The organism is Paenibacillus sp. GM2 (assembly GCF_900069005.2).
Lineage (GTDB): Bacteria > Bacillota > Bacilli > Paenibacillales > Paenibacillaceae > Fontibacillus.
This window is the reverse complement of the sequence record NZ_LN831278.1, coordinates 521,455-579,125: the sequence shown is the minus strand read 5'-3', so window position 1 is coordinate 579,125 and position 57,671 is coordinate 521,455. Positions and strand designations below refer to the sequence as shown.

The 57,671-nt window shown below is 48.9% G+C and carries 41 protein-coding genes, 2 tRNA genes, 1 pseudogene and 1 riboswitch (2 of these 45 only partly in view); of the genes and pseudogenes, 13 read left to right on the top strand and 31 right to left on the bottom strand.

The genetic code is table 11. The annotated features are described in order from the left end of the window. The 3 genes from BN1360_RS09175 to BN1360_RS09165 all read left to right on the top strand — a co-directional run. On the top strand, positions 1-890 hold the 3' portion of the coding sequence (locus BN1360_RS09175) for an FAD-dependent oxidoreductase (RefSeq protein WP_068779579.1). 988 nt of this gene lie to the left of the window's left edge; the window shows 890 of its 1,878 coding nt (coding positions 989-1,878); its start codon lies off the left edge, out of view; it ends in the stop codon at positions 888-890. A 604-nt stretch (positions 891-1,494) separates the two neighbouring features. Beyond that, on the top strand, positions 1,495-1,944 hold the full coding sequence (locus BN1360_RS09170) for a hypothetical protein (RefSeq protein WP_068779578.1): 450 nt from the start codon (positions 1,495-1,497) through the stop codon (positions 1,942-1,944). A gap of 58 nt (positions 1,945-2,002) precedes the next feature. Beyond that, positions 2,003-2,983, top strand: a complete 981-nt coding sequence (locus BN1360_RS09165; RefSeq protein ID WP_068779577.1) for a polyprenyl synthetase family protein — start codon at positions 2,003-2,005, stop codon at positions 2,981-2,983. 103 nt (positions 2,984-3,086) lie between these two features. On the opposite strand, the gene BN1360_RS09160 is transcribed toward BN1360_RS09165, so the two are convergent. From BN1360_RS09160 to BN1360_RS09125, 8 genes are all read right to left on the bottom strand, one after another. Further along, positions 3,087-3,959: a UbiA-like polyprenyltransferase gene (locus BN1360_RS09160; RefSeq protein WP_068779576.1), complete on the bottom strand. Its 873-nt coding sequence runs from the start codon at positions 3,957-3,959 to the stop codon at positions 3,087-3,089. Positions 3,960-4,035: 76 nt separating this feature from the next. Next, positions 4,036-5,325: an aspartate aminotransferase family protein gene (locus tag BN1360_RS09155; protein ID WP_068779575.1), complete on the bottom strand. Its 1,290-nt coding sequence runs from the start codon at positions 5,323-5,325 to the stop codon at positions 4,036-4,038. A 126-nt stretch (positions 5,326-5,451) separates the two neighbouring features. Further along, on the bottom strand, positions 5,452-7,449 hold the full coding sequence (locus BN1360_RS09150; protein WP_068779574.1) for a peptidase U32 family protein: 1,998 nt from the start codon (positions 7,447-7,449) through the stop codon (positions 5,452-5,454). Between the two features lie 44 nt (positions 7,450-7,493). Continuing rightward, positions 7,494-8,294: an energy-coupling factor transporter transmembrane component T family protein gene (locus BN1360_RS09145; protein WP_068779573.1), complete on the bottom strand. Its 801-nt coding sequence runs from the start codon at positions 8,292-8,294 to the stop codon at positions 7,494-7,496. Further along, positions 8,284-9,174 carry an energy-coupling factor transporter ATPase gene (locus BN1360_RS09140; protein ID WP_068779572.1) on the bottom strand — a complete coding sequence of 297 codons (891 nt, stop codon included), beginning with the start codon at positions 9,172-9,174 and terminating at the stop codon, positions 8,284-8,286. Before BN1360_RS09140 ends, BN1360_RS09145 begins: the two co-directional genes overlap by 11 nt. Next, the gene (locus BN1360_RS09135; RefSeq protein WP_068779571.1) at positions 9,150-9,989 is read right to left on the bottom strand and encodes an energy-coupling factor transporter ATPase; all 840 of its coding nucleotides are present in this window, start codon (positions 9,987-9,989) and stop codon (positions 9,150-9,152) included. Before BN1360_RS09135 ends, BN1360_RS09140 begins: the two co-directional genes overlap by 25 nt. A gap of 64 nt (positions 9,990-10,053) precedes the next feature. Then, entirely contained in the window at positions 10,054-10,599 is a 546-nt protein-coding gene (locus BN1360_RS09130; protein ID WP_068779570.1) for a Gx transporter family protein, read from the bottom strand. Beyond that, on the bottom strand, positions 10,583-10,972 hold the full coding sequence (locus BN1360_RS09125) for a NusG domain II-containing protein (RefSeq protein ID WP_068779569.1): 390 nt from the start codon (positions 10,970-10,972) through the stop codon (positions 10,583-10,585). The genes BN1360_RS09130 and BN1360_RS09125 overlap by 17 nt, the downstream gene beginning before the upstream one ends. A gap of 229 nt (positions 10,973-11,201) precedes the next feature. Between BN1360_RS09125 and BN1360_RS09120 the strand changes: the two genes are divergently transcribed. Continuing rightward, a complete protein-coding gene (locus BN1360_RS09120) occupies positions 11,202-12,284 on the top strand; it encodes an FAD:protein FMN transferase (RefSeq protein ID WP_068779568.1) in 1,083 nt (360 codons plus the stop codon). Positions 12,285-12,729: 445 nt separating this feature from the next. On the opposite strand, the gene BN1360_RS09115 is transcribed toward BN1360_RS09120, so the two are convergent. The 4 genes from BN1360_RS09115 to BN1360_RS09100 all read right to left on the bottom strand — a co-directional run bounded on the left by BN1360_RS09115 (position 12,730) and on the right by BN1360_RS09100 (position 14,637). Further along, a complete protein-coding gene (locus BN1360_RS09115) occupies positions 12,730-13,230 on the bottom strand; it encodes a hypothetical protein (RefSeq protein WP_068779567.1) in 501 nt (166 codons plus the stop codon). A gap of 199 nt (positions 13,231-13,429) precedes the next feature. Next, positions 13,430-13,990, bottom strand: a complete 561-nt coding sequence (locus BN1360_RS09110) for a hypothetical protein (protein ID WP_068779566.1) — start codon at positions 13,988-13,990, stop codon at positions 13,430-13,432. A 195-nt stretch (positions 13,991-14,185) separates the two neighbouring features. Then, positions 14,186-14,258 (bottom strand) — tRNA-Thr (locus tag BN1360_RS09105). A gap of 79 nt (positions 14,259-14,337) precedes the next feature. Further along, positions 14,338-14,637, bottom strand: coding sequence for an MTH1187 family thiamine-binding protein (locus BN1360_RS09100; protein WP_068779565.1), 300 nt, complete (start codon positions 14,635-14,637; stop codon positions 14,338-14,340). 506 nt (positions 14,638-15,143) lie between these two features. After that, a riboswitch (cobalamin riboswitch) is annotated at positions 15,144-15,368 on the top strand. A gap of 362 nt (positions 15,369-15,730) precedes the next feature. Here BN1360_RS09100 and BN1360_RS09095 point away from each other — a divergent pair. From BN1360_RS09095 to BN1360_RS09080, 4 genes are all read left to right on the top strand, one after another. Further along, positions 15,731-17,707, top strand: a complete 1,977-nt coding sequence (locus BN1360_RS09095; RefSeq protein ID WP_068779564.1) for an anaerobic ribonucleoside triphosphate reductase — start codon at positions 15,731-15,733, stop codon at positions 17,705-17,707. Next, the gene (nrdG, locus tag BN1360_RS09090) at positions 17,704-18,222 is read left to right on the top strand and encodes an anaerobic ribonucleoside-triphosphate reductase activating protein (RefSeq protein ID WP_068779563.1); all 519 of its coding nucleotides are present in this window, start codon (positions 17,704-17,706) and stop codon (positions 18,220-18,222) included. The genes BN1360_RS09095 and nrdG overlap by 4 nt, the downstream gene beginning before the upstream one ends. A 199-nt stretch (positions 18,223-18,421) precedes the next feature. Continuing rightward, complete coding sequence (locus BN1360_RS09085; RefSeq protein WP_068779562.1) at positions 18,422-20,755, top strand: ribonucleoside-diphosphate reductase subunit alpha; 2,334 nt, start codon at positions 18,422-18,424, stop codon at positions 20,753-20,755. 62 nt (positions 20,756-20,817) lie between these two features. Next, positions 20,818-21,849, top strand: coding sequence for a ribonucleotide-diphosphate reductase subunit beta (locus BN1360_RS09080; protein ID WP_068779681.1), 1,032 nt, complete (start codon positions 20,818-20,820; stop codon positions 21,847-21,849). A 90-nt stretch (positions 21,850-21,939) separates the two neighbouring features. Here the strand turns inward: BN1360_RS09080 and BN1360_RS09075 are convergent, their stop codons facing one another. Beyond that, on the bottom strand, positions 21,940-22,815 hold the full coding sequence (locus tag BN1360_RS09075; protein ID WP_068779561.1) for an SDR family oxidoreductase: 876 nt from the start codon (positions 22,813-22,815) through the stop codon (positions 21,940-21,942). Positions 22,816-22,928: 113 nt separating this feature from the next. Between BN1360_RS09075 and BN1360_RS09070 the strand changes: the two genes are divergently transcribed. After that, a tRNA-Arg gene (locus BN1360_RS09070) sits at positions 22,929-23,006 on the top strand. 17 nt (positions 23,007-23,023) lie between these two features. Here BN1360_RS09070 and BN1360_RS09065 read toward each other — a convergent pair. Together BN1360_RS09065 and BN1360_RS09060 are read right to left on the bottom strand one after the other, a co-directional pair. Further along, the gene (locus BN1360_RS09065) at positions 23,024-23,746 is read right to left on the bottom strand and encodes a Dph6-related ATP pyrophosphatase (RefSeq protein ID WP_068779560.1); all 723 of its coding nucleotides are present in this window, start codon (positions 23,744-23,746) and stop codon (positions 23,024-23,026) included. Between the two features lie 2,049 nt (positions 23,747-25,795). Then, positions 25,796-26,836, bottom strand: coding sequence for a YeiH family protein (locus BN1360_RS09060; RefSeq protein WP_068779559.1), 1,041 nt, complete (start codon positions 26,834-26,836; stop codon positions 25,796-25,798). A gap of 206 nt (positions 26,837-27,042) precedes the next feature. Between BN1360_RS09060 and BN1360_RS09055 the strand changes: the two genes are divergently transcribed. Continuing rightward, positions 27,043-27,951, top strand: a complete 909-nt coding sequence (locus BN1360_RS09055) for a LysR family transcriptional regulator (RefSeq protein WP_068779558.1) — start codon at positions 27,043-27,045, stop codon at positions 27,949-27,951. A gap of 3 nt (positions 27,952-27,954) precedes the next feature. On the opposite strand, the gene BN1360_RS09050 is transcribed toward BN1360_RS09055, so the two are convergent. The 12 genes from BN1360_RS09050 to BN1360_RS09000 all read right to left on the bottom strand — a co-directional run bounded on the left by BN1360_RS09050 (position 27,955) and on the right by BN1360_RS09000 (position 48,369). Next, entirely contained in the window at positions 27,955-28,716 is a 762-nt protein-coding gene (locus tag BN1360_RS09050; RefSeq protein ID WP_068779557.1) for an AAA family ATPase, read from the bottom strand. 7 nt (positions 28,717-28,723) lie between these two features. Further along, entirely contained in the window at positions 28,724-30,571 is a 1,848-nt protein-coding gene (locus tag BN1360_RS09045; protein WP_068779556.1) for an ABC transporter ATP-binding protein, read from the bottom strand. Further along, positions 30,552-32,288: an ABC transporter ATP-binding protein gene (locus BN1360_RS09040; protein WP_068779555.1), complete on the bottom strand. Its 1,737-nt coding sequence runs from the start codon at positions 32,286-32,288 to the stop codon at positions 30,552-30,554. Before BN1360_RS09040 ends, BN1360_RS09045 begins: the two co-directional genes overlap by 20 nt. Then, positions 32,288-32,590 (bottom strand): hypothetical protein, encoded by a 303-nt coding sequence (locus BN1360_RS25910; RefSeq protein WP_068779554.1) that lies wholly within the window; start codon positions 32,588-32,590, stop codon positions 32,288-32,290. The genes BN1360_RS09040 and BN1360_RS25910 overlap by 1 nt, the downstream gene beginning before the upstream one ends. Positions 32,591-32,598: 8 nt before the next feature. Continuing rightward, positions 32,599-33,192 (bottom strand): P-loop nucleotide/nucleoside kinase family protein, encoded by a 594-nt coding sequence (locus BN1360_RS09035; RefSeq protein ID WP_068779553.1) that lies wholly within the window; start codon positions 33,190-33,192, stop codon positions 32,599-32,601. Between the two features lie 680 nt (positions 33,193-33,872). Further along, positions 33,873-37,304 (bottom strand): GAP1-N2 domain-containing protein, encoded by a 3,432-nt coding sequence (locus BN1360_RS09030; RefSeq protein WP_068779552.1) that lies wholly within the window; start codon positions 37,302-37,304, stop codon positions 33,873-33,875. 2 nt (positions 37,305-37,306) lie between these two features. Beyond that, positions 37,307-38,563 (bottom strand): hypothetical protein, encoded by a 1,257-nt coding sequence (locus tag BN1360_RS09025; RefSeq protein ID WP_068779551.1) that lies wholly within the window; start codon positions 38,561-38,563, stop codon positions 37,307-37,309. A 29-nt stretch (positions 38,564-38,592) separates the two neighbouring features. Beyond that, positions 38,593-39,246: a beta-mannanase gene (locus BN1360_RS09020; RefSeq protein WP_068779550.1), complete on the bottom strand. Its 654-nt coding sequence runs from the start codon at positions 39,244-39,246 to the stop codon at positions 38,593-38,595. A 20-nt stretch (positions 39,247-39,266) separates the two neighbouring features. Continuing rightward, positions 39,267-40,559 carry a vWA domain-containing protein gene (locus BN1360_RS09015; protein WP_068779549.1) on the bottom strand — a complete coding sequence of 431 codons (1,293 nt, stop codon included), beginning with the start codon at positions 40,557-40,559 and terminating at the stop codon, positions 39,267-39,269. Between the two features lie 158 nt (positions 40,560-40,717). After that, positions 40,718-43,090, bottom strand: coding sequence for a transcription initiation factor TFIID (locus tag BN1360_RS09010; RefSeq protein ID WP_068779548.1), 2,373 nt, complete (start codon positions 43,088-43,090; stop codon positions 40,718-40,720). Further along, on the bottom strand, positions 43,090-46,479 hold the full coding sequence (locus BN1360_RS09005) for a tubulin-like doman-containing protein (protein WP_068779547.1): 3,390 nt from the start codon (positions 46,477-46,479) through the stop codon (positions 43,090-43,092). The genes BN1360_RS09010 and BN1360_RS09005 overlap by 1 nt, the downstream gene beginning before the upstream one ends. Positions 46,480-46,599: 120 nt before the next feature. Next, positions 46,600-48,369, bottom strand: a complete 1,770-nt coding sequence (locus tag BN1360_RS09000) for a VWA domain-containing protein (RefSeq protein ID WP_229520939.1) — start codon at positions 48,367-48,369, stop codon at positions 46,600-46,602. Positions 48,370-48,916: 547 nt separating this feature from the next. On the opposite strand from BN1360_RS09000, the gene BN1360_RS08995 reads away from it, so the two are divergent. Both BN1360_RS08995 and BN1360_RS08990 read left to right on the top strand, forming a co-directional pair. Beyond that, positions 48,917-49,864, top strand: coding sequence for a hypothetical protein (locus BN1360_RS08995; protein WP_069188317.1), 948 nt, complete (start codon positions 48,917-48,919; stop codon positions 49,862-49,864). Next, complete coding sequence (locus tag BN1360_RS08990) at positions 49,861-51,690, top strand: hypothetical protein (RefSeq protein ID WP_068779545.1); 1,830 nt, start codon at positions 49,861-49,863, stop codon at positions 51,688-51,690. Before BN1360_RS08995 ends, BN1360_RS08990 begins: the two co-directional genes overlap by 4 nt. A gap of 126 nt (positions 51,691-51,816) precedes the next feature. Here the strand turns inward: BN1360_RS08990 and ssuE are convergent, their stop codons facing one another. Together ssuE and BN1360_RS08980 are read right to left on the bottom strand one after the other, a co-directional pair. Continuing rightward, positions 51,817-52,365, bottom strand: coding sequence for an NADPH-dependent FMN reductase (ssuE, locus tag BN1360_RS08985; RefSeq protein WP_068779544.1), 549 nt, complete (start codon positions 52,363-52,365; stop codon positions 51,817-51,819). Between the two features lie 528 nt (positions 52,366-52,893). After that, positions 52,894-53,715, bottom strand: a pseudogene (locus BN1360_RS08980) (NAD(P)H-hydrate epimerase); the annotation flags it as partial. A 2,271-nt stretch (positions 53,716-55,986) separates the two neighbouring features. On the opposite strand from BN1360_RS08980, the gene BN1360_RS08975 reads away from it, so the two are divergent. Continuing rightward, the gene (locus BN1360_RS08975) at positions 55,987-56,931 is read left to right on the top strand and encodes a hypothetical protein (protein WP_068779542.1); all 945 of its coding nucleotides are present in this window, start codon (positions 55,987-55,989) and stop codon (positions 56,929-56,931) included. A 57-nt stretch (positions 56,932-56,988) separates the two neighbouring features. Here the strand turns inward: BN1360_RS08975 and BN1360_RS08970 are convergent, their stop codons facing one another. Together BN1360_RS08970 and cysW are read right to left on the bottom strand one after the other, a co-directional pair. Then, positions 56,989-57,213, bottom strand: coding sequence for a YezD family protein (locus tag BN1360_RS08970; RefSeq protein WP_068779541.1), 225 nt, complete (start codon positions 57,211-57,213; stop codon positions 56,989-56,991). A 102-nt stretch (positions 57,214-57,315) separates the two neighbouring features. Next, positions 57,316-57,671: the 3' portion of a sulfate ABC transporter permease subunit CysW gene (gene cysW, locus BN1360_RS08965; RefSeq protein ID WP_068779540.1), read on the bottom strand. Its footprint extends 508 nt past the window's final position; 356 of the gene's 864 nt are visible here — the last part of the coding sequence; its start codon lies beyond the right edge, outside the window; its stop codon occupies positions 57,316-57,318.

Sequence of the window (57,671 nt, the reverse complement as noted above, 5' to 3'; positions counted from 1 at the left end):
ATGCTGATGTGCATAACAAACCGAAGAAATCCTACAAACCTGGCTTCCACGGTACGATGGTATGTATCGGCAGCCGTTACGGCGTAGCGAATGTCGGCATGCCGAACAAGATGTTCATGGTTAGCGGATTCCTGGCTATGTTTTTCAAGCACATGATCAATATGTACTATTTGTTCACCGTATGCGGTTTTAACAAAGTATGGACTTATATGATGCACGAGTTCTTCCATGTGAACAATCGCAGAAGCTTTGTGGGCGGACACTTCTCCAAGCGGTCGCCGAACTTCTGGCTCTTGCCGCTGCGCATCTTCGTAGGCTACAAATGGCTGGAAGAAGGTATTGATAAGCTGCCTAAGATCCTCAAGGATCCGAACAACATCTTCCTGATCCCTGCTTCCACCAAGGCTGGCGACGCAGTATCTGCCGCAAGTGAAGCCGCAGGCGCAGTAACCCAAACCGTAGATGCCCAATCCGCAGCATCCGCTGTAGAAAGTGCTTCGACTGCAGTCACGGCTCTGCCGGTACCGGATTTCATCAAATCTATTGTGAACTGGTTCATGGATATTTTCTTCTACACTTCGGATGGCGGTTATACTGCATTAGCTACCGTATTCCAATTCTTCATGGTGTTTGCAGAAATTGGGATCGGCATTTGCCTCATCCTCGGCCTGTTCACCGCTGTATCGTCGGCAGTCACGGTTGGCCTGGGCGTTATGATCTGGTCCTCCAGCATGGCTTCGACAGAAATGCTGTGGTACATGACTGCAGGCGTTGCTCTGATTGGTGGTTCCGGCAGCATGTTCGGTCTCGACTACTATGTTCTCCCATGGCTTAAGAAACAATGGAAGAAGATCCCGCTCGTTCGTAGATGGTATCTATATACGGACTGATCTTCCTTAATCAGCAATAGCAAGCAATAGTTCGTATTAGAGTAATGTGCGCCTGCCGTACATTACTCTAATTTTTAACATCGCTTTATCCAATGGATTCACCTAACTGATCATGGCATTTCCCTGCATAATTTCCTATCTAAGTGTCTAGCTTACTTACATGATAACGATGTTGCTGTTATATATACTCCAAGCTGGAGTATGCCAAGTCGGTGTCAAGCTCCCTGCAATCTTACCTGCTATTTAAGCGAGTGTTCAAAGAGGCCCATTATCAGCACCGAGAAGGTTGGATGATGCTAGGGACTGAGGAGCAGAGCCTGCGTAGTTTGTACGTAAGCACTTGAAATGTTTCCAGAGGAAACATAACAACTTCGTAAGCATATGCTTAGGCCCAGCGAAATTCAAGATTCGATGCCGGTAACGCTTCCCGCTTTGCTTCGTATTAGATATAGACTTTATAAGTCATCCAGCTGTGCTGATGGAATTCTATATCGCAAGAAAGCCTATCTTATATATCGCGGTCGCTTTTTTCTTGAACTGACTTCGATCTGGTTTTCTTATTAAAAGTGGACTTTTTGAACAACCTCTTTAAGGAGTGTGCCCTATGGAAACGAAGCTCGTTCAAGATGCTTGTCTTTTGTTGCAGGGTGAAATTTCGCCCGAATCTGGCATTCGCCTCGAATTACGACAAGAAGACATTCTGCCTATGGTCAGAGTTCTGGATCAGTACGAACTCACTCCTGTCCGCAAGCAGCGTCACTTGTCTATTTACATCGCAATCAAGTTCGCTCTTCAGAGCCATGCAGCCTCTGACGGCTGTACCGGCGAGATGCTAACGCGCAAAGTACTGAACGGCGACTATCTATATAGTCTGTATGTCCAATTATGCCTGAAGTGGGAGGAGTTCGACCTTCTCACCCATTTGGCCCCCATTGTTAAGCGGATTCAAATCAAACATGTAGAAGGGATTCCCAAAGATATGCTGCTGATCGAAGGCTGGGAATGGTTCCTGCAGCTCGAAGGGAATTGTGCCAGAGCGATCCAAGCGATCTAATCTTGGTTGCCCTCCTTGCTGCGGCAAGATGTATTTTCACTCAGAGGAGAGGATCATCATGAAGCTTGATGAGGCATTAGGTATCTCGCTGCGGGCGGTAGACCGTGAGATCCAGAACATCGTCAAATACGACAGTGACGTTCCACGCTCCTCGATGCTGGCGCAGAGCATTATCGGCCAACTGCGCTCCGGTGGCAAGCGAGTTCGCCCTTTAATGGTCATTGTCGGTAGCCGATTCGGCAAACCTCAGGATAAGCGTAAGATCTGGCAGCTGGCAGCAGCAGCCGAATTTATTCATGCCGCTTCATTAATCCACGATGATATCATCGATAATTCACCGCTAAGGCGCGGCCAACCAGCACTTCACGTTACACTTGGCGTCAATGAGGCGCTGCATGTTGGCAATTATATGTCGGCGCGAGTCGTAGAGTTGATCTCTACATATTCCGCAGAACGTGAGCGATATGCTTACGATCTGTCCTCCTTAGTTACGACTCAGCTATGCATAGGTGAATATCAGCAATTGACTCATTTATACGATTATGGGGTTACCATCGAAGAATACATCGAGAAATCAAAGAATAAGACAGCGCAGCTTATGGCTGCCTGCCTTCGGATCGGTGCTCTCGCCGCCGGTGCGGATGATGTTACGGCTGATTTGCTTTACAGCTTCGGAGAGAAGCTCGGCATCTCATTCCAGATTCGCGATGATATTCTTGACTTTACTCAATCTTCCGAAAAGCTTGGCAAGCCTGCCGGAAGCGATCTGCGGCATGGTCAGGTTACACTGCCAGTGTTGTTCGCTCTTCAGAATGAAGCTCTCGCCCCGATGATAAGAGCCGTGTCTGCCGATACTTCGCCTCACTTGATCGATCCCGTCATCACTGCCATTCAGCAGTCCGATGCGCTGGCTAAGACGGAGCAGCTGAGCAATCGCTACCTCGACGAGGCCGCTGACATAATCGATCAATTAAGCGAATATCCGGCTCACAAGGATCTGCAAGTCCTTCTTCGCTACTTCGGCGGTCGAGATCACTAATACTAGGTAAGTGTCCCATTCATCAAGTTTCTAAAATTAAAAAGCGGATTTCCTTCATGTAATACATAAGGAAATCCGCTTTTTGGTTTTCACTGCATCGTATCTACAGCAAGAAAAAGTCCCCCATCGTACAGAACAAAATAACCATGCTGATGACCTGATTCAGGTTATAAGACGCGATGTTCATCCGCTTCCGGTTCGACGGCTTAATGATCTTATGCTCTACCATGAGCAGCGCGATCGCGATGACGATCCCGAGTATATATAGCCAGCTTAAATGGCGGATCGGGATCAAGGCAATGAGCAGCAGCACCATAATGGCATGGAGACCGGCGGCAATTCGCAACCCATTTTTCAGACCGAAGAAGCTCGGAATCGACCATAGCCCATGGCTGCGGTCAAAGTCGATATCCTGCGAGCCGTAAATAATATCGAACCCGGCGATCCATAACATCACGACTGTCCCGAGAATGAACGGGGTAAAGGCGAACTTCCCGGTCACGGCAAACCAGGCTCCGATTGGCGCTGAAGCGATAGAGAAGCCAAGGTACAGATGGCTGAGAAATGTAAATCGCTTCGTATATGAATACGATGAGATCAGAAAGATAGCTACCGGCGATAAAATAAAGCAGAGCGTATTCAGCATTGCGGCAGCAAATATAAAAATAGCGTAATTGACAACGACAAACACCAGAACTTCCTTGGCATCAAGCAGCCTTCTTGGCAAATGGCGATGCGCTGTTCTCGGATTCTGCTCATCAAAGACACGGTCTACGACGCGATTGAAGGCATTTGCCCCGTTTCTGGCAGCTATTAATGCAATCAGTCCCCAAAGTATGATACGGCTGGAAGGAAGCCCCTCAGCGGCCCATATCATGGAGATGATGGCAAACGGCAGCGAGAACAGGGTATGCGAGAACATCACCAGTTCCCCATACAGTTTAATCTTTGAGCCGATTTTTCTGGCGTACTCCATAATGTTCACTCCCCCTCATATTCCATAACGTGCGCCAACAAGAGCGCCATGATACGAAATGGAATATTTCCTGACTCTAGCTCAATGCAACCCGCAGTGAAGAACGCAATGCGTTAAGCATTTCTTCAACATCCTGCGCTGTAATCACAAGCGGTGGCTGGAAGGCCAAAACGTTGCGGTGCACCCCATTCTTGCCGATAATGAAGCCGCGGTCCTTCATTTCCTCAAGCACCTCATCAACGAGAACAGCACCTCGTGCCGGCTCGTCAGCACATAACTCAGCCCCGATCATGAGGCCGGCTCCGCGCACATCCGATAGGTCTGCATACTGCTCAGCAAGCTGCTTCAGTCCTGTCAGAAGCTGTTCTCCAAGCTTCAGCGAATGCTCTGCCATATGATTGGCTTCAATATAGTCGAGCACAGCCAGACCGGTTACAGACGATACCGGGTTGCCGCCAAATGTAGAAGCCGACGGACGTGTAAAGCTTGCAGCAATCTCATCTGTAGAAGCAAACGCTGCGATCGGGATGCCGCTGCCCAGCGCTTTGGCCATGGTGATAATGTCCGGAACAACGCCCCAGCGGCTCATCGCGAACATTTCACCCGTTCGGCCAAACCCGGTCTGAATTTCATCATCAATCATCAACACACCATATTGCTCCAGCAGGGTCTTCACTTCAGGGAAATACCAGTCTGGGGGCACGATGATCCCGCCATTGCCTTGAATCGGTTCTACGAGCATGGCCGCGATCGTATCGCCCTTCTCGGCCAGAACAGTCTTCAAAGCGTCGATTGAACGACGGGCCGCCTCATCAAGACTAATTCCATATTCATAAGGACGAGGAATGAAGGTTACCTCCTCTGCGCCCGGCTGCGCTAATTGCGGGTCAGCCCGCCACATGCTCAGTCCGGTTACGCTCATCGTCAAATACGTACGACCGTGCAGGCTCTGCTCCAGTGCGATGAAGCCCTTCCGTCCGGTATGGAGACGGGCCAGCAGCATCGCGCCTTCATTCGCTTCCGAGCCGCTGTTCACCAAGAAGGTTCTGCGCAGCTGGCCAGGAAGCACTTCGGACAGACGCTCCGCAAGATCGACGTTCGGCTGGGTCAAATACAGCGTACATGTATGCTGCAGTGTCTTCATTTGTTCAGCAGTACGTGCAGCAATCTCAGGGTTGCAGTGTCCACTGGCACAGACCGATACACCGGCAAAAAAATCGGTATATCGTTTGCCATCATGCCCGTATAAATATTGCATCTCGCCTTTGACAATCTGCGGCGGATTGCGGTAGAAATAGCCCGTGCAAGGATAGAAATATTGTCTGCGTTTGTCCAGAACACCCTCTGGTCCGATATATTGATGCATACTTTCATACCCCTTCCGATTTGATCTCTCACTTCTATATGAGGCGTTCAGAAAGTCACATTGGGTCACGCCTCTCAAAACTTTGAATAAATTGTGAAAATTTTCTCATAAATTCCGTCGGATTTCCTAGACCGAGGCTGGCTCCTGCTGCGCTGTCGCGTTCGTATCTTCCATTCCGCGACTCTTGCCAATATCCCCGCCATCAAATTGCAGAGCTCCCAATGTGTAACCGGCATATACCGGACTCATTTCGGCGAAGCGCGTTTCTGATGTATCCGGATTGGCAATGGCAGCTTTATATGCGCTGACAATCCGCTGCAATTGCTCTGGCCTGTAGGTGGCTCCTTCAATCCGGAATACAGAAAGCCCTGCTTCAATCAGCTCACGAACAACCGGCATCAGGTTCAGCTCTTTAGCCATCATCAGATGGCAACGGCCGTACACATCACGATATACCGGATTCTCGCCCTTATCCGTCTTCATCACGAGAATATTGTTGCTCACAAAATGGTTCTCTTCCTCGCCGATTGGCTGGAATATCTCAGTGTTCTCGTACAGATCATGTTCCATATACATCATCGCTGGAGAACCATGCACGATCGCCTCGATTGGAAGTTCCGTATGATCCAGCAATGCGGCCAGATCGTTCAACGGCAGCTCCATCGATGCCGTCAGCCGCTCTACTCCAAGCCGATGGTAGAACTCGGCCGAAATACGGTTATAGACATTCAGATTGAAGTCCCCAATCAATGGGTATCCCGCGTTCGCAAATTTATGGATAGCACCGAGATTTGTGACCATAATGCCATCGATAGGCAACCGGTCGCCAGCAATTAATCCTGCATACATTTCGAATTGCAGTTCATCCATCATACGCGGCAAGCAGAGATAGATCTTCGCCTTGCCTTTGCTCTCGGCCAATTCATGGATTTCCGCTTTAGTAAAGGCATGATCCGGTTCAAATACATCTCCCGACAAGTAAATATGATCCGCACCTGCTGTAAGCGCCGCCTTAGCTTGAGCCATATTGTTCACATGAACCGATACTTCGGCTGCCGCCTTCGAGGGTTTGCGCACCTCTGCCAATTTACCGCGGATATCGGCCACTCGCTTCTCGCTGAGTTCTCTCTCGGCAGTTGGAGTACTGAATACTTTGCCCGTACTGTAGAACTTGCCTGTTCCTTCATAACGCTTGTTAATATTCGATAATCCGGGTCTGCCAAAGGCATAAGCCGTTGAGAAATCCCGCTTGCGATTCTCGAAGAGCAGCTTCGAGTCCCGTGTCCGTTCGAACCCAATCGGATCGGCTATATAGCGATCAATCGCGTCTCCGTAAGCATTGACCAGCATCAGTACAAATTCGGTATCACGCATGCGGCCTTCGATTTTGAAAGAGGTGATTCCGCCATGAATCAGCTCAGGTATGTGCTCATACATATACATATCTTTAACCGCCAGAGGGTATTCGGCAGGATAGACGTATCCATCCTTTTTGATGCGATAATCCCAGCGGCATGGCTTCATGCATTTCCCCCGGTTACTGCTCATCCCGAACACCATGGAGCTGAAATAACAGTTAGCCCCATGCACCGAACACATATCGCCATGAACGAAATATTCGATCTCAACCCCCGTTGCAGCTTGCAAATAACGAGTGTTCTGCAGGTCCATTTCCCTTGAAGCAACCACTCTTGTTACTCCCATGTCTTGCAGCGCCTTAACCATCTCGATATTGTGCACATTCATCATCACTGAGGAATGGACTGTCAGCGACAGATTCATCTCCTTGATTAATTCCAGAATAGCAAAATCCTGAACAATCAAGGCGTCCGGACCTGCACTATCGAGGAATTTTAAGTAATCGCGAGCCTCGTCGAGCTCATTTTCATTCAGCAGGTTGTTCACCGTAACATATACTTTTTTACCTAGTGAATGTGCGATTTGGGCAGCCTCTACAATCTCTTCCCGCGTGAAATTATAACCTTTGCGCATCAGGCGCATGTTCAAGCTGGGTCCCCCGAAATATACCGCATCGCAGTTGGCTTGAATCACTTCCTTGAAAATCTCGAATGTCCCCACCGGCGCGAGTAGTTCAACTTCTTTTCCATTAAAATAACGTGCCATGATGTTTCCCCTCCAGCCTAAATATGTTTATAGAGAGCAACCTCTTATATGAATCGGTATGTCAGCACAACCACAACCAGAAGTACATAGCTCAGGACAAACCAGGTATCCTGGGCCCGCCAAGTAAGCAAATGATATTCCGATCGCGGTGCCCCGACGATATAACCTCGTGATTCCATCGACAGTACTAGTTCCTCCGCCCGGCGGAAGGCGCTCACCGTTACCGGCACGAGCAGGGATAACAGCAGCTTCCCCTTTTCCTTCCACGGCAGTTCTTTAATATCTGCGCCGCGCGCAGCTTGTGCTTTAAGTATTTTGTGCGTCTCATCAAGAATGGTCGGGATGAAACGCAGCGAGATGCTCATCATCAGCGTTAGGCGTTGCGTCTTGATGCCAAGCTTCTGCAGCGGCTTCAATACACCGTCCAATCCTTGATTAAGCAAGCCCGGCGTCGTCGTAAACGTAAGAATCGCCGTAAAGGACACCAGCAGCGCCATTCTGGCGGCAGCGATGAATCCGCTCTTCAGACCTTCGGTATAGAGCACCCATCCGCCAATTCGCAGAACGGCCTCTCCCCCCTCGATCGTTAAGCTCTGGACGATAAAGATAAAAACCATAAGTACCCATAGCGGCTTGGCAGCTTTCACAAAATACTTCAATGGAATCTGCGTCGCCAGCATATACACCAGCGAGAACACCGCTGTCAGCAGCAGCATCCACCATGAATGAACAGCGATAACTGCGATCAGATAGAGAATCATCCCTGTAATCTTGGCCCGTGGATCAAGCTGGTGAATTGAAGATCCGGTATCGATACAGCGCCCGAATAATAGCTTATCCCGCATCGTCAGCCCCTCCTCCTTCCGGCGGATGAGCCTTATATAATCCAGCTAGCCGTTCGGCGAGCGCTTTAGCGCTAAAGCACGGCTTTTCATGCTCCAGACCAAACCTTGCCGCAAGCTGGCTCCAGATGCGGATACACTCCGGAAGAGCGAGTCCCGCCTCAGATAGGCGATGCTCCTCGCAAGCCAGCTCTGACGGCGATCCCTGGAATATGGTTCGTCCGTCCTTCATCACGATCCAGGTATCCGCGTAGGGCAGCATTTCTTCAATGCGATGGGTAACGACGATGACCGTCTTCCCCTCTTCACGCTGCAGCTTAGCGAGAAGCTGCGCAAGCTCTGCCCGGCTCTGCGGGTCAAGCGTGGCCGTCGGCTCATCCAGAGCGATGATATCGGGCTCCATCGTGAGAATCGAGGCGATCGCCACCTTGCGCATCTGTCCGCCGCTTAGGTGGAATGGATTACGAGGCAGGAACGAATCATCCAGTCCTAATAGAGCTAACGCCCGGCTGGCCCGTACCTTCGCTTCCTCCAGCGGAACCCCGAAGTTCAACGGTCCAAAGCAGAGGTCCTTCTCGACGGTGTCCTCAAACAGCTGCTGCTCGGGGAATTGAAATACAAGTCCTACGCGCCTCCGCAGCTTACTTAATGGTCCTTTATCTCCAGGCCCAATTGTGAAATCTAGCACTTGCACTCTTCCAGCGGTAGGCTTCAAGATTCCATTGAGGTGCTGGAGCAGCGTAGATTTGCCAGATCCCGTCATGCCGGCAATGCCTACAAAGCTGCCAGAAGCAATCGAGATGCTGACATCCTCTAATGCGCCATGTCTCCATAGACTGCGATCATCATAAGCAAAGCTTACTTGCTCGAAATGAATTGCCATAGCTGCTCGCTCACCTCCTCGATGTCATTGCCAGGCCCCAGTGCAATGCCCCGTCTGCTCAATTCCTGGAACAGTCGAACTCGAAACGGGGCAATCAGCCGACAGGAAGCTAATAGTTCCTCGGCTTCAAACAGTTCCATCGGACTTAGATCCGCTGCGACTCCCCCATCCTTCAGCACGATCGCTCTATCAGAGGCCAGTATCTCTTCTGCGTCATGTGTTATTGAGATAATTGTATATTCGCCGCTTGTGCTCATTTCTCTCATGATAGACTGCAGCTCTCCACGCGCCTTTTCATCCAACATCGAAGAGGCCTCGTCAAAGATAACGATATTCGGCTCCATGGCCAATATCGCAGCAACGGCCACCCGTTGCTTCTGGCCTCCGGACAATTCCGCCGGGTGCTTGGACAACAGATGACCGATTTCTAACTTCTCGGCGTAATGTTTTACTCGTTCCACCATTTCTTCTCGAGGCAAGCAACGGCCCTCCAAGCCGAAGGCAATATCCTCCTCCACCGTCGCACCGATAAACTGATTATCCGGGTTCTGAAATACCATCCCGATTTTCGGCCTGATTTGGGCAATCGTGTCCTGGTTCAGCTCAGTTCCTTCTACATAAATCTTGCCTGTGTTTGCGGCCAGCAGCCCTCCAAGCAATTTCGCCAGAGTCGATTTCCCGCTGCCATTAGCTCCAACCAGAGTCACCCAGCTCCCAGCTGCAATTCGCAGATCGATATCACTCAGAATTTGCTGCTGCGGATGATAGGCAAAGGACACTTGCTGTAATTCATAAGCCAGTATTGTGTCTCTCATTTCTCTCTCTCCTTTTCAGCCTTCTCATAGCAATCAGCGCCAAGCACCTGACCGACCACAGCTGCTATGCTAGAAATCCTTCGAACAAGGACAATTTCGATAAGGAAGGAACCAGATATCTAACGGCAATACCTACTGCAATCCCTGTAAGTACCCCCATAATCAGCAGCATCGGCAAATAGTAGAATATTTTCGTCGTATTGAAGTAAATACAAGCAGCGGTCAGCTGCCCGATGTTATGAGCGATCCCGCCGACGATGCTAATTCCGATGAAGCTCAGCTTATCGCGCCCGATTAGCAATAGGAACCACATCGCCACAAAGCTGAACAAAGCCCCCATGATGCTAAATAAGAAGCTTGAGAAGGTGCCGAGAATAAAGGCGGTCAGCAAAGTCTTAAGCAGCACCATCATCATGGCATCCCGAGCCCGCAAGAAATAGAGACAGGTTAACACCATAATATTTGCAAGTCCCAGCTTAGCGCCGGGTACACCCATATTGAGGGGAATCAAGGATTCAACCAGGCTTAGAACAACAGCCACCGCAGCAAAGATTGCTACGATCACTGTTCTTTTAAGCGCGATATTAGATTGTTCATTTAACCGTTGCATCGATACCATCCTCCTCTGACGGGCCTTCGATCTCGACCATCAGTTTATGCGGAAGACAGATAATCGTACCTCCCGTCCGATCCACAAATCCGAAGGAAAGACATACTTTATCGGGGCAATCCGCATCGATCATTTCAATACCGTAATCATGAACTTTCAAAATATTAAGCCCATGTTCATTTTTCACTTCAATGGTTTGCTCTTCTTGAGTAAGAGTTACCTCTTTAAATAATTTCCCATCCACCGTAATTTTAGCAGTCCGAAGTTCGTTGTGATTTTTTTCACTTGCATCTCGATCGAACCATCGTGGAATAATAAAGGCCAAAGCAATAACTACAACTAATCCGATCAGCAGAAGATCTCCGCGTTTCATGTGCAACTCCTTATTTCCTTATTTTTTGATAATATAAATCTTAGATGAACTCATTATACATGTAACTTTCATCACAGAAGTGTGACAATTGTCTCATCCCTTGCCTTTTCACAAAAAAATCATTTAAAATTGAAGAGATTTTTAATTGTGAAAATTTGTACTTTTAGTACCGTGCCATTTCTGCTACAATCAAGGACGATAAAAGACAGGCAGAAAAGAGGTTAATCCGATGAGTATGAAGAAAGCCGCTATTTTACTGGTAACGATGTCTCTCGCCGGTTCCCTGTTAGCAGGCTGCGGCAATTCGGGAAATAGCTCAGCTCCCGGTTCCAGCAGCGAGACGCAGGATCAAACCGTTGAACCTATGAAAGAAACCTACTTTATCTTTGATACGGTAGTTAATATCAAGATTTATGATCATCGGGCTACCAAGAAAAATCTCGATGAAATCGGAGAATTGCTCAAAGAGATCGACGGCCAGATCAGCAGAAATAACGAGAACAGCGAAATATACAAGGTGAATGCGAATGCTGGTATTGCTCCAGTACAAGTGTCCAAGGAGACTTTCGATCTTGTCGCCTACGCTGTCGATTATGCCAAGCGTTCGGAAGGATTGCTGGACCCAACGATCGGCAGGCTTGTCGCCCTGTGGAATATCGGCCATGAAGGCGCCCATGTCCCCGCTCCCGAAGATATCGCCGCCATGCAAAAGCTGTGCGACTATCATAAGCTGGAGCTGAATGAAGCCAAACACGAGCTGTACCTGACGGAAAAGGGCATGGATATCGACCTGGGTTCCTACGGCAAAGGCTACGCCGCTGACCGCGTATATGACTATTTAGCGGATCAAGGCTTCCATAGCGCGATTATCGACCTTGGCGGCAACGTTTTTGCCATGGGACAGAAGCCCGGAGGCAAGGATTGGAACATCGGCATCCAGGATCCTGATCAAGAGCGCGGCAAACCGATCGGCTTCGTTCCCGTGAATGATAAGACGGTTGTTACCGCGGGGATATACGAGCGTTACTTCATGGAAGACGGCAAAATGTACCCGCATATCCTTGACCCCAAGACAGGCTATCCCGTCGATAACAACATCAGTAGCGTAACGATCATTACCGACCGTTCGACCGATGCTGATACGATGGATACCGCCCTCGTTCTTATGGGTGTAGAAAAAGGACTGAAGTTTGCCGAGAGCATTCCCAACACCGAGGTTCTGTTCATTACCAAAGACAAGAAGCTGTATGCTTCAACCGGATTTAAAAAGCTGTTGAACAAGACAAATGATAGCTACACCTATGCCAACTAAAACAAATGGGCTTACTTTAAGCCACTATCTGATTATACACTATCCCGGCGGTTCTTCTACACTGCCGGGAATTTTATATTTAATCGCCCCTCTCTAGACCGATTGCCTTGAGGTCATCTGTACGTTTCCATGCAAATCACTCCATCATACAATGCATTACCACTGAAGGGAGGAATTCAAGCATGTATTCACAACATTGCTGCCATCGTGAACCAAGACCCAAAGTTCGCTTCAAGAGAATTGTTAAAACTCAGGTAACTACGATCAAGTTTGTACCAAAAGTAAGCAAACACTGCCACGTTACTGTGGATCACGGAGTCGTTAGTCCTCGCCGTCGCCGTCATCACCACAACCATCATCACCATCATAAGAACTGCTGTAGAAGCTGTTGGTAAATTAGCAATTCATTAGCCCCTTCAAAAATTTGAAGGGGCTGCGCATCGGATTACCGACCTTGATCCTTATTGTTATCTGCCCTAGGGTTAGCAGATTTTATTTTATCGCATGCATTTATTATCCGCCTCTTGGCATTCGTTTCACGGCGTATGTAGGTCATAAAATTAAGAAATAGGATATATAGAGGATAGAGCAGCGCGGCCGCTATTACTAACAATCCCAATACAGGCGGTGGAGAATCAGCCCGATCCGTGATAGGGAATAGACGGCTAATCCCATACATAAACATCACTGCATACGGCAGCCAGAGTACGGCAGTCCAGAACCTTGCTCCCCCACTTTCTAATAAGCGGTTCGTCAGATAGTACATCAGAAATGAAGCAGCAAGCAGGATCACGATCATCGCCCAACCGATGATCCTATTCATCTGCGCCAAATCAACGCCAGCCACTCTTGCAAGCCGATACGGCTCCGCCATCAGTTCAATTTGTATGGCAAAATGAAGTCCATATAAAGCGCTTATACCGTTCAGTTTAAGAAATCTAATCATAAGACCTCCCAGGCAAAGCGATATACTTATACCTCTAACGTCAGCCAGCCCGTTAAAGTTACTCCTGTCTGGAGGTATCAAAGCGTCTTTAACCCCACGGGCATCACCTCCCTTCCGGGAGATTAACCGACCACTCTTTTAAGCCGTACTCATACACAAGCTATATTATAGAAAATATTTTCTCATCATTATTGATAATCTATTTCTTGGCATCTATCTTCTTTTGCAGCTCCGATATTTCCCGCTCTGCGGCGGTGATTCCTCCCCGGAGCTCCTTTAAGGTATCCTTGTTCTCCTTGAGCTCCTCTTCGAGCTGCTTCAGTCGACCCGTTGAGTTTTGTTTTGATTTCTCCTTCTCAATTTCTGCAACTAAGGTTGTTATCTTATCCTTTCTCAACGCTATATTTACTTCACAGCTGCTAATTACACCACGTAAATGATTAATCCGATTAGTCCATTCTAAAGTCTCATCGACTAATACATTGTCTTCCATTGGACTTTGTGAATCGGTCGGTTCGCCTACTAAGACCGTCTTCCCCTCCACGGTTAAAGGAACTCCGAATGTTGCAGCCATCGCTCTAACAGGTGCGTAAACAATCCCACCTAACACGGCGCCCTCCGATATCAAGGTACCGTCTGTTTTTTTAATGGTATAAATCCCCTTTTGCACATTCATTCGAGACCTGATGGAGCTGGAGAGAACGGATGCAATCCCGAAGAGCAGTACTCCCACAACGACCCCGGCTATAAACTTCTTCATTTCAAACCTCCTGGAAAATTACTTCTTACTTTTAATTATCGCTCGTTTTGGTGCAAGTTATAATAGAGCCCGCAATGGTAAAACACCACTTCACTTGAGTAAAGGGTGGAAAAACGGTAGATCATAAGCTTTTTACGCAAAAAGGCACGGCCCCAGAGAACTTCGGATACCGTGCCACGCTTGAAAAAGTAAGGATGCTGATGAGAGGATTCGAACCACCGACCTACGCATTACGAGTGCGTTGCTCTACCTGCTGAGCTACATCAGCATAATCTCTTCGAATTTCAGAAACAAAAAATATTATACCGCTTTTTTGGAAAAATGCAACCACAAAGACTGGAAAATGATTAAAGCTTCTCGCGTACGGAGCGCAGCTTCTGCTCAGAGGAGCTCACTTTATCGCGGCGGTCATCGATCTTGATCGAGGTGGATACGCGCATCGCCCCAGATTGGAATGGTGCTTCATGAAGGGCCCGGATCGCGGTAAAGATATCCTCAAGCTGCCCCTCAATAATCGTGCTCATGGAGGTCAGTGTATATTGAATGCCGGTTTGCTTCTCCAACACGCGCTGCAGCTCGGCTACATATGAACTGAGACTGGTGCTTCCTGTACCAACGGGAATAACTGTTACTTCTGCTATCGCCATCTTCAAGACTTCCTTTCTATTCCATATTAATTCTATTCTAACCACAACCCCGGGTGAAATTCAAACTCCGATTCGCTGGATTTCTGCTCAGATCTTCTAACGAAACTACTGAACGCTATTGCCGCGAAAAAAAGCACAAATTCAATTTAACGAAACTACATATCGTTATTTGGGCTTGTACCTGCTGAAACCGACTATTTTGGGCCAAATAGCGATACCCAGTTTCGTTACATTTTTCAGTCCCGCTTTTTCGTCCAAATAACGTTATCCAGTTTCGTTAGAGACGGTTTCGTAGATGCCAGTCGAATCCCCTCCCTTCTCTCCAATAATCACTCATTCAAGCATCTGTGCAGTCCATAAAAGTTCACAATTTTTTTCGACCCCGACTCGCCGCATCACATCTGCTTTCTCCTGTTTTTCAGTTAATTTTCACTCGTCAATCCTTCTTATGACCTGTTTACAAACACAACATATTGGGCTATGATCAATTCCAGACAACCAAATATAGTATGAACAGGTGGTTCGGTGCATTTTATACTACCGGATCTTAAAAGGGAAGCGCGGTGCAAATCCGCTGCGGTCCCGCCACTGTGACCGGAAGCTTGGGAGGCTTCACAGCCTCTATAAGTGAGTGTTCAAAAAGGTCAGTTTTCAACACCGAGAAGGTTAGATGAAGCCAAAGGCAATAGGAGCGCGGCGCGGGCAATACCTGCGCAAGCACCAGAAAGCCCGGCTGAATTCAAGATTTGATACCGATGGCTGATCAAAAAGTGAACTTTTTGAACACACTCTACAAGCGATACAAGCGATTCGGCGGCAATATGCCACTGCGGGTAAGCAAGCCTGTGGGAAGGCGCCACTGAATAACCCGGAAGCCAGGAGACCTGCCTGTTTCAATGACACCGCTAATGACCTGCGAGGAATCAGGCAGGTGTCCGCTTGCAGCTGCTACATACTATTTCAGCTATACACTATCCGAGCACAGGAGTACTGTGTTTGATGGAGCGCAATCGGGCATTTTCGACCTTCAAGCAGGTTGGAAATGCTTTTTATATGTCTAGAATGTCTAGTAATTAGAGGGGAGCACTTAGTTATGGCTTTATTAAATCGAATTTATACGGATCAGGAGCAAATGCTGGATGAGGTGATTCATTTAGGGGAAGAAATTGTTGCCAGCTCCAACCTGGATGCACTGCGCGAGAATGCAAACCTGAACGGCGAGAGCTTCTCCGGCAAAATGAGCAAATTTGGCAGTGAGTACGCCAAATGGTATGCGAATCACTTTGTGATGCCTAACCATCTGGTACAAGCTATTCAAGACAATATCGTCTATGTGCATGACCTGGATCAATATGCCATCGGCACGACGAACTGCATCTTCATTCCATTTGATAAACTGCTCGCTCAAGGCTTTAACACCGGAAATGGCAGCGTTCGTCCGCCTAATTCGATCATGACAGCCATGGCGCTGGTGGCGATCATTTTCCAATCCCAGCAAAATGCCCAGTATGGCGGCGTCTCCTCCAATAAACTGGATCACGATCTGGCCCCTTATGTAAGGAAGTCGTTCGCGAAGTATTTCCGCAAAGGGCTTGGCTACTTTGAAGAAGGAGACGAGGCGGCGGACCTGGGTGAAATCTCCATGAGTCGCAGCGACCTTCAGGAGCAATATCCGAGAACTTTCAAATATGCCTCCAAGGAGACCGAATCAGAAACTTTACAGGCTGCGGAGAGCCTGATTCATAACTTGAATACGATGTCGAGCCGGGCGGGCGGACAAATCCCGTTCACCAGCATCAACTATGGGACCTGCACCTCTCCGGAGGGACAATTGGTCATCCAATCCCTGCTGAAGGCGACGATGCGCGGTCTGGGCAGCGGTGAGACACCGGTCTTCCCGATCCAAATTTTCAAATGCAAACAAGGGATCAATCAGGATAAAGAAGATCCGAACTATCATCTATTCCTGATGGCCGCAGAATGCTCGGCCAAACGACTGTATCCCAACTTCGCTAACCTGGATGCGCCGCTCAACCTGCAATACTATGACCCCACCAATCCGGATACGGAATTTGCAACCATGGGATGCCGCACTCGCGTATTAAGCGACCGCTTGGGACGCAACCATCTGTCTGGCAAAGGCAATCTGTCCTTTAATACAATTAATCTCGTCAAGCTTGGACTGGAGCACGGTATCGCGCTGGGACGGCGCAAAAAGGCCGATGAGCGCGGCTTCTACCGCGAGCTGAAGCATTATATGGATATCGCAACGGATGGCTTGCTGCACCGCTTCGAGATTCAGTCTCGCCAAAAGGCCAAAGCTTCCGATTTCATGATGCGCGAAGGCGTCTGGGAAGGTGGCGAGCAGCTCGCCCCTGACGATCAGGTTGGAGACCTGCTCAAGCACGGCAGCCTGTCGATCGGATTCATCGGGCTCGCGGAATGCATGAAGGCATTGTACGGCAAGCACCATGGCGAAGATGAGGAAGTATATCGCAAAGCTTATGACCTGATCTCTTATATGCGCAAATATTGCGACGAGCAGAGTGAGCGCCACAATCTGAATATTACGCTGTTCGCAACGCCTGCCGAAGGGCTGTCCGGCAAATTCACCAAGCGTGACCGGGCTGTGTACGGCAAGGTGGCCGAAATTGTAGACCGTGAATACTATACCAATTCGTTCCACATCCCGGTGTACTATACCATAAGTGCAGCGAAGAAAATTGAGTTGGAAGCCCCGTTCCATGATCTTTGCAACGCCGGCGCTATCTCTTATATCGAGCTGGATGGGAATGCTCGCAATAATCCGGCTGCATTCATCAACATTGTAAAATTTGCGTTATCCAAGCAAGTTAGCTATTTCAGCATTAACCATCCGATTGACCGCTGCACATCCTGCGGCTATGAGGGGATTATCGGAGCTACCTGCCCTTCCTGCGGTCAGCATGAGAATGATGTGCATATCCGTCGCCTGCGCCGGGTAACAGGCTACTTGACCGGAGACTATCAGACCCGCTTCAACGCCGCTAAACAGGCAGAGGTTCGGGATCGGGTGAAACACGGGATATGAACATCTGCGGTTATTACCCGGAATCAATAAATGAAGGCGAAGGCCTGCGCGCCTCCATCTTCATCAGCGGATGCCGCCACCGTTGTCCGGGCTGCTTCAGCCCGGCTACGTGGAACTTCAATTATGGAGAACCATTTACAGAAGAACGGCAGGTAGAGATTATCTCGGATATTAAAAATAACCCTCTATTAAGCGGAGTCTCTATTCTTGGCGGCGATCCCTTTTTCTCTGCTGAAGAGGTCAATGATTTCATCGATCGATTGCGCCAGGAAGCTGGCCCGGTTCCGATCTGGATATATACAGGATATACATTTGAAGAACTGCTGGCGATGCCGGGTACCCCGGAATTTGGCCTGCTGGAACGCTGTGATGTTCTTGTCGATGGAAGATTTATAAAAAATTTAAGGGACCCCTCTCTGCTCTATCGAGGCAGCTCTAACCAGCGTATTATAAGGATTCCAGAGAGCTTGGCAGCCCAAAAAGTTATAGATTGGGAACCCTTGTACTCTTTCTAGCCTACCTCGTTTCTTGTATAATTGATAATCTGTGATGTTTCTCACAGTGAATATGGTGAAATATATACCAACCGGCGCGACATACTCTCTCAGCGCCCCTTTTTTTCGCTGTTTATTTGCAATTTTAAATAACAAGTTTTGTAGTTTCGCACAGCTTTGGCTGCTGCCTGATCTTATATCACGAAAGCGAGGATATTCCATGCCATCATTTGTAACCAAACCTAATAACCGCCAACTGGCGTTCGACAGCGAGCGTCTGGGCATCTACGCCGACCGTATTCTGGAGGGCTTGAACAAAATCGATAAGGAGCGCCTGCTGCGCGGTGTGCAATCCAAATTGAGACGCGATGTCGTTACCGGAGAGGAGATCAGCAGTGCATTTACGATGTCTGCGCTTGAGCTCGTGACCAAGGAAGAGCCGGAGTGGAAATTCGCCGCTGCCCGCGCCCTGCTGACATCCCTGTATAAGAAGGCCGCCGTGAACCGCCGCTATAAATCTTATCCGGATCAGCCTTACGGTTCGTTCTACCATCTGATCTCCGACCTATGCAAGAGCGGTATCTATCGTGAAGAATTGCTAGAGTACTATACTAAAGAACAAATCGACGAGCTTGGAGAGGTAATTGACCCATCCTGTGATTTACTGTTCGACTATATCGGGCTGCTTACGCTATCCGAGCGTTATCTGGCTGCTGACTTTGAAGGTCGCACCATGGAGCTGCCGCAAGAACGCTACATGGTCATTGCCATGTACTTGATGCATAAAGAACCGGCAGAGAGACGGATGGAGCTTGTCAAAGAAGCCTACTGGGCGATGAGCCATATTTACATGACCGCGGCAACGCCAACGATGTCCAATGCCGGCAAGAAGGTAGCCGGGCAGCTCTCCAGCTGCTTCATCGATACGGTTGACGATTCCCTCGAAGGGATCTTCGACTCCAATACCGATGTGGCTCGCCTCAGCAAGATGGGCGGCGGAATCGGTGTCTATCTCGGCAAAGTCCGGGCCCGTGGATCAGATATCCGCGGCCACAAGAACACAAGCTCTGGCGTCATCCCCTGGATTCGCCAGCTTAACAACACCGCGGTCAGCGTAGACCAGCTTGGCACGCGCAAAGGCGCAATCGCCGTCTACCTTGACGTATTTCATAAAGATATTCTCTCCTTCCTCGACCTGAAGCTTAACAACGGGGATGAGCGGATGCGCGCGCATGATATTTTCCATGGCGTATGTCTGCCTGACTTGTTCATGGAGGCTGTAGAGAACCGGGGTGAGTGGAATCTGTTCTGCCCGCATGAAGTGAAGAAGACGATGGGCTGGAAGGACGCAAACGGACGTCCGCTGGGCTTGGAGGATTTCTATGATGAGGAAGTCGGCAAGGGCGAATTCCGCGAGAAATATCAAGAAGCAGTGGATCACCCCACCCTGTCCCGGATCACAATGCCGGCCATTGACATTATGAAGCGAATTATGAAGTCGCAGCTGGAGACGGGAACACCTTACATGTTCTATCGCGATACCGTCAACCGTGCGAATCCGAACCGGAACCACGGTATGGTCTACTCCTCCAATCTATGTACGGAGATTATGCAGAACCAATCGCCAACAGTCGTTGAGCAAGAGGAACTCGTAACCAAAGATGGCCAGACCCGGATCGTCATCTCTAAAATTCCTGGCGATTTCGTTGTCTGCAACCTGAACTCGATCCACCTGGCACGTGCTGTACCTGCCGGAGTCCTGGATCGTCTCGTACCGATTCAGACACGTATGCTGGATAACGTCATTGACATTAATAATATTGAGGTGCTTCAAGCACAATATACCAACAGCCAATACCGTGCTATCGGGCTGGGTACCTTCGGTTTGCACCATCTGCTCGCACTTGAGGGCATCCGCTGGGAATCCGAGGAGGCTGTACAATATAACGATGCTCTATATGAGAAGATCAACTACCTGCTGATCAGATCAAGTATGGAACTGGCGATTGAAAAAGGCCGCTATCCGAAGTTTACAGGCTCGGACTGGGATAACGGACATTACTTTACTTCCCGTGGTTATGTTGACGGTTCGCGTGAAGGCAAATTCGTAACAACAGAGCAATGGAAAGAGCTGATGGGACAAGTCCATGAGAACGGCGTACGCAACGCCTGGATGTTTGCTATCGCGCCTAACGGATCGACCTCAATCATCGCCGGCTCTACCGCCAGCATCGATCCGCTTTATGAACTTCTTTCCTATGAAGAGAAAACAACCTATAAAGTCGCGAACCCGGCTCCGGACCTGTCCGAGAAGACGATCTGGTATTACAAGACCGCGTTCATGATCGATCAGCACTGGTCCATCAATATGGCCAGCGCCCGTCAACGCCATATCGACCAGGCGCAAAGTTTCAACCTTTATGTGCGCCCGGACATCAAAGCAACCGAATTCCTGGAGCTGCATCTGCATGCCTGGAAGGCTGGCATCAAGACAACTTATTATGTCCGCAGCCGTGCATTGACTATTGAAGAGTGCGAATCCTGCGCATCATAATCCTATTTTTGATACTGATAGATTTGCAAGATTATTAATATTAGGAGATGGACTAAATGACACTGCAATTACAGGAGATCTTTAACACTAAGGCTCCCAACAAATCAACCCGTATCATTAATGGCGAATGCTCCGGTATTGTGAACTGGGACGACATCCGTATGCCGCATATGTATAAGCTGTACAAGGTGCTGCTGCTCAATTACTGGATTGCCGATGAAATCCCGATGAGTAAAGATGCCCAGCAGTTCCCGCTGCTTGAGCCTGAGGAACAGCGCACCTTCAAGATCAACATCGGCCTCTTAGCCGTGCTTGATTCGATGCAGACGATGTTCGTCGGCGATGTGAAGCGCTATTTAACCGATTCTTCCCTGGAAGCGATCGCGGCAGTCATCGCCCAGCAAGAGGTTGTGCATAACCAATCCTATTCCTATGTATTGTCCTCTCTCGTATCCGATCAGGAGCAGAAGGAGATTTTTGAATATTGGAAGCATGATCCGGTACTGCTGGACCGCAATACGTTCATCTCCGAGATCTATCAGAACTTCCGCAACGAACAGACACCTCAAACCTTCTTTGAGGCGCTGGTAGCCGACTTGATTTTGGAAGGCATTTTCTTCTACAGTACCTTTGCCTTCTTCTATAACCTGGCTCGCGATCAGAAGATGATGGGAACCAGTCAGATGATCTCCTATATCCAACGCGATGAGAACCAGCACTGCTACTTCTTCGCCGAAGTATTCAAGCAGCTGCTCACCGATTATCCGGAACTGCATACTCCGGAAAATATGGATTATGTCTATGGCACAATTAACCGTGCGGTTGAGCTCGAGACCAACTGGGCGCATTATACGCTCAAGCAGGTACGAGGCATCGACCTGAACGAATTGTCCGATTACATCAAATACATCGCCAATAAACGCCTTAAATTGATGGGGCTGGACAAAGCATACGAAGGCGTTGATGTCAACTGCATGCCTTGGATCAAGCCATTCTCCGATGAAGCGCTCAATGCAACAAAGACGGACTTCTTCGAAGCTAAATCCCGCAACTACGGCAAAGTCGGCGACGACAACGGATTTGATGATCTGTAAGAATTGATTAAAAAGGCACCGAGGTACCGGGCAATCCCGATCACTTCTGTGCCTTTTCACTATATACAAGTTATATTTGCTGTATCCTCCCTATTTCCCCATAAACTGCTCCAGTGCTGCCTTCACCGTGGTGAACCGATTCCCGATCAGCTTGACCAAATCCTCGGATGCGAAACTGAATTGCCCCGCAGCAATAGCGGGATAAATAGCCTGGGTCATAAACGCCGCTGCTGCTCCCGGCGTCCCGGTTGCCACGAGGCGTTCATAGGCCTGTTCAGAGCTTAAATCCGCATGCTTGACCAGTGTACCAGATACCTCGGACAAAATTTGCACAAACTCATCATACGTAAAAGGATGCGGATGCGCCAGTTCATAGGTTTGGTATTCATGTCCTGAGCCGGTTAATACGTTGGCCGCAGCCAGTGCCAGGTCATTACGGGTCACATAGTTCACTTTGGCTCCTGCTGAGGCAGATACGAGCTCACCCGATTCGATCACTCCATGCAGGCCAGGATTTACGAGAATATCCATATAAAATCCGTTGCGCAGAAAAGTATAAGGAATCCCCGTCGTTCGAATCGCATATTCTGTCGCGAGATGAAGATTTTCCAGCCCCAACGCGGACTTTTCTGGAAATGCAAGGCTGGTATAAGCGATAAAACCTACCTTTGCATCTCTCGCCGCTTCAACGACCCGGGCATGCTGGGCAATACGATGGGTGTTATCCAAGGATGGGCTGGAGATGAAGAGCAGCTTATCCACATTTTCAAAGGCCGCAAGCATGGAGGCTTCATCTTCATAATTTCCATAGCGAATCTGAAGGCCCAGATCAGCCAGCGGTTTGGCTTTCTCGGGATTGCGAACCACAGCAATCATATCTCCAGCAGACACGTTAAGCTCCAACAAATGGAAGATCGTCATTTCTCCGAGCTGTCCTGTAGCACCGGTAATTGCGATTTTACCCATAAGACCGTCTCCTTTGCCGCTTAATTGTATTTTCGGATTCCCTTTTTACGATTATTATTTTATAATATCTTTATGTCGATTTTTCATGACATCTTGAAAGTACAATTTCATAGGCGCCCGTAGCTCAGCAGGATAGAGCGACAGTTTCCTAAACTGTGCGTCGCGGGTTCGAATCCCGCCGTGGCGCGCCACTATCATTGAAACCTTGTTATCGCAAGGTTTTTTTGTTGTTATCTTGAGGCCCTTGTTCAAGCTCCAATGGCAAAAAGGCATACTTGCCGTCCCTCAAAATCCCACATTTCCGAATGGGAATCGGATGCTTGAAGAGCGGGCCGTCTATGACTGTGGTGTGAAACTCGCCGCCTTCGCCGCAGGGGTCAATGCCTCTGGCCACCAATTCGTCCACATACTCCTGTGTCAGAATACGCCCCAGGTCATCTTCACTCATGCCTAGCTCCAGGTTTACAGTAACCAGCATTGTCACAAAGCCCAGATTGATGAACTCCTCGACGGCGTCGCGGTGATCCATCTCCCATAACGGCATGCCAAGTCCTAATCCCGCATTTCTCGTAACGCGATCATGCCAGCAGTCTTCGACAGGCACATCCAGATCTCCGGTTACCAACACCTCGGCTCCTTGATGCTTGGCTTCCGCCAATAGCCGCATGAAATTACGCTCGTAGTCTTCCCAGCTTGTAGCCGCTGTAAAGATCGGCAGAGCGATGGATTCGGCTTGCGCCTGAATTATTTCAGGAGGCATGCCGTGAGATCTGGATCGTTTACCTTCCTCCTCCAGCATCATAATCAATCCCACCGCTTCCCCCGCTTGCATCGCTTTATATAAAGCCAAGGTGCTGTCCTTGCCGCCACTATAGGAGGCTACAAATTTATGTCCCACGGCTCCATGCTTCCAGTTGATTGCCTCACTCATCCCTGCATCTCCCCTACGTTAAATCCACTCGCAAGTCTCGTGTATCTCCAAACGTACCCCGACCTAGCTGCTACTACATATTATACAAGTTTTCATATAATAAAGGATCAAGTTTTATAGCCGCGCGAATGGTGAGTTCGCTGTATCCGGCTGTTGAGCGGAATCGTCCCCCCCTTTAGGGAGTTTCGCTGGAATGCAGTGGTGCTTGAATAACGATTTTGATTCTATAAATAAAAAAAGCCTGCAAATTTGCAGGTTATCAGAAAACTTGGATTCTCACACGCGAGTCTCTAACGAAACTGGATATCGTTATTTTGCTCATAAAGAGCCGCCGGAAATTGTAACGAAACTGGGTAACGCTATTCGGCCAAAATTGTCGCTTTCAGCCTATTTTTCTCTGCAATAACGATCCACAGTTTCGTTAGATTTTTTTGGCTGCTGTTTTCGTGCAAATAACGTTCTGTAGTTTCGTTAGAGTTCCAAAGGGGGCGTCAAGGGGGGCTGGGGGGCTGCTTATTTTTATCAGGAGCCTCTAACGAAACTGGATATCGTTATTTCGCTCAAAAAGAGCCGCCGGAAATCGTAACGAAACTGGGTAACGCTATTCGATCAAAATTGTCGCTTACAGCCTATTTTTCCCTTCAATAACGATTCACAGTTTCGTTAGATTTTATTTGCTGCTGTTTATGTGGAAATAACGTTCTGTAGTTTCGTTAGAGTTCCAAAGGGGGCGTCCAGGGGGGTGCTAGGGGGGTGCTTATTTTTGCTAGGACCCTCTAACGAAACTGGATATCGTTATTTCGCTCAAAAAGAGCCGCCGGAAATTGTAACGAAACTGGGTAACGCTATTCGATCAAAACTGTCGCTTTCAGCCTATTTTTTCCTTCAATAACGATCCACAGTTTCGTTAGATTATATTTGCTGCTGTTTTCGTGCAAATAACGTTCTGTAGTTTCGTTAGAGTTCCAAAGGAGGCGTCCAGGGGGCTGGGGGGCTGCTTATTTTTATCAGGAGCCTCTAACGAAACTGGATATCGTTATTTCGCTCATAAAGAGCCGCCGGAAATTGTAACGAAACTGGGTAACGCTATTCGATCAAAATTGTCGCTTACAGCCTATTTTTCCCTTCAATAACGATTCACAGTTTCGTTAGATTTTTTTGGCTGCTGTTTACGTGCAAATAGCGTTCTGTAGTTTCGTTAGAGTTCCAAAGGGGGCGTCCAGGGGGGGGCTATTTGAGTTTTACTGGGTTTCTACAGAGTGCCTATTGGATTCTACTGAGTTATTGCTGGGTTCTACTGAGCTTTGCTGAGCTCTATTGAGCTCTGCTCGATTACTACTGAGAGGCCTTCTGTTGAGTTTTTCTGGGTTCCACTGCCTTCCACTATCTTCTACTGTGTTCTACAAAGTTACCATTGAATTCTGCTGGCCTTCTACTGAGTACTATTCAGTTCCACTGAGTTACTACTGACTTCTACAAAATCCTGTTGAGTTCTACTGGGTTCTGCTGGGTCACTACTGACTTCTACTGAGTCCTGTTCAGCACTATTCAGTTCCACTGAGTTACTACTGACTTCTACAGGGTACTGTTGACACTATTTAGTTCTGCTGGGTCACTACTGACTTCTACAGGGTACTGTTGAGCACTATTCAGTTCTGCTGGGTCACTACTGACTTCTACAGGGTACTGTTGAGCACTATTCAGTTCTATTGAGTTACTACTAGTCTTCTATTGACTTCTACTGAGCTACCATTGAGTTCTACTAACCTTCTACAGAGTACTATTCAGTTCTACTGAGTTCTTATGCTGAGTTTTACCAGGTTCTCGGTCTTTGCCGACTCCTGCTAGGCTTCCACTGAGTTACTGCTGACTTCCACTGGGTGCCACGGGATTTTACTGGGCTTCCATTGTTTCTGCCATACTCTACTGAACTTCTACTGAGCTTTTACTGGTTCTAATGCCATCTACCAGGCTTATACCAGCTCCCCATTAGAACCAACCGGGGGTTACTGGTTTTCTTTCTGCTAACCCCGAGTAACTCCCAACCTCTTAGGCCAGGCCGAACCAATGTATCAGGCCGAAGCCGAGGCCCGACAGTAATACCGAGCCGATAAATCCGGCGGCAAAAGATTTTAGCCCCATTCTGCGGAAGGTGGCAATATCGACGTTCAAGCCTAGCGCTGCCATAGCCATGGCAATCAGCAAATAAGCTGCGACGATCAGCTGGTCCGTCACTACCGCAGGAATGATGCCCAGCGTATTGACACCACTCATCAGCAGGAAGCCAAGAATAAACCATGGAATCGGAATGTCGCGCCAGCTTGTTTTTGCCGTATTCGTGTTATTTCTGCGTTCAGCTCGACCTACCCAGACACCAATAACAATCGCGACAGGTACAAGCAAGGCCACACGTGTCAGCTTAATGATAACGGCCAGATCAACCGCTTCTTTGCCGCCTGGCGCTGCCGCAGCGATAACGTGGGCGATTTCATGGAGCGTAGCTCCCGAGAAAATACCGTATCCGGCCGCTGTCAAGCCTAGCACAGGATACAATAGCGTATACGCTAAGGTGAACACAGTACCTAGAATAGCAATCGTGGCAGCACCCACCGCCGTCTCATCATCGCTCGCTTTGATTTGCGGGGCGATCGCCACTACAGCAGCCGCTCCGCAAATAGCGGTGCCACAAGCCGTCAGAATGCCAAGCCGTTGATCCACCTTGAATAATTTGGTCAGTCCATATACCACGAATATGGCAAATACAATATTAATCACTGCAATAGCCAGCACCTTCGGTCCGGCGTGAATAATATCAAGCAGATTAAGCCTCATCCCGAGCAGAATAATGCCAAAGCGCAGCAGCTTCTTGCTTGAGAAGTTAATCCCGGGTGCCGCTTCTGACGGCACACCCAATATCGCCCGCCAGGCTATGCCTAGTAATATGGCGATGACTAGCTGACCCATAATGCTTAAAAACGGAAAACCCGCTATAAACTTAGCGAGAACGGCCAGCATTAGCGTAATGATGATCCCTTCGGCGAAGCCGAATTTTTTATTTTGTCTCCATAAATGAATATAATTTTGCCCCATCTTCTCACTTCCCCACCGTTGTAAAAAAATCTGTCTGCAGTTACGGTTACAACTATACGGCGGTCTGCGGCAAAGCGGAAATAAATATCTGCTATCTTGATCATGAGAAATACTTATGATTGGTCCGTCCTGTGATGGAAAACAGGTTGTTGAGCGATTCAGGAGCAGGGTACAATGAGAGTAGCTAGCAAAGGAGAGACTAACGAATGATAGTTGAGAATTTGAAGGTTTTCGTAACTGTGTCTGAACAGAAAAATTTCTCGCGTGCCGCCGAGCTTTTGAATTTGTCTCAACCTGGCGTTAGTCTGCATATCCGCAATCTGGAGAACGAGCTTGACGCCAAGCTGATGCACCGTTCCCCAAAGCAGGTGAAGCTGACTGAGGCGGGATATATTTTATACGAGAAGGCTAAAAAAATTTTGGACCTGTACGATGAAGCAAGGCGGGATATTCAACTGCTGCAGGATACGGTAACCGGGGCGATTCATGTCGGTGCCAGCTTCACGATCGGCGAGTATCTTCTGCCACGTCTCCTTGCCGAATTCGTCGCCCAATACCCGCAGGTTGAACTGCAGGTGACGATCGGAAACACCTGGGAGATTGTTCAAAAGGTTCGTAAGAAAGAGATTAATCTGGGATTGGTCGAGGGTAATGTAACTGGAGAGGATCTGGTGATTACCCCCTATATGAAGGATGAGATGCTGCTGGTAGCTGCACCTGACCATCCGCTTTGCGCCACGCGGCAGGCCGATGTCGGCAAGCTCCAGCATATGAACTGGATTTTACGTGAAAGCGGGTCGGGCACAAGGGCGTTCAGCGACCTTTTTCTGCAAGAGCATAAGCTCGAGGTTCAGCGTACATATGTATTTAACAGCAGTCAGGGCGTTAAGGAGGCCGTCGCTGCTGGACTTGGCATCGCGATTCTGTCGCGCTGGGTTGTCCGCAAGGAGCTTGAATCGGGAGCCCTGCGAAGCATCCCTTTGAAAGGGATCAAGTTCGCACGGGATTTCTCCGTCATCCAGACGAAGGATCACGCCCCCTCAATGGCCATCGAGCGATTTGTACAGCAGCTTATGGAGGATGCCAAGCGATTAAAAGCAAATGGTCTCGGCTAGTCCCTACTCCGGACTGAACAATTCACCCAGCATCCGTTCACGGTTGTTCAGGAACTCCTTCATGATGACATAATGGTCGGTTGCTTCAAGCGCGACCTCCCGCATGCCTTCAGCTGTTAATTGATAAATTTTGCTGTCCGGATAAGCCATCAGAATCGGAGAATGCGTGGAAATAATGAACTGGGAATGCTGCTTCACCAGCTCATGGATTCGCGACAGCATCGCCATCTGTCGGTAAGGGGACAACGCCGCCTCCGGCTCGTCCAAAATATAAAGTCCCCTGCCGCCAAACCGGTTCATAAATGTGGCAAAAAAGGACTCGCCATGCGACATCATATGCAGCGATTTACCTCCATAGGAATTGATAATTGGAGGGGCGAAGCTTTTCTCACGATCAAGCGTATCGATCTGCGTCGCCAGATTATAATAGCTCTCTGCCCGAAAGAAAAATCCGTCCCTTGCCCGCTGTGGTCCGCGCACGGGGCGCAAGTATCGGTACAGCTCCGAGTGCGTCTCTGCTGTCGAGAAGTTGAAATTAAGCGTACCTCCCTCGGCATTGAAGCCAAGCGCTACCGCCACCGCCTCCAGCAGCGTCGATTTTCCCATCCCGTTCTCACCAGTGATGTAGGTTACCTTCGGATGGAAATCGAGCCGATCCATAGCTGCCACCGCAGGCAAGTGAAAAGGGTACCGCCCAAAGGACGGCACCTCTTCCCGGAGCAGTGTCATACTGCGTAAATAGGCCCCTCTATCATAGATACTCATTTGCCATTTAACCTCCGCTCTCTTCATCCTGCTCTTGAAGGCGACCATAATACAGTTCGCTGTAAAAACCGCCCTGTTCCAGCAAAGTCGTATGATTCCCCTGCTCAATCAAGCGACCTTCTTTCAGGACGAGAATTTTATCGGCCTGACGAATCGTATTCAGGCGATGGGCGATCACAAAGCTTGTTCTCCCCTTCATTAACCGCTGCAGACCTTCTTGGATCTTCAACTCAGTTACGGTGTCAATGCTGCTGGTTGCTTCATCCAATACGAGTATCGCCGGATTTGCCAGCATCGCCCGCGCGATAGCAAGCAGCTGCTTCTGGCCCTGGCTGATCCCATCCCCGCCGAGACCAAGTATCTGATCATAACCATGCGGCAGACGCATAATAAATGAATGGGCATTAGCCAATCTCGCAGCCTCTTCAATCTCCGCATCGCCGGCATCAAGACGTCCGAATGCAATATTATCGCGGATCGTGCCCTGGAACAGGAACGAATCCTGCAGGACAAACGCCATATAGGAACGCAGGCTGTCACGCCGAATCGCTGTAATATCCCGATCATCAATTGTAATCGTTCCCCGATCATGCTCATAAAAGCGGGACAGAAGCTGGATCAGCGTCGTCTTCCCGGCCCCGGTTGGCCCGACTAGAGCGATCATCTCCCCGGGTTCTGCTGTGAAGCTGATATCCTCCAAGGTATCTCCATTACTTTCATATGAGAAATAGACATGCGAGAAGGAAACCTTGCCGGTGATCTGATCAATCGGCTGGACTCCACTCTCATCCGAGGCTTCCTCATCTTCGTCCATCACTTCAAACACCCGCTCCGCCCCGGCGATCGCCGACAGCAGCGTGTTCCACTGGTTGGCCAGATCGTTAAGCGGACGTGTAAATTGTCTGGCATACTCCACAAAGACGATAATGACCCCCACCGTTACCTGTCCGTAAATGGCCAATACACCGCCAATTCCAGCGACTAGAGCGAAGCTGAAGTTATTAAGAAAGTTCATCAGCTTCGGGATGAAGCCGGAGATCGTCTGAGCCCAGAAGCCGGATCTGCGGATCGCAGCATTGCGCTCCCGGAAATCCCGCAGCACCCTCTCCTCTTGGGAGAAGGCCTTGATCATTCGCTGCCCGGACAATGTCTCCTCAATATATCCGTTCAGATTACCCAGATCCTTCTGGCGCTGCTTGTAGAGCGGTCCCGTCCGTCTGGTGATCCACCTCATACCAAACAGCATCAAAGGAACAACAATAAAAGTCAGCAAAGTCAGGATTGGACTTAGATACAGCATCACTACGATTGTTCCGGTCAGCGTCAATACGCTGGAGAAGATTTGAATCGCTGAACTGTTCAAAGTGGAGCTCACATTTTCGATATCATTCGTCACGCGGCTCATAATTTCGCCCTGCTGTCTTTTGCTGTAGAAAGAAATCGGCAGTGCATGCAGCTTGGTGAACAAATCCGACCTCATTCGATATACGGTCTCCTGCGCCACCTCGATCATCCAGATGTTCTGCAGCCACGAGGTTAAGGAAGAACCGGCATAGACGAGTCCGAGCCCCAGCAGGAACCAGGCCCATGGCTTGCCCCCACTTCCCTGCAGGTAATTATCGATTGCGGTCCCAAGGAGATACGGCCCCAATAAGGCAAGTGCCGAGCTGAATACGACCATCACCAGCACCAGGGTCAGCTTCGCTTTTCTCTGTGCCAGGTAGCTCCAGAGTCGGCCAAGCGTACCGGACCAATCCTTAGCTTTGGCTTTCTTTTTGCGGCCAGAGCCGCCCTGCTGCTGAATGACCGATTTGGGGTACGGATGCCGAAAAGGCTCAACGAGTTCTTTGAACATGCATTTCTTCCCCCTCTCTATGCTGGGACTCCACAATCCTTCGATAAAGTGACGACTCGGTCATCAGTTGATCATGCGTTCCACTGGCGATCAGTCTGCCTTCATCCAGCAGCAGAATCAAGTCTGCAGATACGGTCGAACTGATCTTTTGCGTAATCAAAAATATCGTGCAGGAGAAGCTGTTCAGCGCCTGCATCAAAGCGGCTTCCGTCCGCATATCCAAAGCGCTGGTGCTATCATCAAGAATAAGGATCGACGGTCTGCGTACGAGAGCCCGGGCAATCGATAATCGCTGCTTCTGTCCACCGGACAGATTAACCCCGCGCTGACCGATCATGGTTTCATACCCCTGAGCCAGGGACACGACCGTATCGTGAATTTGCGCTTGCTTCGCCGCTTCCTCAATCTCCTCCAATAAGGCGTCCTCCCGCCCCCAAGCGATATTTTCCCTTACCGATCCAGAGAACAGCATGATCTCCTGAGGGACATAACCAATAGATCCACGCAAGCGTGAACTGTCGATATCGGCAATATCGATCCCATCGATCTTGATGCTCCCCTCGGAAGGTTCATATAGACGCGGAATTAATTGAACGAGCGAGGATTTCCCTGAACCTGTTGCCCCCATAATAGCGACGCGCTGACCCGGTTCGATCTGGAACGATATATTCTCCAGTGCGTTCATCTCGCTATCCGGATAGCGGAAGCTGACTGAGCTAAAATCAACTTTTCCCGTCAAATTAGGCTTGCTCGCCTGACCCGCATGCGGCTCCTCTGAATCATCCTCTGTCAATAGCACTTCATTTACCCGCTGTGCCGACGCTGCCGCTCGCGAGTATGAAGTCATGATCCATGATAATGCAGAAAGCGCACCAATCGTCCGCAATGAATAATTGACGACAGCCACAACCTGCCCTACAGAGGCGCTGCCCGCGGCTATATCGATTCTGCCGAACCACAGTACAGCAAGAATCCCCAGATTCATCACGAACAGAATAAAAGGCATTGTCGTCTCGGCCAATCGAAGTGCGCGAACCGTTCCATCCATCAGTTCTTTGCTGCGCTGGTCAAACCGGTTGATCTCATGATTACGGCGTACAAATACGCGAATCAAGCGCATCCCCAGCAGATTCTCCTGAATAACTCCGTTTAATCCATCGAGCCGCTGTTGTACCGCTCGGAATTGAACCGAGATTCGCTTAATCATCCAGTATACAAATACGATAAGAACGGGGATCAGAACCGTCAGGAGGAGACCTAATCGGGCATGAACGATAAGCGCCATGACCATGCTGCCAAATACGACGAGCGGCACCCGGCTGGCAAACCGCAGGCTCATGAACAGCATATCCTGCAGTTGTGTAATATCGCCGGTCAACCGCGTGATCAGTGAGGATGTCGCGAAGCGGTTGAATACAGAGTATGAGAAGCCCTCTACCTTCTCATACAGTTTATCCCGCAGGTCATAGCCGAAGCCCTGACTGGCATGCGATGCAAAAAAGGAGCTTGCAATCCCACCCGCAAATGCCATAAACGCGCTACCCACAAGAACGGCGCCCCATGTCCAGGCAACCGATAGCTGCCGCTGTGCAATGCCATCATCGATAATCTTGGAGATGATAAGCGGCTGCACCAGCTCTACAGAGAGCTCAAGCAGCATCATACAGAAGGCCGCTGTCGCAGCTATCCAATACTTTTTCATAAAAGAAAAGACCATTACGCTGAGCCTCCCGTTACAGGGCCCGGGACAACCCGTCTTTCATTGATATTTGCATCATTGTCCTGGGGAAAAGTTCTTTCGCTTCTGATTTCGGGCCCTTGTCTAAGAATCGGACAACTCCCCAATTGTCCTGTAAAACGGATGAACCATGCTTTTTTATTATAGAACAGATAAAAGTGAACGGTAAGCCCTTTAACGTGGCAAAGCAGAGGAACAGCCGCGATAATCTTACCTTTCTGCTTATCAACTATCCGTATACACAAAAAAGAAGGGCCCTCACGCCCTTCTTTCTTCTCCATCTATATGCCTATTCGTTCATCACAAATTGATATACACGCTCAACCTTTTCATTAGTTAGGTCTCCGCTATTATCAAAGACGAGGATCGATGAAGCAGGGATGTCCCAATCTACTTCAGGAACAAATTGCACACGTTGTTTGAAATCGTCCCAATGCTCCAGCTTCCAGTTGTCGCGTTCGGTTTGCCGTTGCTCGATGCGTTTTCTCTGCGTCTCCATGTCGCCCAAGGTAACGGCGATTACTTTGACGTCTACCTCTTGCTTGCTTAATCCGGCTGCGGCCAGAACCTCTTCAATCCAGGCTTTATTTTTCAGTTCCGCGGTGAAAGGAGAGATCATAAACACGTTCTGCCCGGCGGCGAGATTCTCAATGCAAATATCCTTCGTTGTGTCATATTCCAAGTCGCGAAGATGCTTCTTATAGAATTCAGAGTCGCGGTCGTTCACGTCCAGACCGTTCATCTCTAGCATTTTTTCTACAAAACGTCCGCCGACCGTATCGCGATCCAGAAAAGCAGCCTGAATACGCTTCGCCAATTTTCTAGCGACTGTCGTCTTGCCGGTCCCGGCGACCCCTACAAAAAACACTAATTTCTGCTTCACCCTAAATCCCCCTATTTGTAAGTTAGGATCAGTGTATCATTGCTCTAGGATGGAACACAATCAAATACTGGGCGAGATGGGCGGCAGACGCCTATTTTCCGGGTTAATTGTTGCGCGGAAGCGATCCTAGCAAACCAAGAGCAAACTCTAACGAAACGTGGTATCGCTATTCGGCTCAAAAAGGGGCGCTTAAAATTGTAACGAAACTGGGTAGCGTTATTTGTGCCTTTTTGCGGTTTTAAGACGGAATTTACCCCGAATAACGATATGGGGTTTCGTTAGATTTTTTTGACTGCTATTTTCGGGCAAATAGCGATCTGTAGTTTCGTTAGAGCTGAGGTTGAGCGCTGGGCACTCTTGAAGACCACTCTTCGAATGGCTTCATCATCCTAAGTTAGCATCTCCAAAACCAATAATAACTGAGCTAGATACTAGGCAGATCGATTTTGAAACTCTAACGAAACGTGGTATCGCTATTTGACTCAAAAAGGGGCGCTTAAAATTATAACGAAACTGGGTAGCGTTATTTGTGCCTTTTTGCGGTTTTAAGACGGAATTTACCCCGAATAACGATATGGGGTTTCGTTAGATTTTTTTGACTGCTATTTTCGGGCAAATAGCGATCTGTAGTTTCGTTAGAGCGGGACGACGCCAAAGATCAACATCGTTTCGGATAATCCCTAAGGGGTAACTAAATGGTTACCCAATTCTGCCTCTTCGCGAGTTATCAACATATATTGTTGTTCCCCCAGCTTAATTACGCTCCCTGCCGGTATATCCAGCTTCATGCCCAATGAAACTACAATCCGGAATGTATATGCAGCTGAATTCTTCGTCCCGCCGTCATCCTTACCGGCAGTCTCGCCGGGCTTAGATGTATCGTCAGGTCCGTTAGGATTAGACGTATCCGTGGGATCAGTTACATTAGACTTGCCCGCATTCGGCGAGTTGCTTCCAATGGTTTCGTTAGTGGCATTAGTTCCGGATGTCCCCTTTCCATTAGTTCCCTTGGTCGCACCGGTTCCGTTAGTCGAGTTATGATCGCCACCCGAGCTAATCCCGCTGTTTCTGCCAGTGCCACTGTTACCGTTAGTTCCTTTGGTTCCACTGGCCTCATTAGTTCCAATATCTCCGCCAGTTCCCTTGGTTCCATTGGTGCCACTCGTCCCGCTATCTCCGCCGGTTCCGCCGGTTCCATCGGTCCTATTGTTTCCCTTAGTCGCGCTGTTTCCGCCAGTTCCATTTGTCGAGTTGGCAGCATCAGTCCCATCGGCTCCACTCGTTTTCGTATTTGGGGAACCGGATTGCGGATTGTCTTTTTTTCCTGTTTCTGTCCCTGTTTCCGTCCCACTTGCCGCTCCATTTTCGCCTATACCAGCGCCCGTATTACTCCCCTTTACCCCATCAATACCTTCTGTATCCTTTGTTCCACCCGCTTCGCCGCTTGGATCTGCCGTCTCCGAATCTTCCGTTCCAGCGTTCGCTGCCAGACAATTAGAGTCATATTTCAAATTTTTGAACTGCTGAGCAGCCTGTCCCTGCGTCTCTATCATCAGGTTGGAGGGGTCAAACACCTTGCATTGCTCCTCATCCTTGAACAGAAAAACAAGCGAAGTTGTCTCGGTTCCGTCGCTGCCTTTCACATTCTCGGCATATACAAGTAACCCGGAATCCTCTCCCTGCGCCGGTGGCGGAGTGGCTTCAACGGATGCCTTACTGCCGAGCACGCCCTGCTGCTGCAGGATGAAGAGTACGCCAACCGCTACAACAAGACCCAAAGCCACAATAAGGGTGGTCATTCTTACCTTCTTCCCTTTCTGAACAAGAAATCGCTTGAGCGGTGAAGACAGCGTGAGACGTGCATCGGCGAATACCTTCGCAAGCGGTGCTCCCGCCTTATCGAAGTAACGGGTCCGATAGTCCCTGCTCTTAAACGCATCCTTATCATGCTTATTAAAGTATGCCAGGATTGCTGCGGAATACCCGGGAGCAAGCCCCCGTGCATGAACAAAGTAAGAACTGCCCTGCGACCAGAGCATAAATTCATAAATTTTCTCCTTGTCCTTGGCATACCGCTGTAAATAATCCATCACCTGACTGTAATCAATAACCCCAACCGCCGCATCTTGGCAGAAGGCCAGTACGATCTTTCCAAACTGGTCTATTTCAATGCCGGATTGCAGCCATTTACGCCCCAGCTTCTGGATCTGATCCCGTTCCTCCGAAGACAACAGGCGGAAGATATCCTCTGTTGGCTCACGCTGCACAAACCATTCGTATAACGTTCGCAGCATCTCAGCATGACTGCGCTGCTTGCGATCAAGCTGCAAGCCAGCAAAGGCATCCGCTTCACCCAAAAACGCTGCGGTAATTACCTGATCCTGGGTCAGCTTGTCCAGTTCCAGTTCATCAAGCAGCAGACGCTTGGCGGAAAGTGTAAGAAGCTCGGCCAGTTCCGAATCCGCCACAGTCATTCCGTTATCAGGAAGCGGCGTTCTTGCCCATTTGCGAATGCTATCCACCGTCATATGAACAGAAGACAGCAAGCGCTGTTCCCTGCTTAGCTTGTCCGTCAGACCTGCAACAGCTATTTCCCTGAAGAAAGCGCTCTGCAGCAAGCTCGGATGAGCGATCGCCCAGCTATGCACCACGTTCAGGACTTCCTTTGAACCCTGCGTCTCCGCAAGCTTGATCTGAATGTAGGGATCGAACAGCCGGTTAGACAGCTCGCCAAGCTTCAAGACCGTACCAAAAAAGGCTTTGCTCAGCTCCGACTGACTCTCTACCACCGCATACAACGAGTAGGCAAGCTCGGTCCTGCCTTCAGCTAATGAATTATTAATTGCATGAATCAAATAATTAACGAGCTTAGGGCCATAACTTCGGCTTTCCAGTCGATAATAATCCCTGAAGCACTCCACGATCGCCAGTTCTACAATACTTCCTTGCTTGATGCTATCAAATTCCCGGTCGAACGCAGCTAGAAATATATCATTCAGCCGAATTTTGGAATCCAGGGCACCGTGGGGTTCCAAATAACCTAGCAACCCCCGCAGCACGGTTATCTTATGTTTTTCATACAAATCCCAACGTTCCGATTCAATCTGATAGAACACACACAGCTCATGATAGCTGGATAATAAGGCCTGGCGCTGAGGTTCCATCCCCGACAGCATCTCATCCGCAAAGCGATGAAAATCCTCCAAAGTCTCAAGCTCACCGAGCGCATGCCAGACAAAATCAAGATAAGGCTGTTTGCCTTCATCTACCTCATCTTGCGGTAATCGGCCTGAAGCGAGATCGAATACATACTCCTTCTCAATTTCCCGGTCATTGGAACGTAGACTGCCGCGTTCCACAAATTGCAGATGAATAAACTTTCGGCTTTGCGGCTCCTTGGCATAAGTGATGAATCCGAAGCGGCGACGCAGTTCGAACGGCAGACAGGCGAACAACACGTGAAGCAAGGCTATAGAATATTGCGAAATCTGCTCTGCGGGAACATCAAGCGCGACATATACCTTTTTTCTGCCTTCTCCAACTGCGGTCATGACCGCGAATAACAGCTGTTTAAAGCTTCTCTCGTCCAGCTTGATCTCCTGGAGAAGCTTCGCAGCTGTCAGACCGATCGGGCTGTTCTGCCCATGTTGCTGGTTCTGCGATTTCTGCGGTATATTATCCAGTTCCGGGAGCTCACGACCGATTTCCGTGTAATATTTCTCTGCATAGTCGGCATTAAGATAATGGCCGTAACGGGTCACGACCTCATCCAGCCGTGCTGATGGAATTACGTAGTTATGCGTCAGGAACGCACTGCGCAGACCGGTAAAATCTACGGGTTGATAGATACTCCGCCCCAGCACCGTCTCTCCACCCTCGGTGTGAAACAGATGAATCGCCGGCGGATAACTGCTTACCTCCTTCTCTCCTCGGGAGGCCAGCTCTGCTGGAGCATCATAGCCACAAAACGGATGGAGCTGCTTCTTAATGAAAACGGCATCCAATCCATCCGATACCGCCACCGTATCGAAACCTTCCGTTCCGCGAAATATACCGCTCCGCTCTCTGGTATACAATTGCTGCTGAATCATTTTGGGGGAAGCTTGCCTCACGGTCACTCTCTCCCCTCAATATAATTCAATTTATAGAGCAGCCAAATAAATGGTTCATCCACACGAATGGGCTGCACGACATTTTGCAGCTTCTGATCAATAGGATTGCTGCCGAGCGCAGAAACCGCAAAATACCCTGTATCCTTGAAATAGACGTCCATCGTACCTTTAAACGGCCGATCCACCTTTTCGATAAAACGGCGTATTTCACCATCGATATTCTCGAATTCAGTAAGATTAAAATGTTTGCGATGCACTGCATTATTAAAAATATTGCTATTGGACTTGATATACTCGCCCTCTTCATCCTTCAAGGAATGAAGCATATCGCTTTTCGTTAGCACTACCGCAGTGGGTATATCCGTCTTCCCTTTATCCTCATATGCGATAAAGTCGCCAAACATCGTCAGCACCACATCGCGTGGCTCGTCATATTGCGATACCCATTCACCTGGAGTATCTCCAACATTAATGCGTATTTTCTCGCGGATCGAGCGAATTTGCAGGGGGTCCACCATGAACAGCAGTCCAGAGGAATTCTTAATATGCTGACCCTGTAATCCAAGATAGTCCTGATCAACCATGCCCTCGCCTGCAACATCAAAGAAAACAAGTGTTAGCGGCGGCTTCGATTCATCCTTAAATACAAATTGGAAAATAAACGGCTCCTGCATTTTTTCCTTCTGGGTCGAAGCTAGCAAATCGCCACGCTCAAACAGCGGTTCTTCGTATAAAGTCCGGAATTTACGGCTGATTTCAGCGTTAAGCGGCATGCAAGCCGCATCGAAATGATCCGCCGTCGTATTCTGCAAGGTGTGAATCAAGGACGTCATATAGACGGATTTCCCCACCTGGGAAGCCCCGATAATCGAAATGATATTGCTGGGCACTTTCCCCGCCGTTACCGGCAGCTCATTATGACAATATGGACACAATCTGTGCCTTGTCACTTCCCCATAACGGTCATTCAATCCGATCAGAACATGATCCGAATAAATCAGATGCTCTTCCGGAACGTCCAGGGGACGCAAAATAGCTTCCATATCATAGACCGTATCGAGGCCAAACCTCTCCCTGTATTTGTTCAGAACCTCGTCCTCGCCAAGGGCATAATCCTCATCATCCTCACGATAGTGCGTCGCCCTGAACACCACTTCGTCCGGTTCAAATTTACTGAAGCAGTAGGGGCATACAATATCATAAAATAAAGGCCGCTCTTCGGCCTGGGGTTTCCTTTTAAATAAATCGAACAGTCCCATCTCCCATTCCTCCTCTTTTCACAGTATGTTTACTCTGGAATCAGCTCGTACAACCTGCCATACTTAGGGCCATCCGTAAAAAACAGCCTGACATAATCGTTCTTTCCAACCTCAATCGCGGGCAGCGTACTCCGGCCTGAAGGGAAATCTCTCAGAAAAGGATATACGGTTCCGTCATCTATACTTAGCGGATAATTACCTTGCTTCTTCACATAACATAGCGCTTCTTTCGGAATCTCTACCTCGGCTAGCACCGAGATCTGCACTGTCTTGTATTTGCGGAGCAAATTGCTCTTATGAGTGATAGAATAGCGGATTTTGGCCCGGCCCGTACTAAATTGGACGGTATTCTGCCCGTCAGGCTGGTAGACCAAGCGTTTGTCCCCGTCATCCATCAGGCAGGCATAAACCGTGTAAGCTGCCAAACCAATCGTATCTATCCGGTCGATATAACCGCCGGCCGCTTTATACTCTTCACGAGTATAAAGCTTTAGCCCTGCAACAGAGGGAGGAGAGCCATAGCCACTTTCCCCCTGCTGCTCCTTATCTGATGCCCCTTTATAGATGTACACCGCTTGTATTCCATCAGGCCATTGCCACAATAGCTTGCAGCGATCCTCATCGATCTTGTAACTAAGCTGTGTGATGAGCGGCAAGCCTTCCTCTGCCTCAATAAACCGCATTGCGATGCCCCCTTACACCTCTAAAATCCTCTATTGCGCCGATCTCTGACGGGCTCTTGGAATCCTGTCTTTCCGTCCTGAAGCGTTGCCCCTCTGCGACGCATGACCGTTCTGGCACCATTCGCCGGCATGGGAACGGCAAGCGTAAATATCGTCATGACCGAAGCCAGAACAAGGCAAGCCAACAGACGGATCATCGCATCAGCGAATGCACCTCCATTTAAGCCGAATTCCAACAGCAACCCAGCAAGCAGCCCGGATACAGAACCGCCGATCGTAAAGCTTTTAGCCAAATGGCGATTATCAAACATCATTCCGAGCGACAAACCAAGCAGCGCGCCTAGCCCAAGTACAAATAGGATTCTTAGAATCATATAATAAGCGCTGTCTTTCATCGGTCCGGTACGTTCCGTAACCAGCGTACGTTCATTCAGGTTATTGTCATATATGGTCTGGAAAACAAAAGAAAGATTGGACGCATCCGCCACATCATAATACTTTCCGCCTGTCTTTGCGGCGATTTCCTTAAGCAGTTCCACACCCTCAATATTGCCGTTAGCTGAGCTAAGGCCAAGGCCGATGGTATTAACGGATACGCCTCGATCCCGGTAGTCAGCCAGTACTCTTGCCGTATCGACTTCGCTTACCCCATCCGATAATAGGATCGCCATAGCCCCTCTGGAACTCGGTTGCCCTTGAATCTGCTTCATTGATGAGGACAGCGCATCGCCGATATCTGTGCCTGCATTGGTCGGCTCAAGCGCATCAATTGCGGCATATACTTGATTCTTCACATCCTGATCACGGACCTGGACAAAAGGCTGAATAAGCTCAGATTCGTTATTGAATACAATGACGGCAACCTGTTTATTGCTATCCATTTGCCCGATCAACGCTTTGGCCGCTTCATAACGACGATCATCGGGATCGGTCTCCAGCATGCTTCCTGAATTATCAATCATCAAGACGATATCATCTACCGATTTCGCCCGGCCTACATTCAACTCATACAAAAACTCCAAAGCGGTACCTGCAAGCAGAAGCATGACTAGCGTCGCCGGTACGAGCAGCTTCCATGAAGTACCGACATAACGTTGTCTCCACGACGTCCCGTTAAGCCTAGGGGAGACCATTTCCGCGATTAAGCAGAATAAACCTACGGATAGGGCAAGTATGCCGAAGTAAAGTCCAATGATAACGATCCAGGGCAGCCTGCCTTCCAGCTGGTTAAGCAGCAGTTCTCCGATTACAGCCCCAACCGCTCCGCCAATAAGACTGAACAGCACCAGAAGCCAGTTTATTTTACGCTGCATTCGTGCACTTCCTCCCTACATCTTTTTTTGTACATTACAGGTCATAAAATTGCGTGCTCAAAAAGTTCAGTTCTCAGCACCGAAAGGCTGGATGAAGCCAGGACTCGATCAGTTTTCTTATTAACAGCGAACTTTTTTGAGCCAGCTGTCTCTAAACGTCAACTAAGCTCAGGCAGCCTTGACTTCTCGATCCCATGGAATTCATACCCGTTCTGTAGATAAGCTTCGTAATAAACTTTCCCGTTTACGTAATACATCAGGTCTTCCGGATGGAAGCCGCCCATAAGATTCAGCTTTTCCACACCGCTGCTGCGTTTCTCATGGACACAACCCAGCTTATATATTCTTGAGGTTTCGTCCGCCCGGAAAATATGCTGTACGAACTCGCTCGTGTAATCGCCAAACACATACTTTTCCTCATAGCGATGCTCCTGGGTGTAATCGTACAGCCGAAGCTGGATCGCGGCATTATCCTCAAGAATACGATAGAGCTTCTTAAACAGCTCCTCCTTGGTAAGTACGGTTTTATTGCCGTATTCGACGGCTACATTGGCCCGCTGCAGCAATTCTTCCTCGAACGTACGGGAGAACATCGGCGACGTTAAAATGGTCTTGCGGCAAACCTCGATGAGCTTCTCCGTCAACCCCTCTACACCTTTCTCCAGCAGAGATCTCGAATCCCCCATTGTACTCTCTGCAAAAAACGCATGATGTCCCCGTTTACTCTCCCACTGCTCCATAATGTCAGCGGTAATGCGCTCATAATACTCCATAATGTTCTGTCCGATATAATCATCTGCTGTCTCGATACTGCTCAGCGCCGTATCATGCAGCAATCGCTCCATCGTCCCAAGCTGATCGATCACCGCGAGATACCGGCCATTCAATTGCTGGATGGCTTCTTCAAACTTCATAACCAGCTTCAGTCTCGTCTCCAGCTGCAATATCTGTCTTCTTCGCGAATAAACCTCGTCGAACAGGTAGCGGATCAAGCTTCGTAAATTATGCCGATCCAAGAGCGGCATACGTGGGAACGACTGCTCTTCCACTCGCCCCTGACGAAATTGATCCAGCTCGGCCTTCGCCGAGGCCAGCCGCATTTCCGCTTCCCTGCGAGCGTTGCGAAGCTGAGCCATAACGCCCACGGAGCCATTCAGCCCCTCATCCGCTGTCCAGCTGGCCAGACAATATATTTCAACATCAGGATAATCGGTTAGCGAGCGCTGGATCGCCCTATCGATCCACTCGCCAGCCCTGAACTCCTTAAGGAGACGCGCCGTCTCATCCTGGAAATTACCGCGGAAAAAGGCCTCTCCCCCACCGCCAAATAAAGCTTCCTCAGCTTCTTTTAAGGACAGCTTGCGAACGGCAGCATAGCTAATGTCATTCGTCATCAAGCCGTGCATTTCACCCAGACGCTCCTCGTTGGGAATGATCTCTCCTGCAGCCCGATCCAGAGCCGTTCCATCCACTCCAAAAAAGGCCAGCTTCTCTGTAGCCGATAAATCAGGCTCCCGTTTCATCCGTGTCAATAAGCCTCTGTAGAAGTGATACAGTACAGCAAGCGCAATCGACTGATTCGGACGCTTAACTTTGGACAATCCGGCAGATACAAAGCCTTGTCGTCCGGATTCCGTCATAATATTATTTTTGAATGATGTATTGTTATAAGCCGCATTGTTCGCATGGAACAACGGTTCCTTCTGCTGTCTGTTCTTGAGCAAACTAATATGAGAAATCGCCTCGTAGCAGGTTTGCAAGCCGCCCAGTGAAGCGAATCCCCGCTCATCCCGATCGGACATAATGTAGACAAGATCAAATAACGGGGAAGGCGGATGTGTAACCGGGATCGCAAGCCCATCCTCGGTAACATGAAGGGGGGCGCCGAAGGCAAAGTCCGATTGCTGCATCAGGCTCAACTCACGCAAAAACGCAACGCCAAGCGAGCTATTGTAACCGAAAGCCTCCGCCCCCTCCCGTTCGCTAATCAATGCATACAAATCCATCTGCACTGCCTTGAATGACTGACGGAATATCGCTTCCGCCAGAAGCGATATCTCCGGAACAAACACATTAAGCGGGTCATCGACCCGCGTAATGATAGAGAGGCGCACCCGGTCAAAGGACGGATACAATCTCCCGTACTCCGCCAGAGCTCCGCTAGCCTTTCTCAGAATTCGGTTAAGCTCCGGCAATCCATGCTCTTCTTCATAGAACTGCCGATACATATCACGGCGGGAGGTAGGCGAACTCGAGCCCTCTTGCACCGTAACCGGAATGCGGTACTCCAGCACCCGAGCAGCAGCAGACTCCTCCCTCGAGCCTGCGTGGAGATAAATCAATCCTTCGCTATTCTCCCATCTCTTCTCATTCATTTGCCTGATCGGTTCAATCGCCTCTCGGCTCTTGTCACCGATAAACAGAAACACAGCGGGGTAATGAATGCTGCTCTGGTCATCGCCTCTGCCGGTAAGGCGTTCTTCCGACCGGTCGTATTCTGCAGCGAATTGCTCCAGCTTCTGTCTGACCATTATTTCAACCTTCTGCGGATATCGTTCAGCTTAGTTGCTATCTGCTTGTAGAACTGATACATATCCTCACCGTTTGCCAATTCAACCTTCTCGTATTCCAGCGAGTCCCGCCCCTCACGGAATCGTTCTGCCAGCTCAGCCATCGTCTGCAGCAACGGCTCGATATCCTCCGAGGCCGTTAGCTCCGAGGCCCTTCGTGATGCTTTGCGCATCAATACGCTGTGGCTCTTTTCATCCAGACCTCTGAAATGGGTAAATACTTCGTACTCCACATAATTTTGGCTCTTCATCAGGTTGGCAAATGGCTCCCAGGCTTCTTCTTCCGGATCGCGATCGTAAACATACAGCGCGCCCTTCTTCGTAATCGTCATCGTATACATCGCCTCGATGAACTGATCAAGCCATTTCTCCTCATCCTGATGCTGCGCCAGCACTGCATCCAGCTTCGCTGCCATCGCCGCGATTTCCTCATACTTCGCAATCTCCTGCCGCACACGGGCAATCAGTTTTGGCGAGCGAATCAAATTCTCTTTAGCCAGATCTTCATGAATGCTTCCGAAAATATCTTTAACGCCTTCCTGCGCAAGTCCCTCGTTAAGCAGCTGCTTCAGTTCGACTACACAGCGTTTTACCTCGCCCAAATTCGGCTTAGGAGCCTGTAGACGCATATCGTACGTGGCCAGCTTATCCTGCAAGGAGAACGGCTTCGTCAACCTTACGGAATAGCGGCTGCTCGTATTCTGATCCGCATCCTTCTCCACGATCACCTTTAATAGAAGCGCTTTGGCAAACTCCTCGCGCACGCGAGCATTATAGCTTTGCACCCGCGGGTTGACGTAAGTTTCCCCCCAGGATTTCTCTGGGATTGGTGAAGGCAGATAGGTCCAGTTATTCTTCTCTGTCTGTACGAGGTGGCGACCGATCCCTTCCTTATCCAGAATCGTCCGTTCGTAGCTCTCCTCATAAACCTTCAGCGGCGTGTATACAAACAACGGCACCCCATTGCGCGTATTCAGCCAGAAAATACGGTTTCTGACTTCGCTCTCTTTGACCGTAAAATGAGACTTCCCAACCGCATTGTTCTGATAATTGCGAATCCCCTTCAGGATGCTTGGCGCCTGCAACGGAACAGATACAAAGCCCCAGGAAGGGAAATGCAGATTGCCGGTGCTGTTCGACAAATGGAATACCGGAACAGCCTCTTCATCCAGCTTGCTGGCGATATGACGCTCAACAAATTTCTCAATCGGTTCATCTTGGCCATATTTAATAATTAAGAAATCTTCCATCGATTTCGTAATGAGATCACCAAACTTATCCGAGAGGAAGTTGGAAATGGAGCTCACAATATCAATCTCCTGCTCTTTCACCCATTGGTCGGAGTGATCCAGCAATTCCGTAGCGAAATCGCGGATAAGGTCATCGACATCCTTCTGATCCATAATGCCGCTGACGACCTTGGAAATATCAGGCACGCTAACAATGTTCCAGTAGTAAGTTTTGTTGCCCTTATGATCGACCTGCTCTTCCCCGCTTGTCAGAATGTCGCCGTTCTTGGAGAAGATCGAGCTAAGTGCATTCAAGATTTCGGTAAACACGCTATAAATGCGGTTGTTTTCCCGATTAAGCAAATCATATAAGTCCTCATAAAATTCGATCATTTGCTCAGTCCGCTCCACATCTGCATGGAGCCAGTATTCATTAATTTTCGCTTCGATATAGGCGTTCTTCTTCTTCTCCTTGGACACAAATGCACTCTTGGCGTCGCCCAGCTTCTCCTCAGCCTGATCCTGAGCAGCCTCAATGTCGCGCGGGATGCGCAGCAGGTTCTCACGCAGCGCCTCGATATAGGAGAGCAGCATCTTCAGCAAGCAGAAGCCCTTTTCTGTAAAGAGCAGTCGGGATACATAAAACGGCCCCTGCTCCGGATGCAAAAACAGACGGCGAATCTGGTCGCTGAACTTCTCCAGAAATTCGCCTGGGAGCTGTTTCTTCGCTTTGATGTATTCCTCTCTGGCCCGGGCGAGGAAGGTTTGCTCCAGCTCGGTATCCATATTCACTACCTGAGACTTCACTACATTGGCGTAGCTCAACCGCTCGCTATTCTCGTAGCCCGGAAGCGGGTCAGGCACACGGGCTTCAAACGTCTTAACAATGCTATCGAGATCGACACCCATCTTGCGGGCAAACTTCTCCACTTCCTCCTGAGTCGGAGATTGCTGGAACATTTTCTCCATTTTATCGAACAGGCGATAAGCCAGGTAGGTTGTCATTTCCTCGATCGGCAGCACAGCGGATGACGCCCCGATAATGTTGTATTCATAGTTAGCCGGGTAGGCCTTGTTCATCTGAGCAATATTCGTACGGATGTTGCTTATATAATCGTGGATAGCAAATTCCTCGCCGGATTGCTTCTCTTCATTCGCCATGAAGTTTGTAATGTTCTCCGCAGTAACGTTCATGCAATAATCATAAGCGTTCTCCAGCAGCTTGCCCTCCGTATTCGTTGCCGATATCAAATGGCATAGATTAAATGGAGGCAATGGAGAGTTCACTGTCAAAATGTTGCCGTATTGCTGATTAAATCTCTCGCCGCGATTGTCTACATTCATCCAGTAATCAAGCTCTTTCAGCGCGGCATAACCATTTTTCTTAATGTACTCACGCGTATGCTCGCTTAAGCTTTTGTTGGCCAGGTTAATATCCGGGGTGAACAAATAGCCAAGCGTATTCACGCGATCAATGCCTGCTGAACCGTGATCACGTTCGATAATTCCGCGCACGATGTAGGCGATGTCCAGGAAGCAGCCGCTGCCTGTGCCCCCGGACAAGCCGGTAAGCAGGAACACCATCAGCTTTTTGTTCGTGCCTACTGACAAGGTTTTGATTTTCTTATCGATGGCCTGCACCACTTGATTGATCTTTGTGAATAGAAGCAGCCGTCCTGCCTGCCGGACACCTGCTGCACCGTTCATCCCGTCGGTAATGCTCAGTTCGGGCGATAACCAGTCCGTAATGTACGGCTCCAGAATACTGCGGTTTTGCAGCAGACCGCCAATCTCCGGGTTGGACAGCAGCACGAATTCATTAATCGGATCGAGCCCGATCCCTTTGTATCTTTTGCTGCGATCCTGCTCATTGGTCTCAAAAGCAAGGAATTCCACATTGTCCGGCTTATCGCGTTTCTTCTTGGACAATGGATCCTCAGGCAGCTTGAACCTGCGGTTAATTTGATATTTGAGACGAAGCAAGGCGTCGATTCCCGTCCCGCCTAGACCAATAATAAGGATGGGATTATCAATCGTATCCACCCGAATTTTGTCGCTGACGATACCTCCGCCAAGCGATACATCCAATTGCTGAATATGTTCTCTAACGATCGGCTTCATTTAATTTCCTCCATTCATTGGATAAAGAATCGGTTACGTGAGCACCGGAAATCCCGGTTGCGTTCAAGCTTCGATGCCGGGTTACTGCCTTATACATTTTGAGGTCAAAAACGGCTGCAATCACACCAGGTACTCTATGAAAATAGTCTTATCGATATGTTGTAATGGCAATGTCACCCGATCCCCGCTCTTCAGTTCAAGTCCTGCGGAGGCATCGACAGCCCGACCCGATTTCTCGATCGATGCAGCTGAGCCATTGCGCAGCATGATGCGATCTCCCTTAGCCGGAGTGAACACGATTTTCTCCGTTTCCTTCAGCTCGGGTGCCAGCTGCAGCAATTGATGGAGATTGAATTTGCCTTTGAACGAGGTCAGCTTCTTATATTGCGGGAAGGATTTCTCGTTCGTATTCTCATCGCGAATCTCGATGACAATCTGGCCTACAAATCCGCGATTCGCTTTTTTTAGGGCCGATGCAACAAAATATACTGCTGCTGCAACTACAGCCAACCCTATCGCCGATATAACAACGATGAGCCAAGGGAACGGCTTCTCTTCTTCCACTGTTATTGGAGTAGGCTGGGCTGGTGCTGTAGCCCCTGCTTTGCCTTTGGCGCTCAGTGTTACAGGAGCGGATTCCCTGTAGAAGCTTTTTTCCTCTGCCCGCACCTTCAGTTCATATTCATGGGCTTCGGAAAAACTGAATGTTCCTTCGAATTTGTCCCCCGTATTGTTAAGCTTGATTTCCTCGGTCTTACCGCTGTCGATATCCGTAGCGATGAGAACCGCGCTCATATTTTTATACAGCTCATCATTTGGCAGCTTCTGCCCATTGCTTGTAAGATAGGCTCCGATTTTCACATCATCACCGGGCTTATAGCTTTTCGCTGCAATGGGGTCCATCTCCAGCTCAAGATCGTAGTTAAATACAAGATTAATATCGATCTTGTCCTTCGCTGCCCCTTTAACCCTCAGCTTCCAGTCCCCCTCGGCTGGTGTTAGCAGCTTAATCAGAGAATAGCTTTTCGATTTGGACAAAATAACCTTATCCGAAGGTATAGCCACTTTATCACCGGAGGGGTTAACCAGCTCCGCCGTGACAGGATTAGCTGACATAATCGAAATATTGGCTTCAAGCACGTTCGCATTCGGGACGTTAACCGTCACCTCCTGAAAATTTCCGTTGCCCGTCATGCTTTGTATAGGTACGATTTTCAGCTTCAGGTGGCTGGCGAATATTTCACTAAGTATTTGCGGAAGGTCTTTCGCCGAGCTGGTTGAGAACGACTTAGCATCCGTCTGCTTGGCCAGATCCTCAAGCGGAGCCTTATTTAACTTGCCGTCTGCATTCAAACCGATCGTATAGATCGGAATCCCTGCGGCCTTGGCTTCAGCAACGGCCTCGCCAAGCTCCTTGTCAGACTCGCTTTGCGTTCGTCCCGAGCTCTTGTTGAAATCATTGTTGCCGTCAGCCAGCAGAACGATCATCGGCTCATGCCCCGGGTCGGATCCGTTTTGCAGCACCTTAACCGCCTCGCGAACGCCTACCGCAATATCTGTATAGGGCCCTCGATCCAGCCCATCGATGAAGTCCTTTAAATCCTGCTTATCCGCTGGAGACTGAATCTTCAGCAGCGCCTTCTCCCGCTGTACTTTGTCCGTATATGCGACTATCCCTACCTTGTCGCCTTGAGCGGACAGCATGTCGATGAACATCTTCATCGCTTCATTTCCGACTTTATTCGCGTCGCTTGTCTTCATCGAGTTGCTCACATCGACAACGAGCACAGCATCGATGAATGATGTCTGCTGAGCCTGGCTCCCCTTCGCGGCCGCCGCGACTCCATAAATAGGGGTTCCAACAGAGCCTATCAGTAACCAAAAGGCCATCAGAACCGTCAATATACGTATAGATTGTCTATAACAATGCTGCATAAATATTGCTCCTTTAATTTGAAATAGAATACAAGGTCAGGTCTTCAGCACCAAGATGGCTGGATGAAGCAGAAACTGGGAAACGGAGCATAGACAAAACCTGCGTGAGCACCGGAAGGCCTGCTGAATTCAAGCTTCGATGTCGAATCCGCTTCGTGACCTGCTTCAATAGATAACATATGAAAATAGAAGTAGTTCCAAATATATACTATACTATGATAATAGATAATACTTAAGAAAACGTTAAGATAAAACAAGACTGCACCGCCATTATCTACCAAAATACGCATCTATTTTCGGGGTATTTCCAAAATAAAATCCTTACACTCAACATTAATTACGAAAGGAAGCTGCATATGGTTACATACGCATGTCTTATTCTAATGTTTCTATTTGTCGTTATTAAGTCCTTTATATATTACTCTCGCAGAAAGCAAATCATTGCTCCGGCAGAGCTCGACAGTAAACTGCTAACACTAATTAACCATGAAGAGAGAGAGTTATGAACAAGAAAAAAACAGTTATTTTACACCCTCCATTAAAAACGAAATATGCCTTTGAAAGGTTAAGGTGCTGTAAATATTGCCAGAATTATACCGCGCTTCAGGAGGAAAATTGCACCGTTTGCGGCAAAGCGGGTCTACGTCCGATTCTCGAAAGAGCGCGTCATGCCGCCAAGCGGGCTCGGTATAATGACCTATTGCTAGTGTCATTTCTCACGCTGTTAGCCATTCTGTTCAGCCAGACCTTTCAGCTGATGGCCATTTCTCTTGCAGCAGGCATTATCCTGTTTGGACTGCTCTATTTCGTGCAACACACTGCTCTTGAAAGCCGCATCTCGATTGAAATGAGCAAGCTGATCGAGGTGGATCGTGACAAAATCACTGCAGGGCTGGTGCGGAATCTTGAGACCGCCGCCTCCCATGGAGAAGAAGGCCGCTCCTACGAAATGATGCGGGACATTGCGACCCTCATTCATAACGATCATATCCGTAAGCTGCAACTTATACTTTTACAGTCCTTCGTACTTCGGAAAGATATGGAGCTTGCGCTTGCGCCTCTTCTGCTAAAAGACTTCGACTCGGATCTTGCTGAGTATATTGGCGAGCTCGCTAAAATCAAGAGAGAACTCATTAAAGATAAAACTTTCCAATATGTTATAAGGTATGAACCGCAATTTCTCGCTTTGGATCGAGGGGAAGAAATACTGGCGGGAGTTGCTGGAGCCGCTGTCAGGTTGAAACGTTACGTTCTAGCCTATTCCGACTTCATCGCCCGGTATGCCCGCAAGCTTCCCAAGGATCGGTTTCTCAGATTATACCGAATGCTCGCTGAGTCCCCCAATCTTGACTGGGGAAATCTCTCGGCCGAGACAGCCCGAATCTACGAGGAAAAGTATCAATGGGACGCTGATTTCCAACAAATTAAGCCGAGGTCTACTATAATATGACGTTAAAAAAATGGTTAACCCTGCATCATCTGCTCATTTTTTTATGTATTATGACGATTCCTCTGTTAGTCTACAAGGGGGTTGGAATATCCCACAAACTTAACGCTTTGCAAACGGCTGAACGCTTATTCCATGAGAAGCTCTACGTAGAAGCCGTAGACTGGTATCAAAAAGCTCAAAGCAATCGGACGATTCGTTACAAAGAAGAGCTGATTGCCTCCCGACTGGAGGAACTGGCCCCCATCACTGCCATGAAAAGAGATCTGGAGAACCTTGCTGACCAAGCTTCCAGGGCAGATCGTGAACAGGATTTCGATCTCCTTATGGATACCTATGCAAAACTTCAGCAGGTGCAAAGTCATTATTTGGCTCCAGAGCAGCCTTACAATGACTATTACCGACAGATGTCCAGCCGTTTCAACATTTCACAAACCTTTACCGGCTATTTCAAAAATTTCAGAACGTTGTTCTTGGAGCAAATGGAGCAAAACCTGACCGGTTCGAGTTATACTGACGAATCCTTTAAAAGGAACCTGCTTAGGATCCCGGCCCATCTATTCGGCACAGAGCAGGAATGGCTTGATGAGTTAAATGCTGCCTTCCAAAAATATGACGAAACCAAGCTGAGCCGGATGGTTGCTCAAGGTCTTATCGAGCCTATGCTTGATAATGCTTCCTCCATGCTTGCCGAGTATAAGGCTATTATGCTTGATGCCCCCTGGATGAGGTTCAAAGTAGATAGCTTAATGGAGACGCTCTTAAAAAGCGACTGGGACAGCAGCGACTACACCGCGTTCGCCATCCATTCGCGGCACTATGTATCCTTTGCAAGCTCCGTTCAGTCGGAATCCGGATTGCTTACCTATGCGAAGGATAAAATGGAGGAGTTAATGCGTAATGCCAAGAAAAGTGCAGCAGGCGGCAATTACCAGGAAGCGATCGATCTGTACACGGCCATTGGCCATTATCAGGATACAAAGTCGGAAATCCACGCTACAGAGCTGGCCTGGACCATCGCAGAACCCGTAAGACTGCTTCCAGCTCTAACGGATGGAAGCAGCTATACTCATATTGTAGATGGGCGGGATCGATTCGGCTCTAAGGCATACGTGGTGGCAATCGACCAGAACAATCAGCTGTTTTGGGGTCGAATGAATGCGGAGGAAAGTGTTCAGATTTTAACATATCAGGATCTGGTCGCGCAGGATCAAATTCGTACTTTATCTGTCGATCCGCTCCTTAGCGCGGGGAATAATCCTGTAATTATTATTGAGGCCGCGTCAGAGGCAAGAAAAGCACGTTATGAGGCTTTTGAGGTGCGTGAAGATCATATCGCTCTCCTATACTCGATCGAAGCGGATAGTCTGACAATCCAACCGGACAAAACCATTTATGCGGTGAATCCGGTGGGTGAGGGCGAAGGACAAACCGCGGTCTTCGTTCGTGCGGATGATCAGTACCAGTTTGCAGGGATTAAGCAGGATATTCTGGATATTTCCGCCGACATGGTCAGTCAGTATCCTGACGCGCTTGTCCGCTTCACCAGTACCGTGATTTATTCCGTTTCAGGAGAGACGCTTGTCACAGGCGACAACAGCTTAGTACTTCTAAAAGGCGATTTCTCTCTCCCCGCCGGAGCAAAGGTAACGATAACCGGACGCTTCAAGCAGAACGCTGCGCTCAATATTGATCAGCAATTCATTGAACTGGTTGAGGAGGCGCTGAAAGACCAAGCTGAAGGATCGATAAATGGGCTGATTTCAAGGCTTTCTGACCTCATTCAAATCATCATTCCAGTTGTCGAGGTTGATACGATCCAATCATAGCAAGTGTCATGATCCAAGAAAGTCATCATGGCCATAATCCGTTCAATAAATAAAGCTCTGAGTCGATCCTTACGGAACGACTCAGAGCTTATTATGTTAAACGGGTTATTTTATTCAAAAAGGCTTTTACGCTTGGTACTTAATCCGCCGTCTGGTCTCTGCCGCCAGTTCCTTGATGTTGTCTTCCAGCCTTGCAATAAGTTCGTCGCTAATCGTGAAGCCGCCTTGCTCGGTACGAGATACATTCGCATCCGCGGCGAATACGCCAGCCAGAATATGACGCGCCCCAAGCACCGACAATACCGGTTTGAGAGCGTAGTCGATCGCAAGCAGATGGGCAATCGTTCCGCCCATGAACAAAGGCAAGATCACTTTGCCGGTCAGACCTCTCTCCGGAATTAAATCAAGGAACGTCTTCAACACCCCTGTATAGGAAGCCTTGTAAACCGGACTAGCCACAATAATCGCGTCCGCTTCGGCCACAAGCCCGTTTGCTTTCACAATATGCTCGCTCTCGAATTTCGTATGAATCAGATCATCCGGCGGAAGCTCGCCGACATTCACATGCTTCACTTCGAAGCCTTCCTTCGCCAGCAGTTCCTCTGCTAATGCAATGATCGCGGTCAGACGGGAACCTGGTGTAGGCGTTCCGTTAATTATGGTTACCAAAGCCATGCTGGATCCTCTCCTTATTCTCTATAAATGGACAAGCTTGTTCAAAAAATCACCTGACTTTTCGGACAAGAACTTAGAGTACATGTTCAAAAAGGTCGGTTTTTAGCACTAAATCTCATGCTCGCGATGCGCGTTTCTTTGAACGCCTCAGTTGGATAAAGCTAGAGTCTGAGGAGCAGAACTGCACGTTTTCGAAGAAAACAGCTTTATAAGGTCTACATAGCACATAGCCCCGGCTGAATTCAAGCCGGATGCCGAATAAGTACTCGGTACACTCGGTGTTAATTGGTGTTGGATATAGAATTGATAAGTGATCAGCAGGGCTGATGAAATTCTATATTGCAAGAAACTGTTTTGGCGTCGTTTCTCGCTCACCCTTGAATGACATCGATTGATTATTTATCAAAAACGAACCTTTTGAACAACCTCTTATAGCCAATCCCCACTGAATTGCTATAATTCACTTCGATGCTATCAATTATAAAATGGAAAGTCAATTTACGTCAGGCCAAAAATGGAAACCTACNGCAGGCCGGCGCCGCTCATCGGCAAGCTGCCTGCCGCCAGCAGCACATGCCCGTACGTGCCCTTATGCCCGTCCGGTTCGCGGCGCCGCCCTGTATCAAGACCGAGCTCGTTCTGCAGCGACTCCTCGGTCAGAACAACCCCGGCTCCCGCCAGCCCAGCCGGGAGCCGCGGCGGAATGCCGATATAGCGCACGACCACCTTCCCTGCCGCCTTCGCTCCCGGATATTGCGTCAGTCCGGCTTTCAGGAAGGCCAGGCACACCGTGAGCTCCGCCTGGATGCAGGGGTCGTATATCGCGCCTGTATCGGCATCCAGGCCGCTCGGAATGTCTGCCGCCACGATCGGCAGACCGCTGGCGTACGCTTCCGCAATGAGCGAAGCGTACGCCCCGCGCGGCGCTCCCTTGGTCCCTGTCCCAAGGAGCGCATCCACAATCCCCGTATAGCTGCGCATATCCGGGACCCCATCCGCTTCATCGCCATATACGATTCGCGGCAAATCCAGCGCCTCAACGATTCGTTGCTGCACCGCCGCCTCCCCGCCAAGCCGGTCCGGCGCCACCGCGTACACCAGCGTCACCGGAATCCCGGCATCGGCCAGGTGCCGGGCACAGACCAGCCCATCGCCGCCATTATTTCCTTTACCTATGAGCACAAGCCAGCGCTCGTCTGCCAGCGTATCTTTTCGTCGCATCACCAGCCCGATCACTTCTTCAGCAATTGCTCTCCCCGCGTTATCCATCAGCACAACAGCTGGAATGCCGATCTGCTTGATCGTATACCGGTCAACCTCTCGCATCTGCTCCGCCGTTACAAACTCCATGCTGCTTCCTCCTTTGAACATTCCGCCTATACTCTCCTTCATAATATACACTTTCGGCTTCATATCTCTACTCCATTCTCAAATCCACCTTCAGCAGCAAACCAAGCTTCGACGGAACTATTACGGCTATTCGCTGCCCTGCATCCTCCTTCACATGGAGTCTCTGCACTAAACCTCACTTACTACCGTCCTTGAAGCTCCTTCTGGATGATCAACCCATCCGGTGAGCGCCTTCAAGAGTGGTCACCCTCACACCTCAGCTCTAACGAAACGAAACTACGAATCGTTATTTGCACCAAAACAGCAGTAAATAAAATCTAACGAAACACCATATCGCTATTCGAGGTAAATTTCACTCTAAAGCCCCAAAATGGCCTAAATAACGTTATCCCGTTTCGTTACATTTTTTTGCACCCTCTTTTTGCTCAAATAACGTTACCTTGTTTCGTTAGATTTTTAGCGGCCCTTTTCGCCCAGCTAACGATACTCTGTTTCATTACAATTTTTAGCACCCTTTTTGCTTTTAGCACCCTTTTGCCCAAATTAACATCATCCTGTTTCGTTACAACTTCCAGATACTTACTATCTGCCCTGCACCTTCCCCTACATCGAGCCCCGTACCAAGCCTCACTTATTACCGTTCTTGAAGCTCCCTCTGGATGATCGACCCATCCGGTGAGCGGCCTTCAAGAGTGGTCACCCTCACACCTCAGCTCTAACGAAACTACGAATCGTTATTTGCACCAAAACAGCAGTAAATAAAATCTAACGAAACACCATATCGCTATTCGAGGTAAATTTCACTCTAACCCCCAAAAATGGCCTAAATAACGTTATCCCGTTTCGTTACATTTTTTTGCACCTTCTTTTTGCTCAAATAACGTTACCTTGTTTCGTTAGATTTTTAGCGGCCCTTTTCGCCCAGCTAACGATACTCTGTTTCATTACAATTTTTAGCACCCTTTTTGCTTTTAGCACCCTTTTGCCCAAATTAACATCATCCTGTTTTGTTACAACTTCCAGATACTTACTATCTGCCCTGCACCTTCCCCTTCATCGAGCTCTGCACTAAGCCTCACTTATTACCGTTCTTGAAGCTCCCTCTGGATGATCGACCCATCCGGTGAGCGGCCTTCAAGAGTGGTCACCCTCACACCTCAGCTCTAACGAAACTACAGATCGCTATTTGCACCAAAACAGCTGCAAATAAAATCTAACGAAACACCATATCGCTATTCGAGGTAAATTTCACTCTAAAGCCCCTAAATGGCCTAAATAACATTATCCCGTTTCGTTACATTTTTTTGCACCCTCTTTTTGCTCAAATAACGTTACCTTGTTTCGTTAGATTTTTAGCGGCCCTTTTCGCCCAGCTAACGATACTCTGTTTCATTACAATTTTTAGCACCCTTTTTGCTTTTAGCACCCTTTTGCCTAAATTAACATCACCCTGTTTCGTTACAACTTCCAGATACTTACTATCTGCCCTGCACCTTCCCCTTCATCGTGCCCCGTACCAAGCCTCACTTATTACCGTTCTTGAAGCTCCCTCTGGATGATCGACCCATCCGGTGAGCGCCTTCAAGAGTGGTCACCCTCACACCTCAGCTCTAACGAAACTACAGATCACTATTTGCACCAAGAGACTCCTGAATGATCAATCCAAAGGGTGATCACAGGAGTGGCCAGCAGAGCGTTCAACTCTCACCCTAGCCCAACGATACAGATCGTTATTTGCCCAAGAAGCTTCTCCTCGATGAGCCCCATCCAAAGGGCAGTCAACAAGAGCAGATCCCATCCTATCGGTAACGAATCTACAGAGCTTTAGCCACAAATATCGATATCGGGTTCTGTTACCCGTCAGATTCTGTTGCGGGATGTAATGTGCACCGACTGCCTCCCCCCCTCTAGTCCTGATTCTTTGCGCATTTGCGCGCTTCGAGTGCGATCTGTTATTCTAAGGTTCCACGTACATAACAAAGCTTTGTTGGCCTATCGGGCTGTACCACTGCCGTCCCTAAAAAACTACAGGGTAGCACATAAGCGGGAGACACTACTGAGTGTGCCAATTCTTTAAAGTGCACCTTGCGGTCACTAGAATTGCTTGCTGTTACTAGAATTGCAAGCTTTTATAGAACAAGCTTTCCAAGGACAACCTCTATGAAGTCGTTTAAGATTAGACAACTTAACCAAAGATTGGTTTACATAGAACTTGAAAACGATAAATGCATATGCAATAGTGAAGAGAGGAATATCGAAAGGGTGATTTCGATGTCACTATCGGAATGGATGAACTGGCTGCAGCAGCACGCTGCGCTATCCTTGACCGCCGTCCTTGTCCTGGTTACATTTCTGGCCCTTTATGGGGTAACCAGCTGGAGGACGCGAACTGGACTACGCTCCCGGCTGGAGCATCTGGAGAAAAGTCTGAAATTATATGCAGCCGCTTCTGCGCCGCTGTTAAATAATAATACATACGGAACGTTGATGCCGGAGCAGGAGAATGAACTGTTTGATCGTCTGCTCGCATGCCAAGCTGCCCCTTATGCCAGCCCGGATCTGCTCGGACAGATCGGGGCTTACAAAGAGGATCATGATCATGCGAGATTGCCGCTGCTGCTCAGAACGCTGGAACGGGAGGGCGAACGCTTCCTTGAAGAGCGGGACAAGCTGCTGAAATGGCTGGAACAGCCGAGCTGGGGAATTCGTTTCTGGTTGGGGCTACAGCCTGCCTTCCCTTTCTTGTTCGCCGCGGCCTTGTTCATATTAGTATATCAACTGCTGCTGCGCTGGAGCGGTGCTGGAATCAGCTTCCTGGGCTCAAATTCCTTGGACACCGTCTACTTCTATTCACGCTTCGGCTCCGCTCTATTCGCTCTGCTGCTCTTGTACCCTGCACTGATGGGCGGATTTCGGCCCGGAGAAGGATCTATACTGCTGCGATTATGGGCCATCTTCATTGCTGCTATGTATTTACTCCACTTCATCAGTCCCGTTATCGCGCCATATATTGCGGCAGCTCAAGTTCTGTTATTTCTGGGTGGATTCCTATTTACGAGAAGCAAGCCGCGCAAGGCACGTCCTTTTGTTGGACACTACCAGACTAATCTTCCGTCTGATCCTACGATCAGCGCCTTGCCAATGACAGAGGAGAGCAGCGCAACATCCCCGGCCGAAAATACAGACAGCAACATCGGCAACGACAAAGACCGTTAGAGGACATTTTGCCCTGTAACGGTCTTTTCTCATCCTAATTCCTTTTTCATCCTATGTCTATCGAGATTCTGACGACTTGCGCAGCGGTTTCACCACATTGCGGGACGAGCCGGATGCCTTTGCCGCCCCTCCACCAACCTCATAACGTTTCCGTTCCGTACGTTCCAGCTGGACGATCTGCCCCTCGTGAACCACGATGTTCAGCGACCCGAATTCCATCTCATTCAACATCTCCGCGATCCGCTCCAGCCACACATTGTCTACCTTTAGCGGTTTGGTCATTCGTGGAAGCCCCCTTGCCCGATAATATTTAGAAGCTGTCCTCAGCTTGCTCAGATGATGTTCTCCCTTACGAGATCACTCTACGCTATTCAGTTAACCCCATTAATGACTGCTCTTGCGAGTGAACCAGCTCTTAAGCAGCAAGGTGATCAGCGCCAGCAGCAACAGTAAGGAAGCAACCGCAAATGAAGCTGAAAATTGATACTCGTTATACAAAATTTCAATATGCAGCGGAAGTGTATTGGTTGATCCGCGAATATGTCCGGATACCACCGATACAGCGCCGAATTCCCCCATTGCCCGCGCATTACAAAGTATAATTCCGTACAGCAGACCCCACTTAATATTTGGCAACGTCACCTTCCAAAATATACGGAAGCCTTTGGCGCCCAATGTAACCGCTGCTTCCTCCTCCAACTGCCCCTGATCCTCCATCAGTGGAATCAACTCGCGGGCCA

Excerpts from the sequence above, each read along its gene's own strand:
- BN1360_RS09170 (WP_068779578.1), top strand. The coding sequence starts at position 1,495 with ATGGAAACGAAGCTCGTTCAAGATGCTTGTCTTTTGTTGCAGGGTGAA.
- BN1360_RS09165 (WP_068779577.1), top strand. The coding sequence starts at position 2,003 with ATGAAGCTTGATGAGGCATTAGGTATCTCGCTGCGGGCGGTAGACCGT.
- BN1360_RS09160 (WP_068779576.1), bottom strand. The coding sequence starts at position 3,959 with ATGGAGTACGCCAGAAAAATCGGCTCAAAGATTAAACTGTATGGGGAA.
- BN1360_RS09155 (WP_068779575.1), bottom strand. The coding sequence starts at position 5,325 with ATGCATCAATATATCGGACCAGAGGGTGTTCTGGACAAACGCAGACAA.
- BN1360_RS09150 (WP_068779574.1), bottom strand. The coding sequence starts at position 7,449 with ATGGCACGTTATTTTAATGGAAAAGAAGTTGAACTACTCGCGCCGGTG.
- BN1360_RS09145 (WP_068779573.1), bottom strand. The coding sequence starts at position 8,294 with ATGCGGGATAAGCTATTATTCGGGCGCTGTATCGATACCGGATCTTCA.
- BN1360_RS09140 (WP_068779572.1), bottom strand. The coding sequence starts at position 9,174 with ATGGCAATTCATTTCGAGCAAGTAAGCTTTGCTTATGATGATCGCAGT.
- BN1360_RS09135 (WP_068779571.1), bottom strand. The coding sequence starts at position 9,989 with ATGAGAGACACAATACTGGCTTATGAATTACAGCAAGTGTCCTTTGCC.
- BN1360_RS09130 (WP_068779570.1), bottom strand. The coding sequence starts at position 10,599 with ATGCAACGGTTAAATGAACAATCTAATATCGCGCTTAAAAGAACAGTG.
- BN1360_RS09125 (WP_068779569.1), bottom strand. The coding sequence starts at position 10,972 with ATGAAACGCGGAGATCTTCTGCTGATCGGATTAGTTGTAGTTATTGCT.
- BN1360_RS09120 (WP_068779568.1), top strand. The coding sequence starts at position 11,202 with ATGAGTATGAAGAAAGCCGCTATTTTACTGGTAACGATGTCTCTCGCC.
- BN1360_RS09115 (WP_068779567.1), bottom strand. The coding sequence starts at position 13,230 with ATGATTAGATTTCTTAAACTGAACGGTATAAGCGCTTTATATGGACTT.
- BN1360_RS09110 (WP_068779566.1), bottom strand. The coding sequence starts at position 13,990 with ATGAAGAAGTTTATAGCCGGGGTCGTTGTGGGAGTACTGCTCTTCGGG.
- BN1360_RS09100 (WP_068779565.1), bottom strand. The coding sequence starts at position 14,637 with ATGGCGATAGCAGAAGTAACAGTTATTCCCGTTGGTACAGGAAGCACC.
- BN1360_RS09095 (WP_068779564.1), top strand. The coding sequence starts at position 15,731 with ATGGCTTTATTAAATCGAATTTATACGGATCAGGAGCAAATGCTGGAT.
- nrdG (WP_068779563.1), top strand. The coding sequence starts at position 17,704 with ATGAACATCTGCGGTTATTACCCGGAATCAATAAATGAAGGCGAAGGC.
- BN1360_RS09085 (WP_068779562.1), top strand. The coding sequence starts at position 18,422 with ATGCCATCATTTGTAACCAAACCTAATAACCGCCAACTGGCGTTCGAC.
- BN1360_RS09075 (WP_068779561.1), bottom strand. The coding sequence starts at position 22,815 with ATGGGTAAAATCGCAATTACCGGTGCTACAGGACAGCTCGGAGAAATG.
- BN1360_RS09065 (WP_068779560.1), bottom strand. The coding sequence starts at position 23,746 with ATGAGTGAGGCAATCAACTGGAAGCATGGAGCCGTGGGACATAAATTT.
- BN1360_RS09060 (WP_068779559.1), bottom strand. The coding sequence starts at position 26,836 with ATGGGGCAAAATTATATTCATTTATGGAGACAAAATAAAAAATTCGGC.
- BN1360_RS09055 (WP_068779558.1), top strand. The coding sequence starts at position 27,043 with ATGATAGTTGAGAATTTGAAGGTTTTCGTAACTGTGTCTGAACAGAAA.
- BN1360_RS09050 (WP_068779557.1), bottom strand. The coding sequence starts at position 28,716 with ATGAGTATCTATGATAGAGGGGCCTATTTACGCAGTATGACACTGCTC.
- BN1360_RS09045 (WP_068779556.1), bottom strand. The coding sequence starts at position 30,571 with ATGTTCAAAGAACTCGTTGAGCCTTTTCGGCATCCGTACCCCAAATCG.
- BN1360_RS09040 (WP_068779555.1), bottom strand. The coding sequence starts at position 32,288 with ATGGTCTTTTCTTTTATGAAAAAGTATTGGATAGCTGCGACAGCGGCC.
- BN1360_RS25910 (WP_068779554.1), bottom strand. The coding sequence starts at position 32,590 with ATGGAGAAGAAAGAAGGGCGTGAGGGCCCTTCTTTTTTGTGTATACGG.
- BN1360_RS09025 (WP_068779551.1), bottom strand. The coding sequence starts at position 38,563 with ATGGGACTGTTCGATTTATTTAAAAGGAAACCCCAGGCCGAAGAGCGG.
- BN1360_RS09020 (WP_068779550.1), bottom strand. The coding sequence starts at position 39,246 with ATGCGGTTTATTGAGGCAGAGGAAGGCTTGCCGCTCATCACACAGCTT.
- BN1360_RS09015 (WP_068779549.1), bottom strand. The coding sequence starts at position 40,559 with ATGCAGCGTAAAATAAACTGGCTTCTGGTGCTGTTCAGTCTTATTGGC.
- BN1360_RS09010 (WP_068779548.1), bottom strand. The coding sequence starts at position 43,090 with ATGGTCAGACAGAAGCTGGAGCAATTCGCTGCAGAATACGACCGGTCG.
- BN1360_RS09005 (WP_068779547.1), bottom strand. The coding sequence starts at position 46,479 with ATGAAGCCGATCGTTAGAGAACATATTCAGCAATTGGATGTATCGCTT.
- BN1360_RS09000 (WP_229520939.1), bottom strand. The coding sequence starts at position 48,369 with ATGGCCTTTTGGTTACTGATAGGCTCTGTTGGAACCCCTATTTATGGA.
- BN1360_RS08995 (WP_069188317.1), top strand. The coding sequence starts at position 48,917 with ATGAACAAGAAAAAAACAGTTATTTTACACCCTCCATTAAAAACGAAA.
- BN1360_RS08990 (WP_068779545.1), top strand. The coding sequence starts at position 49,861 with ATGACGTTAAAAAAATGGTTAACCCTGCATCATCTGCTCATTTTTTTA.
- ssuE (WP_068779544.1), bottom strand. The coding sequence starts at position 52,365 with ATGGCTTTGGTAACCATAATTAACGGAACGCCTACACCAGGTTCCCGT.
- BN1360_RS08975 (WP_068779542.1), top strand. The coding sequence starts at position 55,987 with ATGTCACTATCGGAATGGATGAACTGGCTGCAGCAGCACGCTGCGCTA.
- BN1360_RS08970 (WP_068779541.1), bottom strand. The coding sequence starts at position 57,213 with ATGACCAAACCGCTAAAGGTAGACAATGTGTGGCTGGAGCGGATCGCG.